We start from the raw sequence: 52,359 nt of genomic DNA on the forward strand, positions 1-52,359 counted from the left end.
CGGGTTCCTCACCTTCTGCAAGCGTCTGATCAGCGGCTACGACACCAAGATCCACCTGGTCGTGGACCGGCACCCGGTCCACCGCGCCAAGACCACCACAGCGTGGATGCACACCCACCGCGACCGGATCGAACTGCACTACCTCCCGGCATACGCCCCACACCTCAACCCCGACGAACTGGTCAACGCAGACCTCAAACGCGTCCTGGCCGACGAGAACATCCTCAACCCAGAACAAATGGAACTGGCGGTTCGCTCGTTCTTCCGGCGCATCCAGAAACTCCCCGGCCATGTCCGCGGCTACTTCCAAGCCCCACACACCATTTACGCTTCAACCATTTAGCCTCGATCCACCGATGAAATCGGTGAATCGAGTGTGTTGAAATGAGGAAAGTGTCTTCTGACCTGGGATGATTGGAGTTATCACACAAGCAATCAAGGCCGGATCAGAAAGACACTTTCAGTGCTATTGTTCCACAGGTTCGCCGAGGACTCGGCGAGGTTCGATGATGATGACCTCGTGTCGTGCGCGGGGCTGGTCCCGGTGATGAGGTTGGCCGAGCAGACCGGCTTGACCAGCATGTTGTCCGAGAAAGTCGTCATCGCCGCGCCCCGGATCAAGTCCGGATCAGCGAACCCGGCACCGGAGCTGGCAACTTTGATCGCGGGCATGTGCGCGGGCGCGGACTGTATCGATGATATCGATCTGCTGCGCAGCGGCGGGGCGGAGGCACTGTTCGAGGGCGTGTATGCACCCTCGACGGTCGGAACGTTGTTGCGGGAGTTGACCTTCGGGCATGCCATGCAGCTGGAATCAGTGCTGGGCGATCATCTGCTGGCCCTGGCCGCACGGACCGATCTGCTGCCCGGCGCCGGGGTCCGGGCTTTCGTCGATATCGACTCGCTACTGCGTCCGGTCTACGGTCACCAGAAACAAGGCGCGTCCTACGGGCACACCAAGATCGCGGGCAAACAGGTTCTCCGCAAAGGGCTTTCATTTCTGGCCACCACGATCAGCACCGACCTGGCCGCCCCGGTGATCGCGGGGATGCGCCTGCGTGCGGGCAAGACCGGCTCCGGCAAGGGCGCCGCGTCGATGGTCACCCGCGCGATCGGCATCGCCCGCGCCTCCGGCGCGGCCGGGCAGATCCTGGTCCGTGGCGATTCGGCTTACGGCAACCACAAAGTCGTGCGCGCCGCGGTGCGAGCGGGTGCGCAGTTCTCGCTGGTGATGACTCGCAACGCGGCCATCCAACAGGCGATCGCCGCGATCAGCGAGGATGCGCGGACGCCCGTGAAGTATCCCGGTGCGGTCCGCGATCCCGATACCGGCGAGTGGATATCCGGCGCCGAGGTCGCCGAAACCTCCTACACTGCTTTCGCTTCCACCAAAGACCGGATCACCGCCCGGCTGGTTGTGCGGCGTGTGAAAGACGCCCGCTACCTCGACGCGCTGTTCCCGGTCTGGCGATACCACCCGTTCTTCACCAACTCGACCGAACCGGTCGCAGACGCCGATATCACCCACCGCAAACACGCCGTCATCGAGACCGTGTTCGCGGACCTGATCGACGGACCACTGGCTCACATTCCCTCGGGCCGGTTCGGCGCCAACTCCGCCTGGGTGTTGTGCGCCGCGATCGCCCACAACCTGCTGCACTCCATCGGCATCCTCGCCGGCGGGAAACACGGCCGAGCCCGTGCCGCCACCCTGCGCCGCAAGATCGTGAACATCCCCGCCCGCCTGGCCCGCCCGCAACGCCGCCCGGTCCTGCACCTGCCCCGCCACTGGCCCTGGACCGAGGCATGGCTGATGTTGTGGCACAACACAATCGGCTACACACCACCACAGCCTGCTACCGCCTGACCACCCGGCCCGAACGGCCCCGAACCAAAGCAACGTGGAAAAGCCGGGCAGACCGGCGGCTACCTCACACACGAAAACCACTGGTCAGCGCGCCGCAGGCGCGCAGACCAGCCCGAAAACCGGGTCGGTGGATTCAGGTTTAGTTCCTGGTCAATATCTCTATGCGACATGAACAGCCTTCCGTTCTTCAGCTGTTCGCACCTCTGCGTGAACATTTGTGTCACAATGATATTGGAGCTGCAAAAGTATAATGACCTGAGCAAGTGGTCACGCCTCCTCAGTTCATCGACACTCGGAAATTCATGAGAAGTAGGCGTATATATTCCAGAAGGATCGACCTGGACTCTCCAACCAACTAGGTCACCTCGCGAGGTCGACAGAGACGCCGTGTTCGATATCTTCTGGGCCGCCCGACTCGACAGTCGACTCAACGAGATCGAATCGCCGACGGCACAAACGCGGAGATCGTAGCTGCACCAACATGCACTACTGGCGGAGTATAGACCGACTGCACAAACGCAGGCTCGTTCGAGGCCGAGAAGCCGGCACGGGAAATCGAATACGAGACAGGACTCGAGCGTCACGTTGACCTCGCCTTGGAGGCCGGCCGCGGCGTAGCGACATTCCAGAAACAGCCACGCGTCATCCACTACGAGATCGAGGCCGGCCTTCACCAAGCTGCGCATGCGGCCCGTGAAGCAGACAATAAGCGCTCGCGGAACCGACCCAACGGCTCGGGCAAACATTGGCGGATATGCCCGCCTTCACGACGACGTGTGGCCCTGAGGGCCGGGGAGACACGGACGAGCCAATTTCGCTCGGCGCCTATGCCTATCGACCCAACCGGAGGAGTGTCGTTGGTGGACGTTGTGCCGGACGCCGGCCGAGTAGGCCTCGCTAGCCCAATCCTGACAGCTCCACCGGGCCAACAGCAGCCCAGCCACCGACGGCAGCTCGCAGGTCGCCGAAGAAACCGCGCTACCCCTGATGCCGCTCCGCCGGACCCGATACGCCACGAGACTCAACCTTGCCCAGTGGACTACCCCGTATGCTCCCCGACCGAAGCTCTCGACTGCGCCTTGCAACGACCCCACCGCCCGGCGATCCTCGACCAACCGACAGGTGCACCCACTGGTCTCGAACGCAGTTCGAGACGATCGACACATATGTTGAGACTCAAGTACATCCGATAGGCAAGCATCCAGGCGGTCTGGGAACGACTCGGAACCCATGAGATGCTCGATCCCGCAGATCATCGAGGGTTGGCAAGCACGGTCACAGTGTATGTAACAATCGCCCTATCCACGCTCGGTGCGCAGATGACGGGCGGCGATACTGCCGCAGCAACGGTGCTCCGAACGCACAGAATGCCATCTGCCCGGGCCGGTCCACAATCCCATCGATTTCGCCGACCGAGGCAGCCTGCGTCGTCCCTGCTCGCGGTCGTCCCTGCTCGCGCGTCAGCTGTTCCCCTTAGTGACGAAACCGTCACTAGGAGAGTACTTCTCAGTCGAATCGATTGACAATGGGATGAATTTCTACAATCATCAGCGACGGCACTCGGCTATCGGGTTGCTCTCACCCTCGACGACGAGCAGTCTCTCAAACCACCCCCGAAGCAAGCTAACCTTGTCCACTTTTCGGGAAGCCCAGGGTGAGCGGGCAGTGTCGCAGCGCTGGATGGTTGTCCGGCTGCGGTGAATGAGCAAGTCTGCGCGTCAGGAGTGGTAGTGGAGTTCCAGATCCTCGGTCCATTGGTCGTCCGTTCGGGGGATCGTGAGGTGGCTATCTCGGCACCACGGCAACGCGTCATTCTGACAACACTGTTGCTCAATCCCAATCAGGTCGTTTCCGTCGACCGCATCGCACAATTCGTCTGGGACCATCCACTGCCGCCGAGCGCGGCGGCCACGGTTCGCACGTATGTCATGCGTTTGCGCCGGGCGCTGGGTTCGTTCGGGGAGGAGCCGATCCAAACGCGCACGCCCGGCTATCTCGTCCGGATCCAGGAGAACGACACCGATTTGGGCCGGTTCTTGGCGCGTCGGCGGGCGGCGAAGGGGCTCGCCGAGTCGGGTGATCTGGCCGCAGCGGTCGAGGAGCTCGATCGGGGGCTGGGTTTGTGGCGCAGCGAGCCGTTCGTGGATGTGCCGTGCGCGCGGCTGCACGAGCGCGAAGGGGGCCATCTGCGAGAACTACGGCTGCAGACCTTGGGTTGGCGGATGGACATGCAACTGGAGCTGGGTCGGCATACCGAAGTTCTGCCCGAGCTATGGAGAATCGTTCGTGAACAGCCATTGAACGAGGCCTTCGTCGGTCGGCTCATGCTTGCGTTGTTCCGCTCCGGTCAGCAACCGGAAGCGCTCGCGCTCTTCCAGCATGTGCGCAACGAACTCATCGGTCAGTTCGCAATGGAGCCCGGTGCACAACTGCGCGAAATCCAGCGTCGGATCCTGTGCGGTGAGGACAATTCGGTGGCCATTGGCGCCCCATGCGCAACGGATCCAGCGGAGATACCTATGCCCGCACAACTGCCGCCACAGGTGCGAGACTTCGCCGGCAGGAGCGTCGAAATTCGTGAGCTGCGCGAACTACTCACCGCTGAAGACGACACGCAGCCAGTGGCGTGCGGCGTCGTCACCGGACCTGCCGGGGTCGGCAAGACCAGTCTGCTGCTGCGGGTCGCCCACGCCGTGAGCGGTGACTATCCCGACGGACAACTCTATGCCAGCCTCGAAAACTCGCAGGGAGCAACCGTAGACCCCGCGTCCGTGGCGATGCGATTCTTGATCGGGCTGGGAGTGTCCCCATCTGTCATACCGGATGCAGATCCCGATCGCCTGGATCTCTACCGGTCGGTCATCGCTCGGCGCCGGATTCTCATCGTGCTCGATGACGCCTGCGACGCATCTGGAGTGCGTGCGTTGATGCCAGGTAGCGGTTCCAGCCGAATGCTGGTCGGTAGTCGCAGACGCCTCGCCGATCTCGATGCATCCAGCACGATCGTCCTGGATTCGTTGGATGAGCAGAACTCGATGAAATTGTTGGCCGGGATGATCGGCAGACAAAGAATCGATGCGGAGATCGATTCTGCCCGTATGGTCGTGGCGGTATGTTCCGGCTTGCCTCTGGCCTTGCGTGTCGTCGGATTGCGTCTACTCGACCGCCCCGATCGCAGGATCTGCGACATCGCCCGCAAGCTGGTGGATTCCGACCAGTTCCTGGACGAATTACAGGTCGGGGACGTCGCGGTGCGATCGGCCCTGGGCCGCGCGTATGACGCGCTGAACCAGCGTTCCCGAGGTGAGAAAGATCTACGAAAGGCCTTCCGTTGGCTCGGTGTCATCGTGGGCCACGGTATCCGGCCCCGAGCGGTAGCCGTGCTGTTGGAGTGCTCGGAGAGCCTGGCGGAGGAGTTGCTGGAGGATTTGGCCGACCTGCACCTGGTGCGTGGGCAGGGCGGAGGCCAGTATGTCATGGACCACTCGAGCTGGGTCTTCGCCTGCGAGCGCCTGTATCAAGAGGAACTATCCGGGTGCTATGTGGCAGCGCTGCAGCGCCTGAACCGACACGGGTACCCGACCGAGCTACCGTTCGCCCCTTGCGGGGAGCGCTCCTCCGACACTCGGATCATCGTGACGGAGGTACCCGACCCATCCGGTGCGGAGTTGCTCGGGAGTTCGGACCGGTCGCAGTGAAATGTTCCGACAGCACGCCCGACACCGCGGTGTCGTTGTCGCTCAGGAAGAAGTGACCACCACGGAATACCCTGAGATCGAAAGGGTCTTGTGAGTGTCGGATCCACTCCCGCGCTTCATCGATCGTGGTCTGCGGATCTCGATCACCGGTAAGGACGGTGATCGAGCAGGGCGGCGGACCGTCCGGCACGAACCGGTAGCGCTCCACGGCGCGGTAGTCGCTGCGCAATGCGGGGAGGATCATCTCCAGCAACTCCGGGTCCTGGAGAAGCTGAGATTCGGTACCACCGAGGGAACGAACCTCGGCGATGATTCCCGCGTCATCGCGCAAGTGCACCGCCTCGGAACGGTGCAGGTGAGGAGCCCGGCGACCAGAGGCGAACAGGTGCAGCGCCCATCCGGGATCGTCTCGCCGCAAGCGACGGGCCACCTCGAAAGCAATGACAGCGCCCATGCTGTGCCCGAAGAAGGTGAGCGGCCCGCAGGGCCAGGTCCGCATGATCGCGTGGATGTGGTCGGCCAGTACCCCGATATCGTCGATGCCGGGTTCGTTTCGCCGATCTTGACGGCCGGGGTACTGGACTGCGATGACTTCGATGTCCGGTGCGAGTGCCCGTGCGACGGGCTGAAAGTAGCTCGCCGAACCACCGGCGTGCGGGAAGCAGACGAGGCGGTGCTGGGCCTCTTCTTCGGGGTGCAGGTGCCTGAACCAGGTCTGTTCGTCGTCCATGGTGCCCTCTCTACGGTGTCCGCTCACAATCGCCCCATCCCGAACCACATTTCCGTGCGGGGGCCGATGTCCGGAAGGATCTGCCGAGGGCGGCTCAGCGCCGCGCCGTACACGCGCCGTTCACGCGGATAACCCAGCGACACTTCTTCGAATCGAACACCGTCGTGCCACGTGGTGCGGGGAACGTGTAGGTGTCCGTACACGACGGCAGCGACGCCGAAGCGGGTATGCCAGTCGGCCGTACGCTCGGTGCCGCACCACTGCGCGAAAATCGGGTAGCGCAAGATTCGGGTCGGGGTACGCACCAGCGGATAGTGATTGACCAGTACCTTGGGCAGGGCGGGGTCACATGCTTGCAAGCGCTGCTCGGCGGCCGACACCCGAGACTCGCACCACGCTTCCCGGCACGGATACGGATCGGCGTGCAACATGAATTCGTCGGTGCATACCACGCCCGTCTCGTGCGCGAGAGTCAACGCCTCCTGCTTGGTGGTGACACCGGCAGGCAGGAAGGTGTAGTCGTAGAGCAGGAACAGCGGCGCGATCAGCATCGGCCCGCCGGGGCCGTGCCAGATCGGGTACGGGTCCTCGGGTGTCACCACGCCGAGGCTGCGACACAACTCGATCAGCCGGTCGTATCGTGCGACGCCGCGCAGCGTCACCGGATCATCGGGAAGTGTCCACAGCTCGTGGTTGCCTGGCACCCACACCACGGTGGCGAATCGCTCGGCGAGCACACTCAGAGCCCATTCCACGTCACAGAACCGCTCGGCGACATCCCCCGCAACCAGCAGCCAATCCTGGGGTGAGTCCGGACGCATCCGTGCCACGATCTCCCGATTCTCCTGATGCCCGATATGCAGGTCACTGATGGCGAGCAAGGTGCCGTCTGCGGTCACGACGGCATCCTCGCGACGGCGCAGCGGCGGGCGGAATTCGATAGAGCAGGCATTACTCGGAGGGTATTGCAGAATCGCGGCTCAGGCGTTCCGCCTCGATATCGTCGAGCCTGCGCGCAGGTCACCAGCACGTCACAGAGACGCTATCCGCCACTGCCATTCTCGGACTTCGCCTGCCACGGCCACCCCTTGCCGCCGGACTGCCTCGGATCGACCGCTTGGACCGATTCCCACCCTGACCCATTCCCTACGAAGGATCTTCATGGCCGACCAGATCACCGTCACCGCGAAACTCACCGACTACATCCGGCAGGTCTCTCTTCGAGAGGACGACATCTTGCACGAATTGCGAAAGGAGACAGCTGATCTGCCCGGCGGGGCGGTCATGCAGGTCCTCGCCGAGGAGGGCCAGCTACTGGCGTTGCTCGCCGGCCTCACCAGCGCCCGATCGATCCTCGAGATCGGTACGTTCACCGGCTACAGCACGCTGTGCCTCGCCCGCGCCCTGCCCGCCGACGGGCGGCTGGTCACTTGTGACATCACCGATCGATGGCCCGCGATCGGCGCTCCCTACTGGCAGCGGGCAGGCGTGCGCGACCGCATCGACCTGCGCGTCGGTGACGCTTGCGCGACTCTGGAGCAGATGCTGGCCACAGAGGGTGCAGAGATCTTCGATCTGGTGTTCATCGACGCGGACAAGGCCAATTACCCTCGCTACTTGGAGTTTTCGCTTGCACTGATCCGATCGGGCGGTCTGATCGTGGTGGACAACACGTTGTTCTTCGGGCGGGTGGCCGATCCGGATGTGCAGGACCCGGACACCGAAGGGGTTCGCGAGCTCAATGCACGCCTACGATCGGACGAGCGGGTGGAGATCAGCATGCTGAGCATGGCTGACGGCATCACCCTGGTCCGGCGCCTGTTCTGAGCGGCGGCGCGGCGGTCAGGTCGGCGGCGTCGATCCGCATGGTGGTCGACCCACGCCACGCGGCAGGGAACAGATGCAGTCGCTGGATGTCCCCGGCCTCGGCGGCGACCAGGACGGTACTGCAGGCGCACGGCTGTTCATCGAAGCCGGCAAAGCGGTAAGCGACCTCCATGATGCGGTTGCGGTGCGTGGGGCGGAAGTCGGCCACGAAATGCACACCCGCTCGGTAAGCCTGATCGGTCAGCCAGGCCAGCAGCGTGGATCCGGCTCCAAAGGACACGACCCGGCACGACGTGGCCAACAACCGCAAATGCCATACGGCATCGTGCTTCTCGATCAGGATGACGCCCACCGCGCCGTGCGGGCCGAATCGGTCGGTCATAGCTGCCACCAAGACCTCGTGGTTCGGGTCGCGCAGCAGGCTGCGCAGGGTGGTGTCCGAGTAGTGCACTCCGGTCGCGTTCATCTGGCTGGTACGCAGCGTCAGCTCCTCGACCCGGGACAGCTCCTCCTCGGTTGCACGCCCGATCCGCAGGACGAGTTCCAGCGAGCGCAGGAAATCCTCGTCCGCGCCTTCGAACTCCGCGCGTTCCGCGTCGCGCCGAAACCCGGCCTGGTACATCTGCCTTCGGCGCCGTGAGTCCACCGTGTTCGTCACCGGCGTGAACTCGGGCAGACCGGTGAGCGTCGCAGCCGTCTCGGCAGAATAGCAACGCACCTCGGGTAGGTAATAGTTCACTTCCGCCCGCTCGACCGGTTGGTCGTCGATGAACGCGATTGTGGACGGAGCGAAGTTCAGCTTCTCCGCAATGCGGCGCACCGCATCGGACTTGCGTCCCCAGCCGATCTCCGGCAGGACGAAGTATTCCGCGAGCCCGAAGGCCGCCAACCGGTTCCAAGCCATGTCGTGGTCGTTACGGCTGGAGATGGACTGCAGGACACCGCGGGAGTCCAGTTCGATGATGACGTCCCGAATGGCCGGGTCGAGCGCCACCTCACCATCCTCGAGCAGCGTGCCTTGCCACAGTGTGTCGTCGAGGTCCCAGACCAGGCACTTCACCGTGGGCGGCGGTTCGGATACGGATCTGTCGGTCATGAAGGCCTCTCGATGCATTCGTTCGGTCGGACATTGGCCAGCACGTGGTCGGCCAGCAGCAGCTGGCACATCTCGTTGCTGCCCTCGATGATTTCCATGCACTTGGCATCGCGATAGGCGCGCGCCACGGTGTGGCCTTCTCTGGTGCCGGCGGAGGCCAGCACCTGCACGGCGACCGCGGCGGCGCGGGCCGCTGCGGTCGCGCTGACATGTTTGGCCAGCACAGTGGCCACCACCTGATCCGGCAGCCCCTCGTCCCAGCAGCGGCTCGCGTGCTCGCAGACCCGAAGGGTGGTCTGTTCGGCAATCATCAAATCGGCGAGATGCCCGGCGACGAGCTGGTGTTCGCCCAGTGTTCGGCCGAATTGCCGGCGAGACTTGGCGTGCGTCCCGGCTGCGGCCAGGCACGCGCGTAGGATGCCGACGCATCCCCAGGCGACCGACATCCGGCCGTAGGCGAGCGCGGTGGTCACCACCAGCGGCAGGAATTGCCCCCCGCCACCGAGCAGCTGCGCGGCGGGCACCTGTACCCGGGTCAATCGCACGTCGGCGTGACCGGCGGCACGACAACCGAGCGGATCCGCGATGCGGTCGATACGCACACCGGGGGCATCTGTCGGCACCACGACGGCGCCTGCGCCTCCGTCGTCCATGATGCCGACGACGACCACGTAGTCGGCATACGTCACGGCGGTCGACCAGGTCTTGTGACCGTCGACCACGAGCATGTCCCGGTCGCGGACTATTCGGGTCCTGATCGCCGACAGATCGCTCCCGGCACCGGGTTCGCTGAAGGCGACCGCAGCCAGCGTTCCTCCGGTGAGCCGGGGCAACAGGTCGGCCTGCTGCGCCTCGCTGCCCAGACGCGCGATGGTCCACGCCGCCATCCCTTGCGAGGTCATGATGCTGCGCAGGGACGAACAGAGGCTGCCCACGTGCGCGGTGAACTCGCCGTCGCGGGCACTGTCCCAGCCGAGGCCCCCGTAACCGGCTGGTACCTGCGGGCACAGGTATCCGGCGGCGCCGAGCTTCCTCAGCAGATCCGACGGCAGGGTCCCGGCGCGGTCCCAGTGCTCCGCCTGGTCGCCGACGAAACCCGTGACCGTCGCACAAGCCGCGGTGAGCCCGCCGCTCACTGGTCACCCCCGAGGCGCTCCACCAATGCGACCATGTTCACGACGGTCCGGAAGTTGTCCAGACGCAAATCCTTTCCGCGGATGGCGATCGCATAGGTCTGCTCCAGAAACACCACGAGTTGCATGGCGAACAGCGAGGAGAGCCCGCCTGCGGCGAAGAGATCCGCGTGCGGATCCCAGGACCGCTTGGTCTGAGTTTCGAGGAATCGCAGCACATCCTCTTGAATACCCGCATCGTGGGCCTGTTCGACGTGGGTGTTCGTTGCGTCCACTTTCGTCTCCTCAGTTCGTGTATTCGTAGAAGCCACGGCCGGCCTTGCGGCCGTGGTGGCCCAGCCGGACCTTCTCCAACAGCAGTTCGCAGGGGCGGCAACTCTCGTCGCCGGTGCGCTCGTAGAGCACCTGCAGCGAATCGACCAGGTTGTCGATGCCGATCAGATCGGCGGTATGCAGCGGCCCGGTTCGATGCCCGAGGCAGTTCTCCATCAGTGCGTCGACGTCCTCGGCACTCGCGGTGCCCTGCTGCACGATCCGCGCTGCGCCGTTGATCATCGGGTGCAGGACGCGGCTGGTGACGAAACCCGGGGTGTCGCCGACGACGACCGGCTGCTGCCCGAGCACGCCCAGCGCACGCTCGAGCGCCGCCATGGTGCGCTCACCGGTACGCGCGCCGCGGATCACCTCGACGGTCCCAATGAGGTACGGGGGGTTCATGAAGTGCGTGCCGACGACGTCCTCGGGCCGCTGCGCGTACTCGGCGAGTTCATCGATTGGGATCGACGACGTATTCGAAACCAGCGGGGTACCTGGGCGTACCACCGCCGAAAGCTCGCCGAAGATCTTCGCCTTGACCGCAAGGTCTTCGGTCGCCGCCTCGATGGCGACGGCGACGGCCGCAAGGTCTGCGACCGCGGTGGTGGTTGTCAGCGCACCGACCGTGGTGTCGTCGGCGAGCCTGCCCATCAGCTGCGCCATCCGCAATTCCGTCGCGATCCGGGCACGGGCGTTGTCGAGCCGGGTGTTGTCGATATCGACCAGCACGACCGCCAGCCCGCGAACCAACGCGAGGGTGGCGATGCCGACGCCCATGACCCCGGCGCCGACGATAGCGATCGGAGGGCCATCCGATGTGTGACCCTCGGATTCGGTCTGCATCAATGAACGCTCCTTTCAGTACATTCGGTCAAGCCAGGATCGATTCGAGCCAGTCGGAAACGGCGCCTGCTGTCGTCGCCGAGTGCTGCTCCAACATCGAGAAGTGGTCGCCGGGAACGTCGACGACGGTGTGCGCGCCCGGCCAGCGCGAGCGCCAGTCACCGACGGCGGGCGCGGTCTCGCCGAGCGGGGACGAGGCCCGCACCAGCACTGTGGGCGCCTCGACCACAGGCGGGCGGTAGTCGTCGAGGATTCGGAAGTACTTGCCCATGGCGGTGAGCCGGGCGCTGTCCATCGGCACGGCCTGATCTTCGCGATCGAACATGCCTTGCAGCAGTATGTTGTTGAACTGGGTCATCGCCTTGTCGGTCGCGAGATAGGTGTCCAGCAGAACAACGGCGGCCGGGCGGATTCCCCGCTGCTCGAGCTGACCGGCCACGCCGTGGGCGACGATGCCGCCCGAGGAGGAACCGAGCAGGATCAGCGGGCGCTCGCTGCCGACGCGCTCGAGGATCTCCTCGGCTTGGTAGTCGAACAGCGCCGACATCGTCGACGGAAGACGCTGTCCAGGTAAGAAACCCGGCGCCGCGAGCGCGCTCGCGCCGTAGGCGCCGCGGAAGTGCGCGACCAACCGGGCGTACTGGTGGCCACCACCGAGCGCAACCAGCGAACCCAGACACACCAGCTCGGGTGCGTCGGTACCGACGGTGATCCGCACCAGTTGCGGGGGATCGTCGGTGTCGCGCAGCTCGGCCCCCGTGTGGAACTCGGCCCGCAGCGCAGAAGCGTTCTTCAGCAGATCGACCGCCTCGTCGGCCTTGCCGCGACGGCACAGCTGCCGGAACAGGACACCAACCGGGTCGGAGACACGGTCGTCCGGCGGTTCCGCCGCCGGACGCTGTGCGGCCGGACCGGCTGCCGCCGACCTCCATTCCGCGACAACGAGTTGCGCCAGCTCGGCCGGGGTGCCACTGCTGAACACGACGGTGGGAAGCAGGCTGACGCCGAGGGCCTCCGCAAGGCGGTTGCGCAACTCCAGCGCGGTCAGCGAATCGAATCCGACCGAAAGGAACTGCTCGTCCGCGCCGATCGCGGCGGCATCGGCGTGCCCGAGCACCTTGGCGGCATACAGCCGGATCGTCTCCAGCACGATGCCCGGCTGTTCGTCGCTGCTCGCCGCGGTGAGTCGCTCCCGCAGTCGGTCATCGGTGGCGGACCGTACCCGACTCGCCGTCCGCACCAACGATCGCAGCAGCGGTGGCACCGGGCCGTCGCGCAATGTGGCGAAGTCGAGGTCGGCCAGGACCAGAACCGGGTCGGATACGGTCGAGGCCGCGTCGAAGAGCGCGGCGCCGGATTCAGCCGAGAGCGCCCGAATTCCGCTGCGGGACATGCGATCGAGATCTGCGATCGAAAGTTTCTCGGTCAGTTCGCTGCGCTGCTCCCACAGACCCCAGGCGAGCGACTTGGCCGGCAGGCCGGACCGATGCCGGGCGACCATCAGTGCATCCATGGCGACATTGGCCGCGGCGTACGCCGACTGCCCTGGTCCGCCGAAGGCTCCGGCTATCGAGGAGTACACGACGAACGCGCGCAGCGGCAGGCCGGATGTGGCCTCGTGCAGATTCCATGCACCGGCGATTTTGGGTTGCAGCACCTGGCTCAGCTGCCGCGGGGTGACATCGCTCAGCATGGCGTCGTCGATGACGCCGGCCGTATGCACGACCCCGGTCAGCGGATGGTGTGGCGGGATGCGTGCGAGCACTGCGTCGACCGCAGCGCGATCGGTGACATCGCAGGACTCGGCCGCCACCTGCGCGCCGAGCGCTGTCAGCTCGGCGACCAACGACACCGACTCCGCCGGGTCACGCCGCCCGACCAGCAGCAGACGGCGCACGCCGTGGCACGTCACCAGATGTCGGGCAAGTATGCCTGCGAGCGTGCCAGCACCGCCGGTCAGCAGGACGGTGCCTTCGCCGTCGAAGAGCGCGGCCGACCCGCCGGCGTCACGGACGCGAGCCAGGCGAGGAACGTGGATCTTGCCGGCCCGCAGGGCGACCTGCGATTCGTCGCGCGCCAGAACTGCGCCGAGCAATTCCGTTGTCGCTCTCGGATCATCGGTGTCGAGCAACACGATCCGGTCCGGGTGCTCCTGCTGGGCGGAGCGGACCAGGCCCCAGATGGCAGCGCCGACGATATCGACCGGCTGCTCACCGAGGTCCACGGCCCCCCGGGTCAGCACGACCAGCGGAGGGCAGCCGTCGGCGGGCCGAGTGAGCCAGGCCTGGAGGTGGGCCAGCACCTGTGCGGTGGCGGCGCACACCGCCTCTGGGGTCCCGCAACCGGTGGGCGGACATGGCAGCAACACTGCGTCCAACCCTGTCGGGTCCGCACCCACGCCGGGCAGCGTGCCGGGCAGCAGTCGGTCGTCACGATCGCCGAGTACAGCCCAGCGGCCCGACGTGGGCGGGGCGCCGATCCCGGTGGAGTCGAGCTGCGGCCATTCGACACGGAACAACGAGTCGGTCGGGGCCTGCAGCGAGTCGAAGGACGCGGTGCGCATGGTCAGCGCGCCGACGGTCACAACCGGCCGTCGGTCCTCGTCCACGACCTCGAGCGATACCGCGTCCGAGCCGACCGGCCGCAGCACGACGCGCAGCCCGCGCCCCGCCGGGACATCGGTCCAGATGCGCACGTTCTGCCACGAATAGGGCAGGGGCACACCGGTGGCGGCGGGCTGGGTGTCCGGATCCGTGTCGGCGTCCGCGTTGCGCAGTGTGATCGTATGCAGGAACGCGTCCAGCAGTGCTGGGTGCACCCGGAACTCGCCCGCCACCGTTTCCGGCAGTGCGACCTCGGCGAAGATCTCCTCACCGGCGGTCCAGGCAGCACGCAGACCACGAAACGCGGGACCGTATTCCACACCGCGCGCGTCCAGGATGCTGTAGAGCCGTGCGACTTTCATCTGCCGCGCGCCCGCGGGCGGCCAGGGCGCCCGCGGCACGTCGGGCGGGGACGGTTGGGTCACGGGGGCCAGCACGCCGCTCCCGTGGTGGGTCCATTCCGCGCCGGAGTCGACATCCTGCGGCCGCGAGTGGATTTCCAGGGTTCGCCGGCCCGTCCGGTCCGCGGCGCCGACCGTGAGGCGCAGCCGGACACCATCGGCAACTCCGCGATCGGCGGCGCCCGGCAGCACCAAGGGCGCGGCGAGGGTGAGTTCCTCGATCGAATCACAGCCGAGGTGACGGCCCGCGTGGGCGGCCATCTCGAGATAGGCGGCCCCGGGTAGCAGGACCGTGCCACGCACCGCATGATCGGCCAGCCATGGTTGAGTCGCCACCGACAGCCGCCCGGTGAACACTGTATCGCCCGTGCCGGGCAACTCGACCGCTGCACGCAACACCGGATGCCGCGGATCATCCTGTCCGATGGCGGCGGGGTCGCCACCGGCCGGAGTCGAGTCGAGCCAGTAGCGCTGGCGCTGGAAGGCGTAGGTCGGCACGTCCACCCGCCGCGCGCCGGCCCGCGCGAACGTCGGACGCCAGTCGACCGGCAAACCGGACACGTGTGCCCGACCGAGTGCGGTGAGCAGCCGAGGCATGTCAGCTTCGCCACGACGCAACGTCTCTAGGACGGTGAGACCGTCGATCCCGGCATCGGCGGCCGCATCCTGGATATTGAAGGTCAGCGTGGGATGGGGGCCGACCTCGATGAAGGTCCGGTACCCCGCGTCGAACAGGATCCGGAGGGCATCGTGGAAATACACCCCCTGCCGGAGGTTGCGGAACCAATACTCCGGCCCGAGTCGACCGGGTCGAACCCAATCGACGTCGGTGGTGGATAGCATCGGGACGGTACCCGCGCCGGGTGCCAGACCGGCGAGCGAGGTGAGCAGCGGCGCGCGCACCGAATCGATGACAGCGGAGTGCGGGGCGTAGTCGATCGGGGTCCGGAAGGCCATTACATCATCGGATTCGGCCAAGAATTCCTCGAGCGCGATCGCCTCACCGGCGAGCACCACCACGCGCGGGCCGTTGACCGCCGCAATCGACAGCCGGTCGCCGTACCCGTCGATCAGCTTCTCCGCTTCGCCGACGGTCAGCAGCACGGTCGCCATCGCACCACCACCGCTCACTGTCGCCAAGGCGCGGCTGCGGCCCACCACGATCGCGGCGGCGTCCTCGAGGGACAGTATTCCCGCAACGTACGCCGCGGCCACCTCGCCCTGGCTGTGCCCGACGACCGCTGCCGGGTCGATTCCGTGCGCTTGCCACACCGCCGCCAGCGACACCAGTACCGAGAACAGCACCGGTTGCAGTACGTCCACCCGGTCGATCGAGGGCGCTGCGGGCTCCTGCCGCAATACCGCGACCAGTGACCAATCGATATGGTTCGCGAGCACGCGTGCACAGTCGGCCATGCGAGCAGCGAAAACGGGTTCGCTGTCGAGTAGCTCACGAGCCATGCCCGGCCACTCTCCGCCGAGACCTGGAAAGACGAACACCACCTTGCCGTGCTTGCGCGCGGTGTCGCCGTCGTTGCGCCCACGCGACAGCATGTCCAGCGCGTCGAGCAACTCGACCCGGTCTGCGCCGACCAACGCCGCCCGCTTGTCGAATCGAGGCCTGGTGAGTGCAAGCGACATCGCGACATCTGCCGGGTGTAGATCGGGGTCGGCAGCGACGTGCGCGTGCAGGCGATGCGCCTGTGCGCGCAGGGCGGCGGACGTGCGAGCGGACAACAGCCAGACGGTCGGCCCGTCCGCGCGCACCGGCGGCGCGGCCTCCGGCTCCCCGGGATCGGACTCGAGTACGAGATGCGCGTTGGTGCCGCTGGCGCCGAAGGATGACACTGCGGCCCGGCGCGGATGCCCGGTGACCGGCCACGGCACAGCAGACCGCAGCAGTTCGACATCGCCTCGACTCCAGTCGATCTGGGTGCTCGGTTGATCGATGTGCAGCGAGCGAGGTAGCAGGCCGTGCCGCATGGCCAGCACCATTTTGATGATGCCGCCGACACCGGCCGCCGCCTGGGTGTGGGTCAGATTGGACTTCAGCGAACCCATCAGCAGCGGACGCCCGACCGGACGATCCTGGCCGTATACTTCGAGCACCGCCTGCGCCTCGATCGGATCGCCCAATACCGTTCCGGTGCCGTGTGCCTCGAGGGCGTCGACGTGCGCGGGCGACAAACCCGCGTTCTGTAGGGCCTTTCGGATGACTCGAACCTGCGCCGGGCCGTTGGGCGCGGTCAGACCATTGCTCGCACCGTCCTGGTTGACCGCCGAGCCACGAATGGTCGCCAGCACCGGGTGATTGTTGCGCCGCGCATCACCGAGCCGCTCCAGCACAACCATGCCGACGCCCTCACCGAAAGCGGCGCCATCGGCGCTGGCGGCGAACGATTTGCAGCGACCGTCCCTGGCGAGCCCGCCCTGACGCGACGCACCACTGAGCACCCCGGGCCCGGACATGACGGTGACCCCGCCGGCGAGGGCGAGCGCCGTATCACCGCACCGCAGAGCTTGGCAGGCCAGGTGAACAGCGACCAGGGAGGAGGAGCATGCGGTGTCCAGACTGACCGCGGGGCCCTCCAGCCCGAGCAGGTAGCTGACCCGACCGGACACGACGCTGGGGATGGTTCCGGTGCCGAGGAATCCGGCCAGGTCCTCGGGGGTATGGTCGAGGCGGCTACCGTACTCGCTGTTGATAACCCCGGCGAACACGGCGGTGTCGGTGCCGCGCAGGGTCTGCGGATCGATGCCGGCGCGCTCGATGCCTTCCCAGCAGACCTCGAGCAGCAGACGCTGCTGAGGGTCCATGGCCAATGCCTCGCGCGGGGATATCCCGAAGAAGCCGGCATCGAATTCCATTGCTTCGTGCAGGAATCCGCCCCGCAGCGGCGGATCGCCGACATCCTGCGGCAGGTCCCAGCCGCGGTCGTCCGGGACGGCCGTGACCGCGTCGCGCTCGGCGACCAGCAGATCCCACAGCTGTTCGGGTGTCCGCACGCCGCCGGGGAATCGGCAGCTCACCGCGACGATCGCCACCGGCTCCCGCAGCTGCTCGGTCAATGCGCGGTTCTGCTGTCGCAACTGCTGGTTGTCCAGCAGCGAGGCGCGCAGAGCCTCGACCACCTGGTCTGTTGTCATCGCAGTCCCTTCCCTGTCGGTCTGTTCAGGCATGACCGTCCCCAAGGGCCATGCGCACCAGACCATCGACATCCATGCCCTCGATCGATTCCGATTCGATCGATTCCGGCTCGTCCGGCGGGGGTGCATGGGTCCCCGGTCCTGATTGCTGTAGGCGCAGTAACGCATCCAGTAGGCCGGCCGACCGCAACCGCTGCGGCGAGATGGTCGCCAGCAGGTGGCGCACCGATTCGTCGTCGATGCCTTCGCTCGGCCGCACCGTGGGCACCGCAGGCACCAGGCGCTCGGCGATATGGGCCGCCACGGCCTCGGGCGTCGGATGGTCGAAAACGAGGGTCGCGGGCAGCCGCAAGCCGGTCACCGCGTTGAGCTGGTTACGCAGCTCGACCGAGGTCAGTGAGTCGAACCCGAGATCCTGGAAGGCGAGTTCCGGATCGACGGCGGCCGCGTCCGGATGCCGTAGCACCCGCGCGACCTTCTCTCGAACGAGGTCCGCCAGCACTGTCTTTCGCTCCGACAGATCGAGCTCGGCCAGGCGCAGGCGCAGGCTATTCGCTTCGGCGGCACCGGCGGTGGCGGCTACCGGGCGGACCACTTCGCGAACCAGGCCCCGCAGCAGGGCGGGCACCTCGGCCGCGGTTGCCAGGCGGTGCCGGTCCAGGTCCAGGCGTACCGGCACCAGTACCGCCGCATCCTGCCGCAGCACGGCGTCGAACAGTGTCAGGCCCTCGGCATCGGAGAACGCCGCGACGCCGCCACGAGTCACCCGCTGCCTGTTGGTCTCGTCGAGATGTTCGGTCATCGCGCTGCGCTGCGCCCACAGTCCCCAGGCGATGGACTGCGCGGTGCGGCCCTGGGCGCGTCGGTCGGCGGCCAGCGCATCGAGGAATGCGTTGGCGGCGGCGTAATTGGCCTGGCCCGCATTGCCGATGACGCCGGCTGCGGAGGAGAACAACAGGAATGCCGACAGTGGAAGTTCACGGGTCAGGTCGTGCAGATGCAGTGCGCCGTCGACCTTGGGTTCGAGCACGGCGTGCAGCCGCTCGGTGGTCAGCGATGGGATGATGCCGTCGTCCAGGACGCCCGCGGTGTGCACGACAGCGGTCAGCGGGTGCTGTGCGGGGATCTGTGCCAGGGCCGCGGCGAGCTGGTCCCGGTCGCTGACGTCGCACGCGACGATCTGCGCCTCGGCGCCCAGGTCGCTCAGATCGGCGACCAACCCGGCGGCCTCTGGTGTGTGCGGACCTCGGCGGCTGACCAGCAGCAGTCGGCGTATCTCGTAGTCGCGCACCAGATGCCGGGCAATGAGCCCGGCGAGCACGCCACTCGCTCCGGTGATCAGCACAGTGCCCGAAGGATCGAAGACGGTCGCGCCCGCGCTGGGCTCCGGGACTCGCGCCAGCCTGGCGCCGAGCAGACCGCCCACTCTCACCACCAGCTGCGGTTCACCGGTCGCCAGAGCCGTCGGCAGCAGCGCGAACAGTTCCGCCGGATCGATGGCGTCGACCAGCACGAACCGGTCCGGGTACTCGGACTGTGCCGAGCGGACGAGACCGCACACTGCCGCACCCGCCAGGTCGGGCACTCCCTCACCAGGGGATGCCTCGACGGCGCCGCTGGTCACGACGACCAGGCGGCTGTCGGAGTACCGGTCATCGGCCAGCCACTGTTGGATCAGCGCCAGCGCGGTGGCCGTCACCGTCCGGACGGTCTCGGCGTCTGCACTGGCGGACCGACACTCGACGAGAACTACGTCCGGCACCGGCGCTCCCGTGTCGATCGCCGCGCCGAGCGCGTCGAGGTCGGCATAGGTGTCCGGAGGAACATCGAGCGCTGCGAATTCTGGTGCACAACAATCGAGTAGAGTTGGCGATTGGTCCTGTGCGCCTATCGGGCCGAGCACTGCTGGCTGCCCAGTGGCGGGTAGCGGTGCGCCGAGACCGGGCAACGGCGTCCACTCCACACGCAAGAGTGCGTCCGGCGCGGCGAACGCACTCAGCGAGTCCGTCGGTATCGGGCGGACCGCCAAAGCCGCGACCGAGACCACCGGGCTGCCCTGTGGGTCGGTGGCCTCGATCGCCACATCCCCGGTTGTGGTGAACGTCAGCCGAACCCGCAAGTGGGTCGCCCCGATCGCGTGCAAGCGCACGTGATTCCAGGAGAACGGGACCTGCGCGGTGCCCGGCTCGGGCACGACGTCACCCGCGGGGCCGAGCCGGATTCCGTGCAAGGCAGCGTCCAGCAGAGCGGGGTGCACGCCGTATGCTGCGGCGGCGAGATCGTCGTTGTCGGGCAGTCGGACCTCGGTGAAGACTTCGTCGCCGCGCCGCCAGGCTGCCCGAACGCCGCGGAAGGCGGGACCGTATCGGTATCCGGATTCGCCGAATCGGTCGTACAGGTCCTCGACTGCCACCGGTGTGGCGCCCGGCGGCGGCCAGTGCTGCGGCACGGTGGGACAGTCGACCGCAAGCTCGGCCATGCTCCCCGTCGCGTGCCTGATCCACTGCGTGGCCAGCCGGTTTTCCGGCCGTGAGTACACAGCCAGCGTACGACTGCCGTCCTCGGCGGGTGCGTCCACACGTACTTGGATGCGCGCAGCCCCGGCCACGGGGAGCACCAGAGGCGTCTCCAATGCGAGTTCGTCGAGCACCGCGCAGCCCGCCTCGGTAGCGGCCTGCAGCGCCAGCTCGACGAACGCCGTCCCGGGCAGCAACACCACATCCGATACCGCGTGGTCGGCCAGCCAGGGGTGGCTGTGCAGCGACAATCGGCCGCCGAGCAGGATCTCACCGGTACCGGCGATCTCGGTGGCCGCGCTCAGCAGTGGATGCCGCGTGGCGTCCAGGCCGGAGGCGGCAAGATCGGCAGCGTCGGAACCGGCGGCGGGTAGCGCCCAGTAATGCCGGTGTTGGAAGGGGTAGGTCGGCAGGTCGATGCGACGGGCGCCGGGGAAGAACGCCGACCAGTTCACCGGTCGCCCGCACGACCACGCTTCGCCCAGCGAGAGCAGCAGCCGACGGATGTCGCCTTCGTCCCGGCGCAGGGTGGCGAGCACGGTACCGTCGCGCCCAGCCGCCTCCAACGTCTGCTCGATCGGCACCGTGAGCACAGGGTGGGGGCTGACCTCGATAAAGGCAGTGAACCCCTGCTGGGACAACGAGAGTACGGCCGGCTCGAAAACAACTGTCCGACGCAAATTTTCATACCAGTAGGCGGCATCCATGATGCTGGTGTCGAGCCACTCCCCCGTCACCGTGGACAACAGCGGCACCTCGGCGACCCTCGGGGTGATGGAGTCCAACGTTCGCAACAGCTCGGACTCGATGCGGTGTACGTGCGCCGAGTGCGATGCATAGTCGACATCGATACGCCGGGACCGAACGGCCTGGGCATCACATGCGGCCAGCAGCTCCCCGATCGCTTCCGTCTCGCCCGAGACCACGACTGCCGACGGGCCGTTCACCGCGGCCACCGACAGCCGCGCACCCCATGACGCGAGCAGCTGCTCCACCCGCGGCAACGGTAGTGCGATCGACGCCATCGCACCCGTCCCGGCGAGTTCGCCGAGCGCGCGCGAGCGCAGCGCAACCACACGTGCACCATCGGCGAGCGACAGGCCGCCCGCAACGACGGCCGCGGCGATCTCACCCTGGGAGTGACCGACCACCGCATCGGGCACGACGCCGTGTGAGCGCCAGACCGCGGCCAGTGACACCATCATCGCGAACAGCACCGGCTGCACCACGTCGACCCGATCCAGCGGGGCGCCCGAGCGCACCACATCCAACAGCGACCAATCGACGTAAGCGGACAGCGCCGCAGCACACTCGGACATCCGGTCGGCGAACACCGCCGATTCGACCAGCAGCTCCCGGGCCATGCCGGGCCACTGGGAGCCCTGACCCGGGAAGACGAAGACCGTCTTGCCGTCGATGTCCTGCACGCCGGACACCGCTGCGGGCGTATCGGTTCCACCGGCCAGGGCGTGCAGCGCGGCCGGGAGTTCGTCGCGGTCCCCGACCAACACGCGACGGTACGCGAACGCGGTGCGGCCGGCGAGTGTGCGTCCGACGTCGGCAGGGTCCACCGTGCCGGTCCGGTCCACGTGCTCGCTCAGACGTGCCGCCTGCTGTGCCAGCGCCGCCGAGGTGCGCGCCGACAGGACCCAGGGCAGTGGTCCGGGAACCGAATTCTGCTGCTCCGCTGCCATATCCGGTTCGGGCGCTTGTTCCAGAACGACGTGCGCGTTGGTTCCGCTGAGGCCGAAGGAGGAGACGCCGGCCCGGCGCACTCGGTCGGTCTGCGGCCAGGGCGACAACTCGGTCACGAGTGCCACAGCGCCCGCATCCCAGTCGACGTGGCTGGTCGGTTCATCGATGTGCAGAGTCGGGGGAACCTGCGCGTGGCGCAGCGCCAGCACCATTTTCATCACTCCGGCGACGCCCGAAGCGGCCTGGGTATGGCCGATGTTCGATTTGAGCGAGCCGATCAGCAGCGGCCGATCATCGGTGCGGTCCCGACCGTAGGTGGCCAGCAACGCCTGTGCCTCGATCGGGTCACCGAGGGTGGTGCCGGTGCCGTGCGCCTCCACCACATCGACGTCCGCGGCCGACAGCCGGGCATCGGCCAGCGCCGCACGGATGACCCGCTGCTGCGATGGACCGTTGGGCGCCGATAGACCGTTGCTGGCGCCGTCGGAGTTCACGGCGCAACCGCGCAGCACGGCCAGCACCGGGTGCCCGGTGCGTCGAGCGTCGCTGAGCCGCTCGACGATCAGGACGCCGACGCCCTCGCCCATGCCCATACCGTCGGCGGCCTCGGCGAAAGCTTTGCAGTGGCCGTCTGCCGCGAGTCCGCGTTGCCGGGAGAAGCTCAGGATCGCACCGGGCATCGACATCACTGCAACGCCGCCGACCAGGGCCAGTGCGCAATCACCGCTGCGCAGCGCGCGGACCGCGGTGTGCAGTGCCACCAGCGACGACGAGCAGGCGGTGTCGACGGTCAGTGCGGGCCCCTCCAGACCGAAGGTGTATGCGATGCGACCGGAGACGATGCTCGGGGCGCTGCCGGTCAGCAGATGCCCGTCGTCGTGCCCGGACCGGGCCACAGCGGAGCCGTAATCGCCGTAGTTGACGCCGATGTAGACCCCGGTCCGGGATCCGCGCAACGTCTCCGGATCGAGGCCCGCACGCTCCATGGCCTCCCAGGAGGTCTCCAACAGCAGCCGCTGCTGCGGATCCATGGCGATGGCCTCACGAGGGGAGATTCCGAAGAAGCCCGCATCGAATTCGGCGGCGTCGTGCAGGAATCCGCCGTGCCGCGTGGTCGCGGTGCCCGGGTGGTCGGGGTCCGGATCGAACAGTTCCTCCACGCTCGGCCAGCCGCGGTCGCTGGGGAAGCCGCTGATCGTATCGCCGCCCTCGCATAGCAGCTGCCACAGCTTCTCCGGGGTGTCGATGCCGCCGGGCAGGCGGCAACTCATCGCGACGATCGCGATCGGGTCGTCGTCCGGGGCGGTGGTCGGCGCCGGTGCGGTATCGGTGGGTACCCCGGCCGCGAACAGTTCGGCCTCGAGGTGCGCGGCGAGCGCGTCCGCGCAGGGGTGATCGAAGACGAGCGAGGAGGGCAACCGCAGCCCGGTGGCGGCATTGAGCCGGTTGCGCAGCTCGACAGCAGTCAACGACGCGAAGCCCAGTTCCTGGAATGCTTTGCCCGGCGGCACGTGTCGCGGTGAGTCGTGCCCCAGGACCGCGGCGGCATGGGTTCGGGCGAGATCGAGCAGGGCACGGCGCCGCTCCGCGACCGGCAGTCGGTCCAGTCGTTGCCGCAGCTGTGCGCTGTCCGACGGGTCGGCAGCAGTGCGCTGCAGCGCGCTGCGCGCCTCGGGAATGGTCTGCAGCAGCGGGCTGGGGCGACTGGAGGCGAAAACGGGAGCGAACCTGTCCCAGTCGACGTCGGCGACGGCGATGACCGTTTCGTCGTCATCGAGGGTCTGCTGCAGAGCGGCGATGGCCGTAGCCGGATCCATCCGGCGCAGACCGTGCTCGTCGAGCTTGAACAGGTCGCCGGCCGGTGCCGTGCCGGGGTCACCCGTGCGCCAGACACCCCAGTCGACAGTGGTCGCGGTCAGGCCCCGCATGCGTCGGTGCTGGGCCAGGGCATGCAGGTAGGCATTGCCCGCGGCGTAGGCGCCGTGATCGCCGCTGCCCCAGAGACCAGCGATCGAGGAGACCAGGACGAACGCATCGAGGTCCCGGTCGAGCAGGGCGTCGAGGTGCGCCGCCCCGGCTGCCTTGGCCCCGACGACATCGGCGAACGCACCGAGCGGGGCGGCCGTGAGCGGGGCGAGGGCGATGAATGCTGCGGCATGCACCACCGCGGTGACCGGGGTGCCTTGCGCATCGAGGTCGGCGAGCATTCGCTCGACCTGGTCACGGTCGGCGAGGTCGCAGACCGGCGTGCTCAGCCGGGCACCGTACGCGGTCAGGTCGCCGCGCAGCTGCGCGGCGGCGGGCGCCTGCGCGCCATGGCGGCCGGGCACGACCACGTGCTCGGATCCGCCACGGGCCAACCACCGGGCGAGATGCCCGCCCACCGCCCCGGTGCCACCGGTCAGCAGGACCGTCCCCCGGGGCCGCCAGGGACGGCTGTCGGGGTTCGACGGGCGGGCTGCATGCATCAGTCTTCGGGCGAACAACCCGCTCGGTCGGAGCGCGAGCTGGTCCTCACCCGCGACGTCACCCGCCCCGCTGAGGGCGGCGCCGAGTCGTATTCGGGCGGCATCGTCCGGTTCCGGCGGCAGATCCAGCAGACCGCCCCACCGGTGGGGCTGTTCGAGAGCCGCTACCATGCCCACGCCCCACACCATCGCCTGCCGGGGAGCGGTGAGCACATCGGCGGAGTCGGTGGTGATCGCACCACTGGTCACACACCACAACCGGGCCGTGCTCGCGATGTCGGCCAGCGCTTGGACCAAGGCGACAGTGAGCGCGACACCGACCGGCAGGGCCGGATACCGCGGATGCGGTCGCTCGGCGATCGCCGACAGGGAAACGATTCCGGTCGGCGCGGTACCACCGAGCCCACGCAGGCGTGCGGCGAGAATATCGCGGTCGACGTCCTCGTCGGCGAGTTCGATGCGGTCGAGGTCTGCACCGAGCTCGGTCAATGCGCGCTCGATCCATTGCGCGTGGCGCGAATTGCTTGCCACACCGGGCACGACGAGCAACCACCGGCCGGTGAGCAGCGCGGCCGACGGGTCGGCGAGCCGGTGCCAAGCGATGCGGTAGCGCAGCGGGTCGGCGGGTCGGCCGAGTGCGCCGGGACCGGACTGCGCGACGGGTTCCGGCCAAAAGCGCCGCTCCTGAAACGGGTAGGTGGGCAGGCCGACCGGGCCAGCGCCCACGAAAGCCGGTGTCCAGTCGACGGTTACACCGCGCACCCACAGTTCGGCAGCCGAGGCCAGGACTCGCCGCAGGCCGCCCTCGTCCCGCCGCAGGGTGCCGACTACCACCGCGGAGGTCGCTCCCGCGGCCTCGACAGTGTCCTGTACCGGGACGGTGAGCACGGGGTGTGGCGATACCTCGACGAACACATCGTGTCCTTGCCGGGCCAGGTCGCCGATCGCGGTCTCGAACCGGACAGTGGCACGCAGATTGCGATACCAGTAGTCGGCGTTCATCTCGGCGGTGTCGAGCCAGTCGCCGGTGAGCGTGGAGAACAGCGGGATGCGGCCGGTACGCGGAGAGATATCGGCGAGCACCGACAGCAGCTCGTCGGCGATCCGTTCGACCTGCCCCGAGTGCGAGGCGTAGTCGACCGGCACCCGCGTGGCGCGCACGCCGCGGTCGTCGCAGCTGACGACCAACTCGGCGAGGGCGTCCGGATCACCGGATACGACGGTGGAAGCGGGGCCGTTGACAGCTGCCACCGAGACACGACCAGCCCACGGTGTGAGCTGTGCCTGCGTGTCGTCGTGGCCGAGCGCGAGGGCGACCATACCGCCGTGCCCGGCCAGCGCGCCGATCGCGCGACTGCGCAAGCTCACCACTTTCGCGCCGTCGGCCAGCGACAACCCGCCCGCGACGACGGCGGCGGCGATCTCTCCCTGGCTGTGACCGACGACCGCGTCGGGTTCGACTCCCCAAGAGCGCCAGAGCGCGGCGAGCGAAACCATCATCGCGAACAGCGCCGGTTGGACGACGTCGACGCGCTCGAGCGACGGCGCGCCCGGAGCGCCGCACAGCACCTCGGTCAAGGACCAGGAGACGACCCCGGTCAACGCCTGCTCGCATTCGGCGATCGAGGCGGCGAAGACCGGCGACTCGGCGAGCAGGTCGCGGGCCATGCGGTCCCACTGCGCGCCTTGGCCGGGGAACACGAACACGGTCCGGCCGATGCTCGAATCGCTCTTGCCGACAACGATGTTCGGTGCGGACGTGTGGTCGCGGGCCAGTTCGCCGAGTCCATCGAGCAGATCGGCGCGGGCGCCCGCGACCACAACGGCGCGCTGCTCGAACGCTGTCCGGGTCGCTGCCAGCGAGAACCCGACATCGGCTGGGTCGAGGGCGGGATCGGCGGTCAGCGCACCCATCAACCGCACCGCCTGATCGCGCAGCGCGGCCGGACTGCGTCCAGCCAACGCATAGGGCCCAACCGCCGGGCGGGGTGGGCGCGGTTCGGTGCTCTCGGGCTCGGGTGCGGGCGCTTGTTCGAGAATGACGTGCGCATTGGTACCGCTCATGCCGAATGCCGAAACACCCGCTCGCCTGGGCCTTTCGGTCGGTGGCCAAGGGCGGCTCTCGCTGAGCAACCGGATAGTGCCGCTGGACCAGTCGACATGCGGGGTGGGCTCGGTGATGTGCAGTGAACGGGGCAGGATGCCGTGCTGCAGCGCCAGCACGGTCTTGATCACGCCCGCGATCCCGGCCGCTGCCTGGGTGTGCCCGATATTCGATTTCAGCGAGCCGAGCCACAGTGGCCGGTCCGCGGAACGGTTGCGGCCGTAGGTAGCAAGCAGGGCGTCTGCCTCGATGGGGTCGCCGAGTGTGGTGCCGGTGCCGTGCGCCTCGACGGCGTCCACGTCCGCGGCGGTGAGCCCGGCATCGGCGAGCGCGGCCAACAGCAGCCGCTGTTGGGAGGGGCCGTTGGGCGCGGTCAGGCCATTGCTGGCGCCGTCGGAGTTCAGTGCGGAACCGCGGATCACAGCCAGCACCGGGTGTCCGTTGCGGCGCGCGTCGGCCAGTCGTTCCAACAGCAGGACTCCGACGCCCTCGCCCCAGCCGGTGCCGTCGGCGGTGGCCGAGAACGCCTTGCACCGTCCGTCGGCCGACATTGCACCCTGTCTACCGAACTCGTCGTAGACCAATGGCAGCGACATCACGGTCGCGCCGGCAGCGAGCGCCAGGGTGCACTCCTTGCGGCGTAGCGCCTGCGTGGCCAGATGTAGTGCGACGAGCGAGGAGGAGCAGGCGGTATCCACGGTGAGTGCCGGTCCTTCGAGCCCGAGCGCATAGGACACCCGGCCCGCCAGCACACTCATCGAGTTGCCGGTGACGAGGAAGTTCCGTACAGCCTCGGCGGCGTGCAAAGCGACCTGGGCATACCCCTGATCCACCGCGGCGGCGAACACGCCGGTGGTGGTTGCGCGCAAGGCAACCGGATCGATGCCGGCCCGCTCGATGGCCTCCCAGGCAGTGGTCAGCAGCAGTCTCTGCTGTGGATCCATCGCAGTCGCCTCGTGCGGGGAGACTGCGAAGAATGCGGCGTCGAAGTCGGCGATGCCGTCGATGAATGCGCCTCGACCGGACCCCGTGCCCGCCCTGAGCTGCGCGAGATCCCAGCCGCGGTCCCGTGGTATCTCGGTCGTGGCGTCGCGGCCTTCGGCCAGCAACTGCCACAACTGCTCGGGAGTGCGCACGCCGCCCGGGAAGCGGCAGCTCATGGACACGATGGCGATCGGCTCGTGCGCGGCGGCCTCGGCGGCGGCGAGTCGGCGGCGGGTGCGCTGCAAGTCGATCGTGACGCGGTTGAGGTACTCGCGCAGTTTCTGCTCGGTCACAGTGCTCCTACGTTCGATCCGGGACCGCGGTGGTCCGCTTCGGTTGCGCGGGTTTCACGAGATGCCCAGTTCCTTGTCGATGAGGTCGAAGAGTTCGTCGTTGCTGGCGGACTCGATGACCTGTTGCTGTCGGACCTGGTGCTGGTGCGTCCCTGTGGATGTCGCGCCGAAGGCCTCGACCTTGGCCAGAGCACGCCGCAACCACGCAGCCAGTTCGTCGGATGCCGTCGCAGCGGCGTCTTTCGACAGCAGTGCGTCCAGCTGCGTCTCGAGGCGGCCCAGCGCGGTGCGCAGGGTCGGCTCGGACGGAGTCGATGTGGCGCCGACCTGATCGAGCAGGTAGCTGGTCAGTGCCTCTGGGGTGGGGTGGTCGAAGACGAGGGCAGCCGGAAGCCGTACCCCAACCGTGTTCGCCAGCCGATTGCGCAATTCCACGCCGGTCAGCGAATCGAAGCCGAGGTCTTTGAACGAGCGCGCAGGGTGGATCTCGTCGGCCGACACGTGCGCCAGCACGATCGCGGCATTGCTGCGGACGATGTCGAGCAGGATCCGATGCGCTTCGGCCGGCGCGAGCCCGGCCAGCCGCTCGGCCAGTGCCGGTTCCCCGGTCCCGGCGAGGTCACCTACCCGCCGCAGCGTCTGCCGGGGAGTGCGGACCAAGCCGGCGAACAGTGGCGCAACGCCGGTACCGTCGGCGAGCCGGGATCGATCGATCCGTGCGGCAAAGACGTACGGATGGGCCGTACGCCAAGCCGCGTCGAACATCGCCAGTCCCTCGGCGGAGGTCAGCGCGCCGATGCCAGCCCGAGTCATCCGGCCCTCTGCGGCCCCGACCACCCCGACTGTGAGTTCGCTGCGCTCGTGCCACAGGCCCCAGCCGATGGCGACACCGGGCAGACCCAGTGCGCGCCGTTCGACCGCGAGGGCGTCGAGGGCGGCGTTGGCGGCGGCGTAGTTCGCCTGGCCTGCTCCGCCGAGCAAGGCAGCCCCGGAGGAGAACAGGACGAACGCCGCCAGGTCGCTGTCGCGGGTCAGATCGTGCAGGGCGAACGCGGCATCGACCTTGGGGCGTAGCACCCGCTCGATCTGCGCTGGCGCGAGCGAGCCGACGACGCCGTCGTCGAGGACGCCTGCGGCGTGGACGACTGCAGTGAGCGGACGGTCCGGTGGGATCGCCGCAAGCACGGCCGCCAACGCAGACCGATCGGCGACATCGCAGGCGACAGCGATGGCGTGTGTGCCGAGCTCGGAGAGTTCGGCGATGAGCTCGGCTGCGCCTGGCGCATCCGCGCCGCGGCGGCTGATCAGAATCTGATGCCGCACACCGTAGTCGGTCGTCAGGCGCCGGGCCACGAGCCGGCCCAGAGTGCCGGTCCCGCCGGTGATGAGCGCCGTGCCCGCGGGATCGATCGGCGCGGGCACCGTCAGCACGTTCTTGCCGATGTGCCGGGCATTGCGCAGGGTGTCGAACGCCTGCGGAGCGTGTCGCAGATCCCAGCAGGTGATCGGCAATGGGGTGAGCACGCCCTGTTCGAACAGCGACAGCACCTCGGTGAGCAGCTCGCCGATGCGCTGCGGTCCCGCCTGCACCAGGTCGAATGCCCGATAGCGCACGCCAGGGTAGCGGCGTGCGATGTCCTCGGCGTTGCGGATGTCGGTCTTGCCCATCTCTACGAAAGCGCCGCCTCGAGGCAACAGGTCCAGTGATGCGTCGACGAACTCCCGTGCCAAGCAATCCAGTACGACATCCATCCCACGGCCCTCGGTGGTGCGCCCGAACTGTTCGGCGAATTCCGTTGTTCGCGTGGACGCGCGGTGATCGTCGTCGAAGCCCATGGCGCGCAATACATCCCACTTCGCCGGGCTGGCCGTGCCGAAGACTTCCGCTCCGGCATGGTCGGCGAGTTGCACCGCAGCCATTCCGACGCCGCCGGTGGCCGCGTGCACCAGCACCGACTGGCCGCGACGCAGGCCGCCCAGATCGAACAGGCCGTAATACGCGGTGAGGAAGGCGATCGGCGCCGACGCGGCCTGCGCGAACGACCAACCCGCGGGAATTCGGGCAATGGTGGTCCGGTCGGCAACGACGACCGGACCGAATGCCCCGCCGAAGACACCCAGCACCCGGTCGCCGGGCGCCAGATCGGTCACTCCGGGTCCGGTCTCCATGATCGTGCCCGCACCCTCGCTACCGAGGGTGGGTTGATCGGGATCGAGGCCGAGGGAAACCACGACGTCGTGGAAGTTGAGACCGGCGGCGCGCACAGCGATGCGGACCTGGCCCAGCCCGAGCGGTGCGAGTGCGTCCGGCGCGGGCAACAGCGCCAACCCCCCGACGGCGGTGTCGTCTGCGAGCCCCAACCGCCAGGCCGATTGCTCCGGCGGCGGGATGAGCGTGTCACGGCCCTCAGGGGTCAAGCGGGGGACGAGGAGCTCACCGGCCCGGACCGCGTACTGGCTCTCTGCGGCTGCTCCGGTGGACAATGCGGTGGCCAGCGCGCTCAGCGACGCTGGGTGGTCGTCGACGTCGGCGAGCACGAATCTGCCGGGATGTTCACTTTGGGCGGTGCGGATCAGCCCCCACACGCCGGATTCGGCCCAGTTCCCACGCCGGTCCCCTGGTCCGGTCCGGACCGCGCCGCGGGTGACGACCACGAGTGTCGACTCCGCGCAACGCTCGTCGGCCAGCCAGTCCTGGACCAGAGCGAGGGCGTGAACGGTTGTCTGGCGCACCATGGTGGGAGGGTCGCCATCGATGCCGGTGGGAAGGTCGGCGAACACGTGGGCCGGGATCGTCGCCGCACTCGCGCGCAGCGCGTCGAGGTTCGGCCATGCCGACGCCGCGGGCAGGCCGTTGGACAAGCCATCGTCGAGCACGGCGCACGAGCCGACCCCGGACCGATCGCCGGTTGCGGGCGTGGCTATCCATTCCACGTGCGGCATCCGCTGCGCGGTGGAGGTGACCGCCCGCAGTCCGCCCGCAGGCAGCGGGCGCAGCGCCAGGGAGTCGACGGTCACGACCAGCCGACCGGCGAGGTCACGGGCCTCCAGGGACACGTCCTGCGCGCCGTCGGCGATGACGCGGACGCGGAGTGCCGCTGTGCCTGCGGCGTGAGCGGTCACACCGGTCCACGAGAACGGCAGCCGTGCAACGCCATCGCGGTTGGGCAGCAGAGCGGACGCGTGCAGCGCCGCGTCCAGCAGGGCCGGGTGCATCACATAAGCGTCGCCGTCACGCCGCTGCGGCAGGGCGACCTCGGCGAAGACCTCACCGCCGCGCCCCCAAGCCGCCCGCACACCGCGGAAGGTGGGCCCGTACCGGTATCCCGCGGCCGCGAACCGATCGTAGAGCTCGGACACGTCGAGTGGTCGCGCATCGGCCGGCGGCCAGGCCACGACGCTGTCCGCAGGCGACTCGGCGTCCCCGGCGAGCGCAGCGAGTCTGCCGGTGGCGCAGGCGGTCCATTCGGTGTCGTCCTGATCGCCACGGCTGTACACACCCAGACTGCGACACCCGTCGGACTGCACGGGTCCGACTCGCACCTGCAGTTGCAGCGGGTCGCGCTCGGGCAGCATGAGCGGGGCGTGCAGGGTGAGTTCGTCGACCAGCCCCAAGCCCACCGTGTCGGCTGCGTGCAGCGCGAGCTCGAGCAAGGCCGTACCGGGCAGCACGGTGACCCCCGAGACGTCGTGCTCGGCCAGCCACGGAGTTGCCGCCCGGGACAGCCGGCCGGTCAACAGGTGCTCGCCGGAGTCGGCGAGGCCGACAGCCGCGCCGAGGAGGGGATGACCGGTGGCCCCGAGACCCGCCGCGGCGACATCCGCCCCGCCCGGGGCGGCGTCGAGCCAGTAGCGGGTGTGCTCGAACGGATAGGTGGGTAGTTCCACCCGGTGGGCGTCGGGGTATACCGCGTTCCAGTCGAGGTCGACACCACCGGTGTGGGCCTCGCCCACCGACAACAGCATCCGTTCGAGTCCGCCCTCGCCGCGGCGCAGCGACCCGATGACGATGGCCGCCCGTGCGGTATCCGCCAGGGCCTCGCCGATACCGAGCGTGAGCACCGGATGTGGGCCGACCTCGATGAAAGTGGTGTGGCCCGCCTCCGCGAGCGCCCGCACGGCCGGTTCGAAACAGACGGTTCCACGAAGGTTGCGAAACCAGTACTCGGCGGTGAGCTCGGGACCCGCCAGCCAGGTCAGGTCGACAGTGGAGTACATGGGCACTCGGCAGTCTCCGGGACGGATGGTGTCGAGCGCCGCGATCAGCTCGTCGCGCAGGGCGTCGACGTGCGCGGAGTGTGAGGCGTAGTCGACCTCGATGCGGCGGGCGTGGATCTGCGCACGCGCGCAGGCAGCCAGCAGCTCGGCCACGGCGCTCGGGTCGCCGGCCACGACGGTGGCGGCGGGGCCGTTGATCGCGGCGATGGCGAGATCTCGGACGACCCGCGCTGAGCCGATGCGCTCCAACAGTATTCGGACCTCGTCCACTGGCAGGGCCAGCGAGGCCATCGCACCCTTGCCTGCGATCGCGCGCAGCAGTCTGCTGCGCAGTGCCACGATCGCGGCGCCGTCCGCGAGCGAGAGCGCTCCGGACACCACGGCCGCGGCGATCTCTCCCTGGGAATGACCCAGGACGGCATCCGGTTCGACGCCGAAACCGCGCCATGTCGCGGCCAGCGAGACCATGACGGCGAACAGGGCAGGTTGCACATGGTGCACCGAGTCCAGCGCGACCGGATCGAGCAGGATCTGCGCGAGCGGCCGGTCGAGGTACTGCCCGAGGGCGAGTTCGCAGGCCGCCATCGACTCCGCGAAGACGGGGCTGGTGTCGAGTAGTTCCAGTGCCATGCCCACCCATTGCGCACCTTGACCGGGGAAGACGAATACGGTGCGGCCCACGGTCCCGGCGACGGCCTGTGCCACGCCGGCGGCGGGCGCGTCGTCGGCGAGGGCCCGCAACCCCGCCAGCAGGCGCTCGCGGTCACCGACCAGAACCGCGCGGTGGGAGTGCCGGGTCCGGGTGACGGCGAGGGACAGGCCGATATCGGCGCAATCGAGTTCCGGGCGTGCCTCGACGTGCCGTGCGAGTCGCTCGGCCTGGACTCGTAGCGCCGCGGCGGATCGGGCGGAGAGCACCCACGCGTGGGGACGCTCGTCCGCGCTCTTGGGCAGGTCGATGGGTGTGGGAGCCTGCTCGAGCACGACGTGCGCATTCGTTCCGCTCACGCCGAATGCCGACACGGCGCCGCGGCGTGGCCTGCTCACGTCCGGCCACTGCTGCGACCGCGCCAGCAACCGCACCTCGCCAGCGGACCAATCCACCTGTGCGGAAGGCCGATCCACGTGCAGGGTAGCCGGCATCACACCGTGCCGCAGCGCCTGCACCATTTTGATGACCCCACCCACGCCGGCAGCTGCGGACGTGTGCCCGATGTTGGACTTCAACGACCCCAACCACAACGGAGTCCCGCCGGAACGATCCCGACCGTAGGTGGCGAGCAGGGCTTGCGCCTCGATCGGATCGCCGAGCCTGGTGCCGGTGCCGTGGCCTTCGACCATGTCCACGTCCGTGGTGGTCAACCGGGCGTCGGCCAATGCCGCCCGGATCACCCGCTGTTGCGCTCGGCCGTTCGGCGCAGTGAGCCCATTGCTCGCGCCGTCCTGGTTGACCGCCGAACCACGAACCACGGCCAGCACCCTGTGGCCCGCGGCAACCGCGTCCGACAAGCGTTCCAACAGCAGTACGCCGACACCCTCACCGAAGCCGGTGCCGTCCGCCGCATCGGCGAACGCCTTGCATCGGCCGTCGGGGGCCAAGCCACGTTGGCGGCTGAACACGACGAACAGTTCCGGACTGTTCATCACCGTGACACCGCCAGCGAGGGCCATATCGCACTCTCCTGTCCGCAGTGACCGCACCGCCAGGTGCAGCGAAACCAGCGACGACGAGCACGCGGTGTCCACGGTCACCGCCGGACCTTCGAGTCCGAGGACATAGGAGACGCGACCGGAGGCGACACTGGCGGAGTTGCCCGAGCCGAGGAAACCCTCCACCTCCTCCGGCACATTCCCGATCAGGCGAACGGTGTAGTCGTGGTGCATGACACCGGTGAACACACCGGTGCGGCTGCCCTGCAGGGTGGTCGGGTCGATACCTGCCTGTTCGAGCGCCTCCCACGACGTCTCCAGCAACAGGCGCTGTTGCGGATCCATGGCCAGTGCCTCCCGCGGCGAGATCCCGAAGAATCCCGCATCGAATTCCGCCGCGTCGTACAGGAATCCGCCTTCGTTCACGTACGACGTGCCATGCCGATCGGTCTCGATGTCCGGGTCGTAGAGGGTGTCGACCTCCCAGCCGCGGTCGGTGGGAAAGGTGGAGATGGCGTCGGCGCCGGCAGCGACCAGGTCCCACAACTGCTCCGGCGAGTTCGCACCACCCGGAAAGCGGCAGGCCATCGCGACGATCGCGATCGGGTCGTCGGTGGTGCCGTTCCGCGGCGCCGGTGGGGTCGGCGTGCTTTCGATGTCGCCGACCAGCCGGGTGTCGAGGAAATCGGCGAGTGCGTCCGGGGTCGGGTGGTCGAAGACCAGGGTGGCGGGCAGTCGCAGCCCGGTGACGAGGTTGAGGCGGTTGCGCAGGTCCACCGCCGCAAGGGAGTCGAATCCGAGGTCCCGGAACGCTCGGCCGGGCTGTACCGCCTCCGCGGCGGTGTGTCCGAGCGCCGCAGCAACCTGAGTACGGACCAGTTCGCGCAGTTCCCGTCGGCGTTCGGCAGCGGGCAGGCCGGTCAACCGGACGGACGGTCCAGAGACCCTGTCGCCGCCGGGCGCCGGCGCGGCGCTCCGGCGAATGGCCGGACGAACGATGCCGTGCAACAACCTCGGGACCGGGTCGCTGTCGGCGCGGGCCTGCAGGGCCGCGAGATCGAGCGGCATGGCGACCAGGAGCGGGTCTCCCGCGGCCGTGGCCGAGTCGAACAGTTCGACTCCCTGTCGATCGGTCAGCGCGGGCATGCCCGAGCGCGCAATACGGCGGGCATCGTCGGCATCGAGATGTTCGGTCATCGCGCTGCGCTGTTCCCACAGCGTCCAGGCGATCGACTGCCCGGCCATGCCGCGCGCCCTACGATGGTGGGCGAGCGCGTCGAGGAAAGCGTTGGCCGCGGCGTAATTGCCCTGACCCGGGCCGCCGAATATGCCTGCGGCAGAAGAGAAGAGCACGAATGCACGCAAGTCGTGGGCTGCCGTCAGCTCGTGCAGGTGGATGGCGGCGTCCACCTTGGGTCGCAGTACTGCATCGATGCGGTCCGGGGTGAGCGCGGTGATCACACCGTCGTCGAGGGCGCCCGCGGCATGCACTATCGCGGTCAGCGGGTGTTCGGCGGGAATGTCGTCGAGCAGCCGCCGCAGCGCCGCGCGATCGGCGACATCGCAGGCGACGACGATGCATCGAGCGCCGAGAGCGGCAAGTTCCTCGACCAGTTCGCCCGCGCCGGCCGCGGCGGGACCGCTACGGCCGACGAGTACCAGCCGCCGCGCCCCGGATGCGGCCAGGTGACGCGCGATCCGGGAGCCGATCAGACCGGTACCGCCGGTGATCAGAATGGTGCCGTCCGGATCGGCGAGGGGTTCGCGATGCTGCGCGACCGTTGCCCTGGCCAACCGGGGCACGCAGAACTCGCCGCCGCGCACCGCCACTTGTTCTTCCTCCGTGGCGGTGAGAAATTCCGCAAGAGCGGAGATTTCACTCCGATCGTCCATATCGGCCAGGACGAAACGGCCCGGATGCTCGGTCTGCGCCGTGCGCACCAGGCCCCACACCGCGGCCTGCGGCAGATCGGTGAGGTCCTCGGCGGATGTCACCGCGACCGCCCCGCGGGTGAGTACGATCAGGCGCGCCTCGGCGAGCCGTTCCTCGGCAAGCCAGTCCTGCACGAGAGCGACGGCCTCGTGCACGACCTGGTGGGTGGTGGCCGGGTCGCCGGTGTTCGTGCCTACCACTGGGGCGCTTCCTGCTACCGGCGCGACGACCAGACCGGGCGGGGCGGCACCGGCGGCGAGGGCGGCGCGCAGTGCGGCCAGGTCCGGGTAGGTTCCGCCACCGAGCACGATCGGCGCCGCGGTGTCGCTGCTACGGCCGGTGAGTCGGTGCGGTTGCCAGTGCAGGCACAACAGCGACTCGTGCCGGACCTCCCGTCGCGGGACATCGGCCGCGGGTCGCAGCAGTAGAGCGTCGACCGAGACGACGGCCTGGCCCGCGCTATCCCATGCCTGTAGTGCGAAGGCGTTGTCTCCGGCGGGACTCACCCGGGCTCGGACTGCGGTGGCGCCGTGGGCGTGCACGACCGCCCCGGTCCAGGCGAACGGCATCCGCCCCGTTTCCTCGCCCGACAGCCCGGTGACGTGCAGTACCGCGTCGAGCAGTGCCGGGTGCAGGCCGAACAGCGCGGCATCGCTGTGCTGTTGCGGAGCCAGCGCGGCCTCGGCGAAGATGTCCTCGCCCACGTGCCAGGCACCGCGCAATCCCTGGAACACGGGCCCGTAGACGAACCCACCCGCCGCGAAGCGTTCGTACAGTCCGGTCAGGTCGATCGGTGTGGCGCCCGGCGGCGGCCACGCAGTGGCCATCCCCGTCACGGCGGCGACCGTGTCACCGCACAGCGTGCCCCGGGCGTGCCGAGTCCACGAGTCCTGCGGCGCCGCATCGGCCGACCTGGCGTATACGGTGATCGCCCGCGACCCGCGGTCGTCGGGGGCGCCGACGGTGACCTGTACGTCGACGGCGGCCGTCGACACCGCCAACGGTGTCTCCAGCGTGAGCTCCTCCACCCGGCGCAGGCCCACCTGATCGGCGGCGCGGGCCGCGAGCTCGAGGAAAGCGGTGCCGGGCACCAATGCAGCGCCGAGCACCGAATGCTCTTCCAGCCATGGGTGGGTCCGCGTGGACAACCGCCCGGTCAGCACGAACTCGTCGCCGTCGGCGAGCGTGACGACCGCACCGAGCAGCGGATGCGCGGCAGCGGCGAGGCCGGCGGCGGTCACGTCGCCCGTCGCTGGGCCGGAGTCCTCCAGCCAGTACCGCTGCCGCTGGAACGGGTAGGTGGGTAGCTCGACCAGACCAGCGGATAGCTGAGCGTAGGCAGGCCGCCAGTCCACGAAGACACCGGCGGTCCACAGTTCACCGAGTGCGGTATGGAACCGGGCGAGGCCACCGTCATCCCGACGCATGCTGCCTGCCACCAGGACATCGGTCTCGACGGCCGCGGCGGTCTCCTCCACCGCGACGGTGAGCACCGGGTGCGGGCCGAGCTCGACGAAGGCGCGTAGGCCGGCGTCGAGCGCGGCGGTGACGGCCTCCTGGAACTCGACGGTCTGGCGCAGGTTGCGATACCAGTAGCCGGCGTCGAGGGTCGCGGTGTCCAGCGCCGTCCCGGTCACCGTGGAGTAGAACGGCACCTCGGCCGGGCGCGGCGCGATCCCGGTCAGCCGGGTCAACAGTTCGTCACGGATCTGCTCGACATGGCCACTGTGCGAGGCATAGTCGACATCGATGCGTCGGACCCGCAGCTGCCGTTGCTCTGCGTGGGCGAGGAATTCGTCCAGAGCCGCTGGATCACCGGAGATCGCTACCGAGGCAGGACCGTTGACCGCGGCAATCGACAGCCGCTCACCCCAGGGGGCGAGTTCAGCTCGGACCTGGTCTGCCCGAAGCTGTACCGAAGCCATCGCGCCTGCGCCGGTGAGGGAGCGCAGGGCGCGACTGCGCAATGCGACAACCTGCGCGCCTTCCGCGAGCGAGATCCCGCCGGCGACCACCGCAGCGGCGATCTCACCTTGTGAATGACCCACCACCGCCGCAGGCTCCACCCCGAACGACCGCCACACCGCCGCCAGCGACACCATCACCGAAAACAACACCGGCTGAACGACATCCACCTGGTCCCACACTGCACCCGAACTCACCAGTTCCAGCAGCGACCAGTCCACGTACGGCGACAGCGCCTGCTCGCACTCGGCCATTCGTTCGGCGAACACCGTCGACCGCGCCAGCAATTCCTGGCCCATCCCCACCCACTGCGAACCCTGACCGGGAAAGACGAACACCACCCGGCCGGCGCCGATTTCACCTCCTCGGACGACGGTGGGCGATCCGACGCCGTCGACGAGCGCCATCAGGTCGGCGACCAAGCCCGACCGGTCTGCGGCACGCAGCACGGCCCGGTGATCGAAAGCGGTCCGACCGGCCAAGGCCCGGCCGATCGCATCGAGGTCGAGATCTGGATGCTCGGCCAGGTGGGTGTGGAGCCGCCGCGCCTGGGCGCGCAGCCCCTCGCGGTCGCGGGCGGAGAGCACCCAGGGCACGCTCGTGGAATCGGTCGTCGGCCGCGAAGACTCCTGCGGCTCGGTCTGTTCGAGGATCTCGGGCTGCTCCAGGATGAGGTGACCATTGGTGCCGCTGATCCCGAAGGAGGACACCGCGGCCCGTCGCGGATGGTCGGCCTCCGGCCACGGAGTCGGCTCGGTGACCAGCCGAGCAGAGCCTGCGGACCAGTCCACCTGGGTCGTGGGATGCGCAGCGTGCAGGGTGGGTGGCACGGTCCCGTGCCGCATGGCCATGACCATCTTGATGACGCCACCGACCCCGGCAGCCGCTTGGGTGTGGCCGATATTCGACTTCAGCGAGCCGAGCAGCAGGGGCCGGTCGCCGGGCCGGTCACGTCCGTAGGTGGCCAGCAGCGCCTGCGCCTCGATCGGGTCGCCGAGCGGTGTGCCGGTGCCGTGCGCCTCCACGACATCGACCGCGTCCGGTCGCAGGCGCGCGTCGGCCAGCGCTCGGCGGATGACGCGTTGCTGGGCGGGCCCGTTGGGAGCGGTCAGCCTGCTACTCGCGCCGTCCTGGTTGACGGCGCTGCCGCGCACCACCGCGAGTACCGGATGTCCATTGCGGCGGGCGTCCGACAGTCGTTCCAGCAGAAGCATTCCCACGCCCTCGCCCCAGCCGGTGCCGTCCGCCTCGTCGGCGAAGGACTTGCACCGCCCGTCGCCGGCCAGGCCGCCTTGTCTGCTCATCTCGGTGAACGGCACCGGCGTCGACATCACCATGGCGCCACCGGCCAATGCCAGCGAACATTCGCGGCGACGCAATGCATGCCCAGCCAGATGAATAGCGATCAGCGACGACGAGCAGGCGGTGTCCACTGTGATCGCCGGACCTTCGAGGCCGAAGGTGTAAGAGATGCGGCCCGATGCCACGCTGTCGGACTGGCCGTTGCCCAGGTAGCCCTGCACCTGCTCGGATACTCGGTTCAGGCGCAGCGCATAGTCCTGATACATCACGCCGGCGAAGACCCCGGTGTCGCTGCCACGCACGGAGTACGGGTCGATACCCGCCCGCTCGAACGCTTCCCACGTCGTCTCCAGCAGCAGCCGCTGCTGCGGATCCATCGCCAACGCCTCACGCGGTGAGATGTTGAAGAACTCCGGCTCGAAGTCGGCGACCGCGTCCACGAAGCCGCCCTCGGCGGCATAGGTGCTGCCCGGTCGCCGCCGAGTCGGGTCGTGCAGAGATGCCAGATCCCACCCACGGTCGGTCGGAAACTCGGTGATCGCGTCCGTGCCGGAGACGACCATCCGCCACAGCTTCTCGGGTGTGTCGACGCCGCCCGGGTAGCGGCAGCCCATACCGATGATGGCGATGGGTTCGCGACTGCTCGCCTCGACCTCGTTGAGGCGTTTGCGGGTGTGATGCAGATCTGCCGCCACCCGTTTGAGATAGTCCCGGAGCTTGTCGTCAGTCACGGAATTCATCACCTTCGTAGATCGCGGAATTCAGCGGCGAGTTCTCGTCCATCCCGAGCTCGGTGTCGATGAAGTCGAACAGGTCCTCGTCGCTCGCCCGGTTCATGCGTTCGGCAAGCCGGGCGGCGTCCGGATCGGCATTGGCGCGCAAGGTATTCACCAGGCTCTCCAGTCGGTCCAGCACCTGTAGATCGGCGGCGCCACCATCGAACGCCTTCTCCAGTTGCTCGAGTTCGGCCATGCCGGCGGCGACCCGGTCGGTGTCGTCCGGCGCCAGCTCGGCGGCGAGGTGCTTGGCCAGCGCCACCGAACTGGGGTAGTCGAACAGCAGCGTGGCCGGCAACCGCAGACCGGTCGCAGTGTTGAGCCGGTTGCGCAGTTCCACCGCGGTGAGCGAATCGAAACCGAGTTCCATCAGCCCGCGATCGGCGTCCACGGCCTCCGGCTGGGCGAAGCCGAGCACCGTGGCCGCCTGCAGCCGGACCAGCTCCAGCAGGATGCGTTCGCGCTCTGCCGGATTGCGCCCCCGCAGCCGCTGAGTTATGGACTCGGCCGGGGCCACGCTCGCAACCCGCCGCGCCCGCGGGCGTACCAGACCGCGCAGCATGGGCGGGTATCCGGCGGCCGCTGTCGCCTCCAGATCGAGGTGTAGCGGCAACGCTGCCGGTTCGTCGGCAGCGACTGCCAGGTCGAACAGGCCGACACCGTCGGCCGGGGTGAACGCGAGGATGCCGCCACGAGCGATGCGGCGCAGGTCCGATCGGTCGAGCGAACCGCTCATGCCGCCCTCGGTGATCCACAGCCCCCAATCCAAAGAAGCGGCAGGCAGACCGTTCGCTCGCCTGCGGTGTGCCAGCGCATCGAGGAAGGCGTTGGCTGCGGCATAGTTGGCCTGGCCCATACCGCCGAAGACGCCGGCGATGGAGGAGAACACCACGAACGCCGACAACTCCATCTCCGCGGTCAGCTCGTGCAGGTGCAGCGCGGCATCGACCTTGGGGCGCATCACGTCCCGCAATCGCTGCGGCGTCAGTGCTTCGAGCACGCCGTCGTCGAGCACGCCGGCGGCGTGCACCACGGCGGTGAGCGGGCGGCGTACGGGCAACCCGGCGAGCAGCGCTGCGAGTTGTTCTCGCTCGGCGACGTCACACGCGGCTATCTCGACCTCCGCGCCGAGCGCGGTCAGCTCGTCGCGAAGCGCGTTCGCACCCACGGCAGCCGAACCGCGCCTACCGGTCAGCACCAGCCGGCGCACGCCGTGCCCGGACACCAGGTGCCGGGCGATATGTCGGCCGATGGCGCCGGTACCACCTGTGATCAGGACAGTTCCCCCGCGCTCCCACACCGGCGCCGCAAGCGAGTCGGTGCGCGGCACCCGGGCCAGCCGGGCCTGATGCACTACCCCCGACCGCACGGCGACCTGTGGCTCGCCGAGTCCGAGCGCGACGGGTAGTGCCGCCACCGATGCTGCATCACCATCCAGATCCGCGATCACGAATCTGCCTGGATGCTCGGTCTGCGCGGTGCGCACCAGGCCCCACACCGCGGCATGCGCCAGGTCCGGCACGTCGGCGTCCGGCCGAACGGCCACACCGTCACGCGTCACCAACAACAGGGTTGCGGCCTGTAGCCGCTCCTGCGCCAGCCAGCTCTGGACGAGCGTGAGCGCGTACTCGGTGGCAGACCGCACCGCCGCCACCTCGTCCCGCGACGGCGGATCGACCGGGACAGGAGCTACCACCACCGCCGGCAGGTCCCCATGCCCCAGCTCGGTGAGGTCGGCCACCGTGCGGTCGACGCCCGCCGCGCCCCACTCCGACACCTCACCGCCCAGGACGACCCAATCGCCCACCACGCCAGGTGTTGTCGTCGGCAGCACAGGCCACTCGACTCGGAACAGCTTCTCGTGCTCGGCCGCCGGCCGAGCAGCGCCGATCCGATCGGCGGACAGCGGCCGCAACAGCAGCGAGCGCATGGACACGACGGGATCGCCCGCCGCGTCCACCGCCAGCACCTGCACAGCGTCCCGGCCCGCAGGCCGCAACCGGATGCGCAGCGACGACGCACCCGAGGCGTGCAACCGAACGCCGTTCCAGGAGAAGGGCAGCCAGCTCTGGGTGGATCCTGCCAGGATTCCGAACGCCAGCGCGTGCAGGGAGCTGTCGAGCAGCGCGGGATGCAGCCCGAAGCCGGCCGCGTCGCCGCAATACTGTGGCGGCAGGCTCGCCTCGGCGTACACCTCGTCGCCGAGCCGCCACGCCTCCCGCAGGCCTCGGAAAGCCGGTCCATACGCGAAGCCGCCCTGTTCGAACTGCCTATAGAGGCCCTCGACCTCGATCGGCTCGGCACCCTGTGGCGGCCACTCGCCCACTGCCGCCGCCTCGTTCGGCTCGGAGACGGTGAGCAGGCCTGCGGCATGCCGGGTCCACGACCGGTCGGGAGGCGCGATCTCGGGCCGGGAGTACACGGCGATCGGACGGCTGCCGTCGCCGTCCGGCGCGCCGACCGAAATCTGCAGCAGCACAGCACTGTTCGTCTCGATCACCAGGGGCGCTTCCAGCAGCAGCTCGTCGACCTCGTGGCAGCCCACTTCGTCCCCGGCCCGGATGGCCAGTTCGAGGAACGCCGTGGCCGGGAACAGTGCCGATCCCAGAATGCCGTGCTCGGCCAGCCACGGGTGGCTACGAGTGGATAGCTTCGTGGTGCACAGGAACCCGCCGGAATCCGGGAGTTCGACCATCCCACCCAGCAACGGATGCTCGGCTGGGCGCAAGCCAACCGCCGCCACATCACCGGTGGCATTGTCGGCCTCCAGCCAGTAGCGCTCGTGCTGGAAGGCGTAGGTCGGCAGCTCCACATGCCTGCCGAGCGGACCGCCGAAGAACCGCTCCCAGCCGATCGACGTGCCGCGGGTGTGCAACTGAGCCAATGCCGCAGTCACCGAAGCCATTTCGGCCCGATCACGGCGCAGCGACGAGACCATGGCGTCCGGGTCGACCGCCGTGTCCGCCAGGCAGTCGCGACCCATGGCGGTCAAGGACTGGTCGGGACCCAGTTCGAGGAAGCGGGTGACGCCCTCGGCGGCCAGGCACGCCATGCCGTCGTGGAAGCGAACTGCGTTGCGCACATTCGCGACCCAGTAGTCGGCGGTGTCGATCTCCTCGGCGCTGGCCACCCGGCCGGTCAGGTTCGACACGATTGGGATCAGCGGTGGCCGGAAGTCGATGGTGTCGGCGACCTTGCGGAAGTCGTCGAGCACTGCGTCCATGTGCGGCGAATGGAAGGCATGGCTGACCGCGAGCCGTCGCGCCTTACCGCCCATCGATTGCCAGCGGGCGGCGATATCGAGCGCGACATCCGCGTCGCCCGAGATCACAGTGGCTGCGGGGCCGTTCACCGCGGCGATGGACACCCGGTCCGCGTGCCCTGCGAGCAGCGGCAGGACCTGCTCCGCGGAGGCGGTCAGCGAAATCATTGCGCCACCCTCGGGCAGGGCTTGCATGAGCCGCCCGCGCGCCGCAACCAACCGTGCGGCGTCGGGCAGCGACAGCACGCCCGAGACGTGCGCCGCGACGAGTTCGCCCACCGAATGCCCCAGCAGCAGTGCGGGTGTCACATCCCAGTGCTCCAGCAGCCGGAACAGGGCGGTCTCCAGGGCGAACACCGCAGGCTGGGTGAAAGCTGTGGTGTCGAGCAGGGCGGCCTCAGGTGATTCGGCCTGGGCGAACACCACCTCGTGCAGCGGCCGATCCAAATGGGTGTCGAATTCCGCGCACGCCGCGTCGAACGCGGCGGCGAAGACCGGCTGGGCCCGGTAGAGTTCGGCGCCCATGCCGGGACGCTGGCTGCCCTGGCCTGCACACAGGAAGGCCGTCTTGCCCTCACCGGACTTGCCACGGAATACACCGGGCGCGGTGCCGTCGGTCGCCAGCGCGTGCATGCCTGCCAGCAGTCCGTCCCGGGTGTCCGCAACGACGGCGCCGCGGTGCTCGAAGGCACTACGAGTGTTCGCCAAGGCTCTGCCGATGGCGACGGGATCGAGCGCTGGACGGTCCTGGACAAACCTGAGCAGTCGTTCGGCCTGCGCTCGCAGCGCCGCCGCGCTGCGGGCGGACACGAGCCAGAGACCGCCGCCGTCCGCATCGGGCTGTACCACCGAATCGGACTCTTCGGGAACGTGTTCCAGGATGGTGTGTGCATTGGTGCCGCTGACGCCGAACGAGGAAACGGCACCCCGGCGAGGACGGCCGGTCTCGGGCCACGTGGTGTTCTCGGTCAGCAGCGCCACCGCTCCCGACGACCAATCGACGAGCGGGGTCGGCCGGTCCACATGCAGCGTGCCGGGCAGTACACCGTGACGCATGGCCTGCACCATCTTGATGACTCCGGCGATGCCTGCGGCGGCCTGTGCGTGCCCGATGTTCGACTTCATCGAGCCGAGCAGTAGCGGCCGGTCTGCAGGCCGATCCTGCCCATAGGCTGCCAGCAGCGCCTGGGCTTCGATGGGGTCACCGAGCCGCGTGCCGGTTCCGTGCGCTTCGACGGCGTCGACATCGGCGGCGGCGACTGCGGCATTGGCCAGCGCCTGGGCGATGACCCGCTGCTGGGCAGGCCCATTGGGCGCGGTGAGGCCATTGCTGGCGCCGTCCTGGTTCACCGCCGAGCCCCGGACCAACGCCAGCACCGGATGGCCGTTGCGCCGCGCATCGGAGAGACGTTCCAGCACCACCACACCCGCGCCCTCGGCCCAGGAGGTGCCGTCGGCAGCAGCAGCGAACGGCTTGCAGCGGCCGTCCTCGGCGAGCACGCGCTGTCGACTGAATTCGACGAAGGACCCGGGGGTGGCCATCACCGCAACACCGCCTGCCAGCGCGAGCGTGCACTCACCCCCCCGTAGTGCCTGCGCGGCGAGATGGATTGCCACCAGTGACGAGGAACAGGCCGTATCCACCGTCACCGCAGGCCCTTCCAGCCCGAAGGTGTAGGCGATGCGGCCGGAGGCGACGCTGCCCGCGCTACCCAGTCCCAGGTAGCCTTCGAGTTCCTCGGAGGGTTGCCGCACCCGGCTCCCGTAGTCGTGGTAGCTGGAGCCAACGAAGACGCCGGCCCGGCTACCTACCAGCGATCGTGGATCGATGCCCGCGCGTTCGAATGCCTCCCAGGCGATCTCGAGCAGCAATCGCTGCTGGGGATCGATGGCCAGTGCCTCACGCGGCGAGATGCCGAAGAAGGCCGGGTCGAATTCGGCTGCCCGGTGCAAGAACCCGCCGTGCCAGGTGTAGGAGGTGCCTGGCTGTTCCGGATCGCTGGAGTAGAGCTCGTCGAGGTCCCAGCCGCGACCCGTCGGGAACGGCGAGATGGCGTCGACGCCGTCGACGACCAGGCGCCACAGGTCATCAGGGGATTCGACCTCGCCGGGGAAGCGGCAGCTCATCGCCACGATGGCGATCGGATCGTCGGCCGGTGCGGCCGCAGGCGCGGTCGCGGTCGCGGCCTCGGACGCGGCGTCGGGCGCGGCGACATCGAGATGTCCGGCGATATGGCCAACCAACGCGGTGATCGTGGGATGGTCGAAGACCAATGTGACCGACAGCCGCAGTCCGGTCACCGCCGCCAGCCGGTTGCGCAGGTCGACAGCGGTCAGCGAATCGAACCCGAGTTCTCGGAAGGCGCGACCGGGTTCGATGCCTGCCGCATCGGCATGGCCGAGGGTCTCGGCTACCTCCGTGCGAATCAGGGACGTCAATTCCTGCTCCCGCTGGGCCTCCGATAGTCGGGCCAGCCGTCCGGCGAGGGAGTCGCCGGCGCGTGCACCCGCGTCTGTGCGGAGGAATGGCGCGGCCTGGGGCAGCTCGCGCAATACGGTGTTGGGACGCAACGTCACCGAGGTACGGGTGAATCGCTCCCAGTCGAAGCCGGAGACGATGAGCCGCGTCTCACCGTGCGTCAGTGCCTCACTCAACGCCGTGAGAGCCAGCGCCGGTTCCATCGGCTGCAGACCCGCGCCTACGAGCCGGTCGCCCGCCGCGGCGGCTGCACTGTTTCCCGCCCACAAACCCCAGGCCAGTGAGGTTGCAGGCAGCCCGAAAGACCGGCGCCGCTCCGCCAGAGCGTCCAGGTAGGCGTTGGCGGCCGCGTAGCTGCCCTGACCGGTTCCCGGCAGAGTGGCCGCGAGGGAAGAGAACAGGATGAACCCGTCCAGATCCAGGTCGCGGGTGAGTTCGTCGAGATGCCGGGCGGCCTCGACCTTGGGGCGTAGCACAACGGCAGCTCGCTGCGGGGTGAGACCATCGAGAACACCGTCGTCCAGCACGCCCGCGGCATGCACCACGGTGCGCAGCGGGCGGTCGGCCGGAATCGAGGCGAGCAGGCCGGCGAGGGCGTCACGATCGGTGACGTCACAGGCCACAGCGACCGCGTTTGCACCCAGCTCCGCCAGCTCGGCCACCAGCAATGCGGCGCCGGGTGCGGCGGACCCCCGACGGCCGGCGAGCACGATGTGCCGCGCCCCGGCGCGCGCCAGCCACCGGGCGACATGCGCGCCGAGAGCTCCGGTACCGCCGGTGATCAACGCAGCCCCAGAGGTTGTCCAGACGGTTCCCGGTCCCGGCTCGCTGGGCTCGGCCCGCACCACGCGGCGGGCGAAGACGCCGGAGACGCGCACAGCGAGTTGGTCCTCGCCGTCGAGGCCGGCCAGGACGTGCACCAGCCGGTCGAGCACCCGCGCGTTGAACTGTGCGGGCAGATCGATCAGACCCGCCCAGCGCTGCGGGTACTCCATGCCCGCGACCGCGCCGAGTCCCCAGATCATGGCCTGGTCGGCATTGGGCACGGTATCGGCCCGACCCACCCGGACTGCACCGACGCTCGCGACCCAGACCGGCGCGGCGACGTCGGCGTCACCCAGCGCCTGCACCAGGGTCACGGTCATGGCCAGACCCGTGGGCACCACCGGCGAGCGGTGTTCCTCGGCAGCGAGGCCGAGCAGCGACAGGACACCGGCTGGCGCGTCGGCGCGGAGACGTTCGCGCAAGCCTTCTGCGACCTGCGCCCGCTCGTCGGCGCCGATCGGCACCGTGGCGACCGTGGCGCCGTGCCGCTCGAGTGCGCTCGCGCTGGCGGCGACGGCCGGATCGTCCACCATGGCTTCCGGTACGACCAGCCACCAAAGACCCCGCAGGACAGGTTTTTCCGGACCGATCGCAATGGGCTTCCAGATCACGCGGTAGCGCCACGTATCCAGCACGTGACGATCCCGGCGGTCACGGTGCCAGAACGACAGGGCGGGCAGCACCGCGCGCAGCGAAGCCTGCGCATCCTCATCCGCCACCCGCAGCGTGCTCGCCAGGGTCGCGAGGTCACCGCGTTCCACGGCCGTCCAGAACCCGGCGTCCACCGGATCGGCGCCGACTGCGCCTGCGTCGGAGGCGGCCGGCGCAGGCAGCCAATAGCGTGCCCGCTGGAAGGGGTAGGTCGGCAATTCGACACGCTGCGCACCGGTAGCGGGCGATACGGCGTCCCAATCGATCTCGACGCCGCAGGTGTGCAGTGCGCCGAGCGAGAGGAGGAACCGCCGCAGGCCGCCGTCGGAATCGGCGAGGGTGCCGGTTACGCATCCGGGCGCTTCGGCCGATTCCACGGCGTGCCGCAGCCACACCGACAGCACCGGGTTCGGGCTCACCTCGACGAAGATCGTGTGTTCATCCCGCAGCAATGCCTCGACGGCCGCCGAGAAAGCGACCGGCTCCCGCAAGTTGCGGTGCCAGTACCCGGCATCCAGTCCGGCGGTGTCCAGCCGCGCGCCGGTGACGGTGGAGTAGAACGCGACCCCCGACGACGACCGTGGCGTCACCCCGGCGAAGGCCGCATCCAGCTCGGCGTGTAGTCGGTCCACCTGCGGCGAGTGTCCGGCGAAATCGACACCGGGAAGCTCCCAGGACATGATTCCGGCATCGGCGAGCCGCGCGCTCAGCTCCGACAGCGCGACGGTATCCCCGGACACCGTCACCGAGCCGGGACCGTTGACCGCCGCCACCGCAACCCGATCCGTCCACGGCTGCAGATACTCGGTGATCGCATCGACCGACGTCGCCGCGAACAGCATTCCGCCCCGACCGACCAGCGGCAGCAAGGCCTTGCTGCGTAAGGCCACCATGCGCGCACCGTCGGCCAGGGTCAGTCCACCTGCCACCACGGCTGCAGCGATCTCGCCTTGCGAATGGCCCAGCACTGCAGCCGGTTGCACCCCGAACGAACGCCACACCGCCGCCAGCGACACCATCACCGAAAACAACACCGGCTGAACGACATCCACCCGATCCAGCGGAGCCGACGAACGGAGCACATCCACCAGCGACCACTGCACCCACGGCGCCAATGCCGCCTCGCACTCGGCCATCCGCGCCGCGAACACCGCTGACTCCTCCAGCAACTCCCGCGCCATGCCCACCCACTGCGACCCCTGCCCCGGAAAAACGAACACCGTTCGACCCACGCCCTGTGCGACGCCCTGCACGAGTAGGTCGTCGGCACGCCCTGCCGCCAGCGCAGTCAGGCTCGCCACCATGGCGTCACGGTCATGGCCGACCACGGCAGCCCGATGGTCGAATTGCGTCCGGTCGTGGATCAGGGAGTATCCGACGTCGAACACAGACGCGGAAGCCCGGACGGCGAGGTGTTCGGCAAGCCTCGCTGCCTGCGACCGCAATGCCTGCTCGGTGCGGCCCGACAGCGGCCAGAGCACTGGACGCTGTGCCTGCGGCTCGACGGAGGGTCGCATCGGCGGCACGGGCGCCTGTTCGAGGATGATGTGCGCATTCGTGCCGCTGAGACCGAAGGACGAGATGCCGGCGCGGTGCGGCCGGTCGTCGGGTGTCCACGGCGCAGGCTCGGCCAGCAGGGTCACCGCGCCGGTGGACCAATCGACCTCCGGAGTGGGCTCGGCGGCATACAGTGACCGGGGCAGCAGGTGGTGCCGCATGGCCTGCACCATCTTGATGATGCCCGCGACGCCCGAAGCGGCCTGGGTGTGGCCGATATTCGACTTCACCGAGCCGAGGCGCAGCGGCCGGTCCGCGGGCCGATCGCGCCCGTAGGTGGCCAGCAGCGCGTCGGCCTCGATCGGGTCCCCCAGCTTCGTGCCGGTGCCGTGTCCCTCGACCACGTCCACATCGGCAGGGGCGAGCCCGGCATCGGCGAGCGCGGCGCGGATGACGCGCTGCTGCGCCGGCCCGTTGGGGGCAGTGAGACCGTTGCTGGCGCCGTCCTGGTTGATCGCGGAGCCGCGGAGCGTGGCCAGTACCGGATGACCGTTGCGTTCGGCCTCCGAAAGACGTTCCAGCAGTAACACACCGACGCCCTCGGCGATGCCGAATCCGTCGGCGGCGGCGGCGTAGGACTTGCATCGCCCGTCCGCTGCCAGGCCGCGCTGGCGGCTGAAACCGGTCAACGACAGCGGCGAGCCGAGCACAGTGACACCGCCGGCCAGGGCGAGCGTGCACTCGCCGCTGCGCAGCGCCCGCGCGGCCAGGTGCACCGCCACCAGCGATGAGGAGCAGGCGGTGTCGACGGTGACGGCGGGGCCCTCCAGCCCCAGGCTGTAGGCAACGCGCCCGGATAGGACACTGGTGGACACGCCCGCGATGAGGTGGCCTTCTACCTCCGCGGGCACGTCGTGGCTGCCGTACCCCTGGTAGGCGCCGCCGGCATAGACGCCGGTCCGGCTGCCGCGCAGGGTCACCGGATCGATGCCGGCACGCTCGAGCACCTCCCAGGAGGTCTCCAGGAGCAGCCGTTGCTGGGGATCCATGGCCAGCGCCTCGCGTGGTGAGATGCCGAAGAATCCCGCGTCGAATTCGGCTGCGTCGTCGAGGAAGCCGCCTTCGAACGCATAGGTCGTTCCGGGCCGGTCCGGATCGGAGTCGTAGAGCGCAGCCACATTCCAGCCGCGGTCCGCCGGGAGTTCGGCGACGGCGTCGCGGCCCTCGACCAGCAGATCCCACAGCTGGTCCGGATTGTGCACCCCACCCGGGTAGCGGCAGGCCATGCCGACGATGACGACGGGATCCTCGGTGTCCACAGCGGTGACCGAGAGCTGCTCCGGCGCGGCGGTTTCGGCGCCGAGCAACAGCGGGCCGAGGTGCCGGGCAAGCGCTGTAGCCGATGGATAGTCGAAGATCACCGCCACGTGCAGCCGCAATCCAGTGGCGGCGTTGAGCCGATTGCGCATTTCGACGGCGGTCAGCGAGTCCAAACCCAGATCGCGGAAGGCTCGGTCGGGTTCGATCGCACCACCGGAGTCGTGGCCGAGGACGCGTGCAGCGTGGGTACGCACCACGTCGACGAGGATGCGGTCTCGCTCGGCGCGGTCGGCTTCGTGCAGTCTGCGTCGCAGCGCCGAGCCCGCGCCGTCGTCGGTGGCGGGCGCAACCTCGGCGGCCAGGATGCGCCGCACCTCTGGCAGATTCGCGATGAGCGGGCTGGGCCGCACCGAGGTGAACACTGGTGCGAAACGGTCCCAGTCGATGGCGACCACCAGGACTGCGGTGTCGTCGTTGTCCAGCACTGTGCCGAATGCGCTCAGCGCCACCGCTGGCGCCATGAACGGAACCCCCCGTCCCCGCAGTTGGTCTTCGACGAGGTTCGCCGCCATACCGCCGCCATCGGCCGGATCCCAGATGCCCCACGCGATCGAGGTGGCCCTCAGACCGCGGGAGCGGCGATTCTCGGCCAAACCGTCGAGGTAGGCATTGGCGGCGGCGTACGCGCCGTGCTCGTCGCTGCCCCAGACCGCGGAAATGGAGGAGAACAGGACGAAGGCGTCCAGCGGTTCGGCGCGGAAGACGGCGTCGAGGCTGTCTGCGCCACCGACTTTGGTGTGCAGGGTTTGCGCGAAGTCGTCGGGATCGGTGTCTGCGAGCGGGACCAGCGCGCCCCCGCCCGCAGCATGGATCACCGTGCGGATATCGGCCCCCGCTGCACGCAATTCGGTGATGAGCTCGGCCAGCGCCGCGCGGTCGGTGACATCGCAGGCGGCGATGGTCACCCTTGCGCCCCGCGCGGTGAGCTGTCCGGTCAACTCGTCCGCGCCGGCGGCGGCCGGGCCGCTGCGGCTGACCAGGACCACGTGCTCCGCGCCGCGGTCGGCGAACCAGCGGGCCAGCTGCGCGCCGACGCCACCGGTGCCGCCGGTGATCAGAATCGTGCCCCGCGGCTTCCAGGACGGCGGCGTGGCGGTGTCGCCGAGCGCCGCACGGACCAGCCGCCTGCCGTAGACTCCGTCGGCCCGGATCGCAACCTGGTCCTCCTCGTCCCGGTCCTCGTCGTTCGGGTCCTCGTCGTCATGGCCGGCGAGCACCCCGCGCAGGCGTTCGGCGGCCCGCTGGTCGAAGGCGACGGGCAGGTCGACGAGGCCACCCCAACGCGGCGAGTGTTCCAGGGCGGCCACTCGGCCCAGACCCCAGAGCACGCTCTGGGCGGGACTGGCAAGCGCATCGGCCGAGCCGGTGGCCACGGCGCCCCGGGTGGCCCACCACAGGGGCGCCGCGCACCCGCTGTCCCCCAGTGCCTGCAGCAGCACCAGGCTCAGCGCGGTGCCGTCGGTCATGTGCGGGTTGCACCGGTGCGGTGACTCGTCGAGCCCGAGCAGTGCGAGGACACCGGACACCGGGCCGGGCAGTTCGGTGAGAATCGTGCCGAGCCGGGCGGCGAGCGCGCCCCGGTCGTCGGCGGATGGGTCGAGCACGATCGGCACGACGGTGGCACCGCCTTCGGTCAACGCCCGGGCGCAGGCCTCGGGCACGGCGCCGCCTGCGGTAGCCGCGGACGAGACGAGCAGCCAGTTGCCGGTCGGCGCCGCGTTCGGTCGGTCGGCGAGTGGTTCCCAGTCGATGCGGTAGCGCCAGGAGTCGGCGGTGGCACGGTCGGCGAACCCCCGCCGCCACGCGGCGAGGGCGGGCAGCACGGCGCCGACCCCGTCGGTGGGCGCCACGCCGAGAGTGGCGATGAACGCCGGAAGGTTCTCGTCGTCGACCGTCTCCCAGAACGCGGTCTCCGCGGGGTCGGCGGCCGGCGGTGCGGTAGCGTCCTGCGGGCGTTGCAGCCAGAACCACCGATGCCGGAACGCATAGGTCGGCAAGGTCACCGGGGCGGCGGGAACGTCAGCGAAGAATGCGGTCCAATCCGGTGACAGACCGTGGACCTGAGTCTCGGCGAACGACCGCAGCGCGGTGTCCAGACCGCCCCGATCGCGACGCAACGTGCCGACGGCCGTCACGTCCACGCCGACCGCCTCGGCCGTCTGTGTCACGCCGACGGTGAGCACGGGATGGGCGCTCGGCTCGACGAAGAAGGTGTAGCCGTCCTCGAGCAGGGCCTGGACGGCGCCTGCGAAGCTCACCGGCCGACGCAGGTTGCGATACCAGTAGTCGGCGTCCAGGCTGCGGGTATCCCGCCAGGCGGCATCCACCGTGGAGAAGAACGGCACGTCGGCAGCGGTCGGCTCGATATCGGCGAGCTCTGCCAGCAGCCGGTCACGGATCTGCTCGACCTGCGGTGAATGCGAGGCGTAATCGACTGGGATGACCCGGGCCCCGATACCGTCCGCGGCCAAGCTCGCGACCAGTTGTTCGACGGCGGCGGCGTCACCGGCCACCACGGTCGACGACGGCCCGTTGACGGCGGCGACGCAGATTCGCTGCGCCCACGCATGCAGGCGATCGTTCAATTCCTCGGCTGCCAATGGCACCGAGGCCATCCCGCCGCGGCCGGCCAGTACCGCGATCGCCTGGCTGCGCAACGCGACAACTTTCGCGCCGTCGGCCAGGGTCAGTCCACCTGCCA

At 68.9% G+C, this 52,359-nt stretch carries 14 protein-coding genes; 4 read left to right on the forward strand and 10 right to left on the reverse strand.

Annotation, left to right across the window (positions count from 1 at the left end; genetic code table 11):
• The 3 genes from K940_RS0117830 to K940_RS28935 all read left to right on the forward strand — a co-directional run.
• Positions 1-343: transposase (locus K940_RS0117830; RefSeq protein ID WP_028478656.1), on the forward strand; the 343-nt coding region annotated here is incomplete at its 5' end.
• 120 nt (positions 344-463) lie between these two features.
• Positions 464-1,867, forward strand: a complete 1,404-nt coding sequence (locus tag K940_RS0117835) for an IS1380 family transposase (protein ID WP_028478657.1) — start codon at positions 464-466, stop codon at positions 1,865-1,867.
• Positions 1,868-3,597: 1,730 nt separating this feature from the next.
• Positions 3,598-5,565 carry an AfsR/SARP family transcriptional regulator gene (locus K940_RS28935; protein ID WP_155980937.1) on the forward strand — a complete coding sequence of 656 codons (1,968 nt, stop codon included), beginning with the start codon at positions 3,598-3,600 and terminating at the stop codon, positions 5,563-5,565.
• Here K940_RS28935 and K940_RS28940 read toward each other — a convergent pair.
• Entirely contained in the window at positions 5,498-6,295 is a 798-nt protein-coding gene (locus tag K940_RS28940) for a thioesterase II family protein (protein ID WP_051407322.1), read from the reverse strand. The genes K940_RS28935 and K940_RS28940 overlap by 68 nt on opposite strands.
• A 23-nt stretch (positions 6,296-6,318) precedes the next feature.
• Positions 6,319-7,194 carry a metallophosphoesterase gene (locus K940_RS0117855; protein WP_028478658.1) on the reverse strand — a complete coding sequence of 292 codons (876 nt, stop codon included), beginning with the start codon at positions 7,192-7,194 and terminating at the stop codon, positions 6,319-6,321.
• Between the two features lie 262 nt (positions 7,195-7,456).
• Between K940_RS0117855 and K940_RS0117860 the strand changes: the two genes are divergently transcribed.
• Positions 7,457-8,122 carry a class I SAM-dependent methyltransferase gene (locus K940_RS0117860; RefSeq protein WP_028478659.1) on the forward strand — a complete coding sequence of 222 codons (666 nt, stop codon included), beginning with the start codon at positions 7,457-7,459 and terminating at the stop codon, positions 8,120-8,122.
• Here the strand turns inward: K940_RS0117860 and K940_RS0117865 are convergent.
• The 8 genes from K940_RS0117865 to K940_RS28945 are packed head-to-tail and all read right to left on the reverse strand — an operon-like array spanning position 8,097 to position 52,348.
• Positions 8,097-9,218, reverse strand: coding sequence for an HAD family hydrolase (locus tag K940_RS0117865; RefSeq protein WP_028478660.1), 1,122 nt, complete (start codon positions 9,216-9,218; stop codon positions 8,097-8,099). The genes K940_RS0117860 and K940_RS0117865 overlap by 26 nt on opposite strands.
• Entirely contained in the window at positions 9,215-10,354 is a 1,140-nt protein-coding gene (locus K940_RS0117870; protein ID WP_028478661.1) for an acyl-CoA dehydrogenase family protein, read from the reverse strand. The genes K940_RS0117865 and K940_RS0117870 overlap by 4 nt, the downstream gene beginning before the upstream one ends.
• Positions 10,351-10,626, reverse strand: a complete 276-nt coding sequence (locus tag K940_RS0117875; RefSeq protein ID WP_051407323.1) for an acyl carrier protein — start codon at positions 10,624-10,626, stop codon at positions 10,351-10,353. The genes K940_RS0117870 and K940_RS0117875 overlap by 4 nt, the downstream gene beginning before the upstream one ends.
• A 10-nt stretch (positions 10,627-10,636) precedes the next feature.
• Positions 10,637-11,509, reverse strand: a complete 873-nt coding sequence (locus tag K940_RS0117880) for a 3-hydroxyacyl-CoA dehydrogenase family protein (protein WP_051407324.1) — start codon at positions 11,507-11,509, stop codon at positions 10,637-10,639.
• 28 nt (positions 11,510-11,537) lie between these two features.
• Positions 11,538-17,660, reverse strand: coding sequence for a type I polyketide synthase (locus K940_RS0117885; protein WP_028478664.1), 6,123 nt, complete (start codon positions 17,658-17,660; stop codon positions 11,538-11,540).
• A gap of 25 nt (positions 17,661-17,685) precedes the next feature.
• On the reverse strand, positions 17,686-27,720 hold the full coding sequence (locus K940_RS0117890) for an SDR family NAD(P)-dependent oxidoreductase (RefSeq protein WP_196812254.1): 10,035 nt from the start codon (positions 27,718-27,720) through the stop codon (positions 17,686-17,688).
• Between the two features lie 54 nt (positions 27,721-27,774).
• The gene (locus K940_RS0117895; RefSeq protein WP_036529105.1) at positions 27,775-39,528 is read right to left on the reverse strand and encodes a type I polyketide synthase; all 11,754 of its coding nucleotides are present in this window, start codon (positions 39,526-39,528) and stop codon (positions 27,775-27,777) included.
• The gene (locus tag K940_RS28945; RefSeq protein WP_369797523.1) at positions 39,512-52,348 is read right to left on the reverse strand and encodes a type I polyketide synthase; all 12,837 of its coding nucleotides are present in this window, start codon (positions 52,346-52,348) and stop codon (positions 39,512-39,514) included. The genes K940_RS0117895 and K940_RS28945 overlap by 17 nt, the downstream gene beginning before the upstream one ends.
• Between the last annotated feature and the right edge of the window lie 11 nt (positions 52,349-52,359).

This window comes from Nocardia sp. CNY236 (assembly GCF_000482385.1).
Taxonomy (GTDB): domain Bacteria; phylum Actinomycetota; class Actinomycetes; order Mycobacteriales; family Mycobacteriaceae; genus Nocardia.

Bases quoted from the DNA above. Each gene is read 5' to 3' on its own strand.
- K940_RS0117865 (WP_028478660.1), bottom strand. From the start codon at position 9,218: ATGACCGACAGATCCGTATCCGAACCGCCGCCCACGGTGAAGTGCCTG.
- K940_RS28940 (WP_051407322.1), bottom strand. From the start codon at position 6,295: ATGGACGACGAACAGACCTGGTTCAGGCACCTGCACCCCGAAGAAGAG.
- K940_RS0117880 (WP_051407324.1), bottom strand. From the start codon at position 11,509: ATGCAGACCGAATCCGAGGGTCACACATCGGATGGCCCTCCGATCGCT.
- K940_RS0117885 (WP_028478664.1), bottom strand. From the start codon at position 17,660: ATGACAACAGACCAGGTGGTCGAGGCTCTGCGCGCCTCGCTGCTGGAC.
- K940_RS0117860 (WP_028478659.1), top strand. From the start codon at position 7,457: ATGGCCGACCAGATCACCGTCACCGCGAAACTCACCGACTACATCCGG.
- K940_RS0117895 (WP_036529105.1), bottom strand. From the start codon at position 39,528: ATGAATTCCGTGACTGACGACAAGCTCCGGGACTATCTCAAACGGGTG.